Here is a 57,671-nt window from a genome sequence, read left to right as displayed (position 1 = left end):
GAATTGCTATTATATCTTGTAATTCTCTATATCTTTGAAGTATGTGCTTAACATCTGAAGCTACTGTATAGTGCTCCTCTCCTACTACTCTTGGGTCAAGAATTCTTGAACTTGACTCTAGAGGGTCAACTGCTGGATATATTCCAAGCTCTGATATGGATCTTGAAAGAACCGTTGTAGCATCAAGGTGAGCGAAAGTAGTTGCTGGTGCTGGGTCAGTTAAGTCATCCGCAGGTACGTATACAGCCTGAACAGATGTAATTGATCCATGCTTTGTGGATGTTATTCTCTCTTGAAGAGCACCCATTTCAGTTGCAAGTGTAGGCTGGTATCCAACGGCACTTGGTATTCTTCCTAGTAGTGCTGAAACCTCTGAACCTGCTTGCGTAAATCTGAATATATTATCTATAAATAGCAACACGTCCTGGCCTTGATCTCTGAAGTACTCTGCCATAGTAAGTCCTGTTAACGCAACTCTCATTCTCGCTCCAGGCGGCTCATTCATCTGACCGAATACTAGTGCAGTCTTGTCAATAACTCCAGATTCTTTCATTTCATAATAAAGGTCATTACCTTCTCTTGTTCTTTCTCCAACACCTGTGAATACAGATAATCCACCGTGCTCTTTAGCTATATTATTTATAAGCTCTTGAATAAGAACTGTTTTACCAACTCCGGCTCCTCCGAATAGTCCTATCTTTCCACCTCTTTGATATGGTGCTAAAAGGTCTATAACCTTTATACCAGTCTCAAACATTTCCGGCTTAACAGATTGATCTTCAAAGCTTGGTGCTGGTCTGTGGATAGGATAGTATGTTTCTGCAACAACCTCTCCTGCCTCATCAATTGGCTGTCCTAGCATATTAAAAAGTCTTCCTAAAACTGGTTCTCCAACAGGTACAGATATTGCAGATCCTGTATCGACTGCATCCATACCTCTTTTTAAACCATCTGTAGATTCCATAGAAATAGTTCTAACTATATCGTCCCCTATGTGCTGAGCAACCTCAGTTATAAGCTTTTTATCTCCAAGAGCTATTTCTATACAGTTGTATATATTAGGAAGGTGTTCTGTACTGAATTTTATATCTACTACAGGTCCTATAACCTGAACAACTTTGCCCACATTTGGCATTAGTGTCCCTCCTTACTTTTGAGCTTCGGCCCCTCCGACTATTTCGGATATTTCTTGAGTTATGGCACCTTGTCTTTCTCTATTGTACTTAAGATTTAACTTATCCAATAACTCATTTGCATTTTTTGTTGCTCCATCCATAGCAGCCATTCTAGAACCCTGTTCGCTTGCTTTTGCATGAAGCATATAATTTAATATCTGTTGTTTTAACTGCATAACTACTATGTCATCTAGCATTTCATCTATAGATGGCTCAAACTTAACAAAGCGTTTATCAGTTTCAGTATCTTTATTCTCCAAAGGAAGTATTTTTTCTACAGTAACCACCTGTCTCACAGTAGAGAAAAATCTTGTATATACTATATAAACCTCTCCTACTTCACCCTTACGATATAAATCTAGCGCTTTATATGTAATAGCCTCTGCTTCTTTAATAGTAGGTACATCTGGAATATCTATGTACTCTGCTGTAGTTTCAAATCTTAATCTCTTAAAGTACATTCTTCCCTTTTGTCCTACTGATATAAGAAGAGAATTTTCTCTATCCTTAGATATTATCTCTGCAGTTGAGTTTACTACGTTAGCATTAAATCCTCCGCAAAGTCCTGTATCAGAGTTTAAAGTAATATAAAGTTTTTTCTTACCTTTATTACCATGTATGTAAATACTATTTTCTTCAGCACCTTTAACAAATTCGCTGGCTATAGAGCTGAAAGCTTTTGAGTATTTATCATTTACCTCAAGTTTATTCCTAACCTTCCTGAGTTTAGAGGTGGCAATAAGTCCCATGGCCTTTGTTATTTTTTGGGTACTGGTTATTGATTTAATTCTTCTCTTAATCGCAACTAATCCTGCCCCTGCCATACTTCACCTCCCGCAAAGGGAAAATTATACCTCTGCTAAAAATATTTTTTTGTATTCTTCGATAGCATCACCAAGTCTTTTACTTAAGTCATCAGATAAAGTTTTCTTTTCTGATATTTCTTGGCCTATTTCCTTGTGATGTGTATCCATATGTTCTAAGAATTTCTTTTCAAATTCCCCAATTTTATCAACTGGAATATCCATTAAATGCTCTTTAACACCTGCATAAAGAATCATAATTTGCTTTTCAACTGGCATAGGTTTGTATTGAGGCTGTTTTAATATTTCTGTTAGTCTCTTACCTTTTTCAAGTCTTTTCTTTGATTCTTTATCAAGGTCTGAACCGAACTGAGCAAATGCAGCAAGTTCTCTATATTGAGCAAGGTCAAGTCTTAAAGATCCTGCAACCTGCTTCATTGCTTTAATCTGAGCACTACCACCAACTCTGGATACAGATATACCAGCGTTAACAGCTGGTCTTTGTCCTGCATAGAACAACTCAGATTCAAGGAATATCTGACCATCTGTTATAGAAATAACGTTAGTTGGTATGTAAGCAGTAACGTCTCCTGCAAGAGTTTCTATTATAGGAAGCGCTGTTAGCGATCCTCCACCAAGCTTATCTGAAAGCTTTGCAGCTCTTTCAAGAAGTCTTGAGTGTACATAGAATACGTCTCCAGGATACGCTTCTCTTCCTGGTGGTCTACGAAGTAATAATGACATCGCTCTATAAGCAACAGCGTGCTTAGACAAATCATCATATACTATAAGTACATCTTTTCCTTGATGCATAAAGTGCTCACCCATTGTACAGCCTGCATATGGTGCAATGTACTGTAATGGTGCTGATTCTGAAGCTGTAGCAGATACAATTATAGTGTAATCCATAGCTCCCATTTCAGTAAGATTGTTAACTATATGAGCTACTGTTGACTGTTTTTGTCCTATAGCTACATATATACATATTACATCTTTACCTTTTTGGTTTATTATAGTATCTATAGCTATAGCAGTTTTTCCTGTCTGTCTATCTCCTATTATAAGCTCTCTTTGACCTTTTCCAATAGGAATCATAGAGTCTATAGCTTTTATACCTGTTTGTAATGGTTGTTTAACTGATTGTCTTGTTATAACTCCTGGAGCAATAAGTTCAACTGGTCTTGTTGCATCAGTCTTTATCGGACCTTTTCCATCTACAGGCTGACCAAGTGCATTTACAACTCTACCTATAAGTGCATCTCCAACTGGTACTTCAACAACTTTTCCAGTTCTTTTAACTATATCTCCTTCTTTTATACCTTTCTCAGAACCTAGAAGAACGCATCCTACATTGTCCTGTTCAAGGTTTAGAGCCATAGCATAAACATTGTTTGGAAACTCTAGAAGTTCCCCTGCCATACATTCATTAAGTCCATAAACTCTGGCAATACCATCACCTACTTGGATTATTGTACCTGAATCAACTGTTTCTATTTTCTTTTCATACTTTTCAATTTCCTGTTTAATAATTGAAGTTATTTCTTCAGGTCTTATGTTCATAGGCTCACCTCTAATCTCTCTTAAGCATTAATTTTTTCATTTCTTCAAGTTTTGATTTTATAGTGCCATCTATTACTTCGTTATCAACTTGTACGTAAATACCACCAATTATACTTGAATCAATTTCTTCTTCTAATAATACTTTTTTATTAAATTTCTTCTCAAGCTTTTCAGTTAAGCTTTTTTTCTCTTCATCTAAAAGAGGAATTACAGTTTTAACCTTAGCTACAACTTGATTCTTCTTTAAAAGATGAATCTTTTCCATTTCATTTAGCTTTCCTTCGAGCTGTAAAATCCTTCCCTTATCGATAAGTACAAGTAAAAATGACAATAAGTTATCATCAATCCTGCCCTTAAAGATTTGTTCAAATAATTTTTTCTTGCTGGAAGTACTTACTTGAGGATGTTTTATAAGTTGCAAAAACTCCTCATCATTATTTATTAGAGCTACGATATTTCTTAATTCTTCTAAATACTGCTCTACCTTTCCATTTTCTTCTGCAACTTTGTAAAGTGCAAGAGCGTATCTCCTATCCAAATATTCATACATAGTTAGATACCTACCTTAGCTATAAAATCCTTTATAAGTCTCCTATGCTGTTCTTCGCTCACAGATTCTTCTAAAGCTTTTGAAGATAATAAAACAGCTAAATCTACAACCTGATTTTTTATTTCATCAGCTGCTTTTTCCTTCTCTCTTTCAGCTTCAACTTTAGCTCTATTTAATATAGTTTCTGCTTCTGTACGAGCTTCTGTTATTATATCTGTGGAAACTTTTTCGGCTTTTACTTTATATTCTTCTACTATACTCTTACCTTGGCCTTTAGCTCCACTTAGTATGTTTTGATTTTCTATTCTAAGCTCTTCGGCTTTTTTTCTATCATCTTCAGCCTTGTTTATGTTGTTAATAATTTCATTTTGTCTGTTACTAATTGTTTGATTAACTGGTTTGAATAGAAAATGCCTTAGGATAAAATATAGTATGGCAAAGTTTATTATGGTAGCAATAAGCTGAGGAACATTTATCTCCATCCTATTACAAAAGCCTCCCTTCAGGCATAGATTTAAATAGTGTCATTAAACACTATTTAGTAAATATTAATAATAATGCAACTAGTAATGCGTAGATTGATGTTGCTTCTGAGAACGCAGCACCTACAACCATTGTACTTATAATTTTACCACTTGCATCTGGCTGTCTTGAAACACCTTCAACTGCCTTACCTGCAGCGTTACCTGTTCCAATACCTCCTCCTAAACAACCTATTGCAGCTAAACCTGCACCTATAGCTGACATTCCTGATATAAAAGCTTGTGGATCGATGTTACCCATTTTTCTTCCTCCTTAAATATTGTTTTAATTGTATTATATTAATTTTAATTAATAACTAAAATTTAGTGTTCTGCAACAATCTTAATGTTAACCATTGTTAGCATCATAAATATAACCATTTGAATTGTACCATCAAACACATCAAAGTATGCATGAAGTGGTACTGGAATAGCTAGCTGCGCTATAAATCCTAAATGCCCTAACCCTTCATAAATCATTTCCATAACTACAAAAGCTGCAGTCATGTTACCAAATAATCTCAGTGTTAAAGATACAGGCAGCATAAATCTTTCTATAAGATTTAGAGGTAGTAGTGCTGCATAGGGACTAACATATCCACCTAAGTAATGGCCTAGTCCTATTCTCTTAATAGCATTTACCTGTACTACTACAAATGTTATTAGTGCTAAACCTGCAACTACGCTAAAATCAAGTGTTGGAGGCTTAAGTCCAATTAAACCTAGTAGGTTCATAGATAAAAGAAAAATTGCTAGAGTTCCTATATAAGGTACAAAAGCTGAGTATCCTTCACCCATGTTTTCTTTAACTAATGAGTTAAATGTTTCTACAACTATTTCTACAACACTTTGCTTTTTAGTAGGAACCTTATTTAAGTTCCTAGTAGATACAATAGCTATTATACTTATTATAACTATTAGTATCCACTGAATTAGCAAACTGGAAGTAACACCGAATTCATACCCAAATAAATTCAGATGAAACAAAGGATGAAACTTTTCCAACTAATCACTCCCTTTCATAATTATTTTTTATGTATTAATTATCTGTATCTTTACTTAGGCCATATAATATTAGAGATACAAATTGAGCACTATATCCAAACATATATGCAATTACATTAAACTTATTATGGTTAAATATAGCTATTGCTATTCCACATACAATGGCAACCCTTACTATAAATCCTAATAAGTTAACTAACTGATACTTATCTTTTTTATTTGAAAGCACATATTGAGTAAGTAATCCATTAAATATAAAAGTTGAATAAGCCACCAATAACCCTAGTATAACTATAAGTGAATAGTTTCTAAAAAAGATATTGGTTGTCCAATACAGAATTGCTACTAATAATGCATCAAAGAGTGTAACTTTTTTAAACATATCTCGAAGGTCATTCTTCACTTTTATTTTCCTCCAGTGATAATTACGTGATAATTTATTATATATTTAATATAAATATAAATAAAATCCTACATTTTGCTTGTATTTTGAATTTTTAGCTTTATTAGTTGATTTTTTAACAATAGAATTGAATTTTATCTGCCTTTCTTCTGTTTTTTCCGATTTGCTAAGTTTAAAAAAAATTAACATTTCCAGTTACAATTTTCTTAATTATTTGAATATTATAACTAATCTCTTAATCCGTTGAATTTACTTGACCGGCAACTTATTTCTTGTAAAAATTTACAAAAACATGAATATAAATAATGTAATTCAATAACTAAGATATTGTAAAAAAAAATTTAAAAAATTAATATTTTTTTGTTGAAAATAGTGAATTCTAAAAAAATATCTAGATTTAAGTTGATTATTATACAATTTAAACCTTATATGTTGAAAAAATAAATTATTTTTCCTATTTAATACTTTACATTATTTCAAGTCACTTTTCAACTATTATGTCAATAAAACCCTCATTATTTTTTGAAAATTAAATTAATTCTCTCCAAAAATTTAGTTAGAAAGTAACCTTTCTAACTAAATTGTTTATATTTACCTTTTTCTATGTTGAAGTATTCTAATATAGCAGCTACTATTCTTTCAGATGCCTTACCATCTCCATATGGGTTTATAGCTTTGCTCATTTTATCATATTCCTCTTTGTTTCTTATTAACCTGTTAGCTGTGCTTACCACAACATTTACATCAGTACCTACTAACTCTACAGTTCCAGCCTCTACAGCCTCCGGTCTTTCTGTTACATCTCTAAGCACTAGAACTGGTTTTCCTAGATGAGGAGCTTCTTCTTGTAAGCCACCAGAATCTGTCATTACCATGTAGCACTTATTCATTAAGTTATGAGTTTCTTTTGTATCTAAGGGAGATAATAAATGAACTCTTTCAATTCCACCTAAAATTTTCTGTACTACATCTTTAACTACTGGATTTAAGTGAACGAGGTATACTAATTCCACATCATGATTTTCCTTAACTATGGTTTTTAAAGAATTACATATATTTTCTATACCCTTTCCCCAGTTTTCTCTTCTGTGTGCTGTTACCATTATAACCTTTTTACCATTATAATCTATAGTATTTAGTTCATCGTTACTAAAGTTATATTCTTCTTCTACGGTAAATTCCATAGCATCAATTACTGTGTTACCAGTAATAAATATATCCTTTGGATCTATTCCTTCTCTTAATAGATTATTTCTAGAACCAGCAGTAGGAGCAAAATGCAAATCTGCTGCTGCACCTGTTAACTTTCTATTCATCTCCTCTGGGAAGGGAAAATACTTATCATAGGTTCTAAGTCCTGCCTCTACATGGCCTACTTTTATTTTTTGATAGAACGCAGCTAACGCACCAGCAAAAGTTGTAGTGGTATCTCCGTGTACTAAAACCAAATCTGGCTTCTCTTTAATAAAAACCTCTTCTAACCCTTCTAATACTCTTGTTGTTATACCAGTTAAGCTTTGTTTTGCTTTCATAATATTCAAGTCAAAATCCGGCTGAATATTGAATAACTCCAGTACTTGATCAAGCATTTCTCTATGCTGAGCAGTTACACAAACCTTGTTTTCAACTTTGTCTGATTGTTCTAAAGCCTTAACTAAAGGAGCCATCTTTATAGCTTCTGGCCTTGTTCCGAATATCGTAATAACCTTAATTTTGTCCATATGTATACCTCCAGTTTACTAATCCTAAAGGATTCAGATTTAATTTAACTGTAAATTTTATTCTCTATGTTCAAAAAATCCAAATTTCCAAGCTATTATTATAAGCACAATCATAATCATAGTTAATAAAAAGTAGGCTCTCTGAGTACTTATTTGCATAGCTAAAATAGCAAAACTTCCAAGCACTGCACTTATTAAGTACATTATTATGACTGCCTGTCTTTGAGTTAAGCCCATATCTAGAAGTCTGTGATGAAGATGTCCCTTATCTGCCTGCATTATAGGTTTTCCATTTATCTTTCTTCTTATCATAGCAAAAAGAGTATCATATATAGGTATTCCTAATGCTAAAATAGGTACAACGATTGAAAAGGCTGCTGCAGATTTTATAGCCCCCTCCATAGATATAGCTGCTAGTAAAAATCCTAAAAGCTGCGCTCCTGTATCCCCCATAAATATGGAAGCAGGATTAAAGTTATAAGGCAAAAATCCTAAGATGGCTCCAGCCAATATACTAGTTAACACCGCTGCTTCAGCTCTTGTATTTAATAAAGCTATAATAAAAATCGTTATTGCAGATATAAAAGCTACTCCCGCTGCTAACCCATCTAGTCCATCAATCAGATTAAGAGCATTTGTAATACCCACTACCCACATTATCGTAAAGGGAATTGAAAGCATCCCTACACTTATATAAAGTTCTGAACTGCTAATAGGATTTGTTATTAGTAATATCCTAACTCCAAATACCACAAGAATTAATGCAGAGGCTATTTGTATTAGCAGCTTCTGCCATGGCCTTATATCGAATTTGTCATCTAAAAAACCACCAATAACTATTATAGTTGCTCCTATTATTATTCCTATTTCTGACCTAGATAGTTCTCCAGTTTTTAATATTAAAGTTAGTATGAATGAAAAATATATAGCCAAGCCACCAAGTAACGGTATAGGTTTCTTATGTATTCTTCTATTATCCTTTGGTATATCAATCGCTTTTATTTTTATTGCAAATCTCTTTACAATAGGCGTAAGTATAGCAGAAATTATTATTGAAATCACTGCTAAAACATATAATTTGTTCATAAGTTATCCTTCCTTACATTCTAAGCTGCATCTTAATAAGAAGAATCACCTTGCAGTGAATCATCATTATCAATCCACTCCTGAATATATATTTCCCTATAGTTAGTTTTTGTATCTCGTATAATTATTTTTTCTATACCTGCATTAATTATAAATCTTTTACACAATGTACAAGGTGAAGCATTATGTACATATTCTCCTGTTTTTTGTTCCTTGCCTACTAGATACATTGTGGCATTAAGCATATCCTGTCTTCTTGCTGATATTATAGCGTTTTGCTCTGCATGTACAGATCTGCATAATTCATACCTAGTTCCCCTTGGCACATTTAGTTCCTCTCTTCTACAGTATCCTAAATCACAACAGTTTTTCCTTCCTCTAGGAGCACCTGTATAACCTGTGGATATGATTTCATCATGTTTTACTATAATTGCTGCAAAATTACGTCTAAGACAAGTGCCTCTTTCTAACACAGTCTCACATATATCTAAATAATAATTATTTTTGTCGATTCTTCCCATGAATTCCTCCAAAATTAACGTAATTAATCTACTTTAATGATGTATTATCGAATTATTTGCTACTACTTTATTCTATACTAAAAGTTATGTAATTAAAAGTACCTATAAGTTAATATCTAGAGAATTTAATAAGCAGTGAAAATTCACTGCTTATTTTTATATATACCTTATTTAGTTCCGTATAATCTGTCCCCAGCATCTCCTAAGCCAGGTACGATATATCCATTTTCATTTAGTTTTTCATCTATTGAAGCCACATATATATCAACATCTGAATGTGCCTCCATAACAACTTTTACCCCTTCTGGAGCAGCTATTAAACACATTAATTTTATGCTTTTAGCACCTTTTTCTTTAAGGAGAGTTATTGCATCTACCGCTGAACCTCCTGTTGCAAGCATAGGGTCGGTAACAATTACATCTCTTTCTCCAATATCTTGAGGAAGTTTACAGAAATATTCTACAGGTTTTAATGTCTCCTCATCTCTATAAAGACCTATATGTCCAACTTTTGCTGCTGGAATAAGTTTAGTCATTCCTCCAACCATTCCAAGTCCTGCTCTTAGTATTGGCACTATAGCAACTTTCTTTCCTGCAAGCATTTTGCATTTAGTTTTACATATAGGTGTTTCTATCTCTACGTCTTCCATTTGTAAGTCACGAGTTACTTCATAAGCCATTAACATTGCAACTTCTTCTACAAGTTCTCTAAAATCTTTTGAACCAGTATTTTTATCTCTTATAAACGCTAACTTATGTAATATTAGTGGATGTGCTATTTGGGTTACTTTACTCATATTTAATATTCCTCCAATAAATTTATATTTTTCAAATCTATGACTTTAAAAACATAGATCTGTATTACTTTCTATACTTATTTTCAATATCAGTTATTTTATCTATTCTTCTTTGATGCCTATCACCTTCGAATTTAGCATTTAGGAAAGCATCAACTATGTCAAGAGCAAGTCCTACACCTACAACCCTTTGCCCTAATGCAAGTATATTAGCATTATTATGCTCCCTGCAAGCATGAGCGCTAAAAGTGTCACTACATAATGCTGCTCTTATTCCCGGAACCTTATTTGCAGCTATGCTGATTCCAATTCCAGTTCCACAAACTAATATACCTAAATTATAATTACCACCTGCTACTTCTTCAGCTACCTTTAAGGCAAACTCTGGATAATCACAGGATTCTTCTGAAAAAGTACCAAAATCCTTATTTTCTATTCCTTTAGCTTCCAAATGTTTTAAAATCTCATTTTTTAAAGGAAACCCTGCATGATCACTTCCAATAGCAATCTTCATAAAAACACCTCCATAGTATATAAAAACTAAACTTTAAATAGTTTGTAAAAAACAAGTTATTACTATTCATCTATAATGTTAGTATGTGAATTCTACTAAAAACTATTATGCACAAAAAAAGAAGATAATAACATTTATTAATGCCTATATCTTCCTTAACTTGTCTAGCAATAGTAGAATACTACTTCTCAACTGCCTATAAGTTTGTCTATATGACTCTATATCAGCTCCGAAAGGGTCTACTATTTCGCCTTCTAGAGATACATATTCATTTAAAGTATATATTTTGTTTTTAAGTTGCGGAAATGTATTAACTAAGACATCTTTCATATAAGAAGTCATTGTTAATATAAGTTCTGAACTTTCTATCATATCTCTTGTTAACTGAGTGGCCTTTCTTTCACTTATGTCTTTCCCAATGCTTTCCTTAACGATAAGTGCAGAATTTTTAGAAGTTTTACCATTATATACCACTGACATACCAGCAGAATGAGCTCTTAAATCTTCTATATCACATAGATCATTGAAAATAGCTTCTGCCATACAACTTCTACAAGTATTTCCAGTGCAAACAAATAGTATGTTCTTCATAGTACCCTCCTAAAAGATAAGTTAAACTTTAATAATATCAAAGGCTGCTGATTTATTTAGTCTATTCATAATAGCTACACCTACGCCTTTTTCTTCAAAAGACTCTGAAATTATCACATCAACCTTTTTATCATCAAAACTCCTAAGAGTTTCAAATAGGCTTTGAGATATATTTATCATATTTTTTCTGCTCCCTAAAGAGATAACTACTCCCCTTGGATAGAAATCCTTAGTTTCATCTGTAGCCATTATTCCTACCACTTTATTTCCATCTATATAATTTTGCACCATTTCGTTAATTTTTGCAATAGTTTTTTTCAAATCTCCCTGAACAATTTTTACAGGTGCCTTAGGAGCATAATGTCTATACTTCATTCCTGGTGCCTTAGGCTTAAAGTCTTCACCTGGTTTTCTCATTATAGCAGGGTCAATATATGTATCTGGATCTACCTCTTTTAACATTTCTAGAGTTATTCCACCTGGTCTTAGCACACAAGTTGGCTTTACAGTACAATCTATAACAGTGGACTCTAAGCCTATGTCACTCATTTCTCCACCTAAAATGTAATCAACCCTTCCATCTAAATCCTCTATGCACCTCTGAACATCCGTTGGACTTGGTCTTCCTGAAATATTGGCAGATGGTGCTGCTATAGGTACTCCAGCAGCCGTTATAAGAGCCCTCGCTATAACATTTGAAGGCATTCTTATTCCTACACTAGGTAACCCTGCACTTGTAGCATCCGGAATAATTGAGGATTTGGGTAAAATTACCGTCATCGGTCCTGGCCAAAACCTTTTCATAAACCTTTCTGCAATATCTGGTACTTCTGCAACTAGAGCCTTTATTTCTCCTATATCTGATATGTGAACTATTAGTGGATTATCTTGAGGCCTCCCCTTTGCTTCAAATATCTTTTTTACTGCATCATTACTCAATGCATTAGCCCCTAACCCGTAAACAGTTTCCGTTGGGAATGCCACGAGTCCCCCTTCTCTTATAACCTTCCCAGCTTCTTCTATAACACTAGTATCTAGATTTGATTCATCTAACATTATAATCCTTGTGTTCATTTTATTTACACCTCCCCTTTAACTAACAATTATAGTTTAGCAGAAATCCTTTTTCAAGTGTATATCCAAATAAAAAGACTGCCTAGTTCACAATTAAGCAGTCTTTATAAACTATATCAATTTTACCATAGTTAGTCCTATTATAATTCCACTTAAAACTCCTATAGTACTAGTTACTCCCTCCCAAAGCCTAGATGACTCTGGTATCATTTCACCACAAACAACATATAGCATTATTCCTGATGCAAAAGACAGGCATGCACCTAATATATTTTGTGATATATTAGCTATGTAAGCTCCTAACCAGGTACCTAGTGCAGTAGGAAACGCTGTTATAAAAGCATAAAGTAATATCTTAGATACCCTTACTCTAGATGCCATTAACGGAGCAGATACTGCAATTCCCTCCGGTATATCATGAATAGCTATAATTAAACTCATTTTTATTCCTAAGGTTCCACCAGCTGCAAATCCGCACCCCATTATTACCCCCTCAGGAAAGTTATGAATCATAAGTCCTAGTGCCGCCATAAATGCTACTTTAACATGTTGGTTAAGGGTATCAATATTTATCTTGTTATCAATAATGGCAATAACTATAATTCCCATTAAGCAGAAAAATAAGGTCCCACCAAAACTCCACTCGTTAAGGGCCTCAGGAATTAAATCGAAAACTACCACCGCTAACATTAAGCCTCCAGCAAATCCAATTATACTTCCAAGCAATTTATTAGAAGGCTTTTTCACTATTACCCCTAAAGATGCCCCAATCATTGTGCCTACTAAAGATACGGTGCTGCCAATAACTACAATACCAATCATATTTCCATCCAAAAAACCACCCTACTTTATTTATTACTTATATATCAAGTTTATTTGATTAATTGCACATATATGATGAAAACTTAATATATAGGTATATCGGCAGTAACTAATAAAATTACTTTTTCTATTGATACCCTGCAAATCTTACCAATCCCTAAATTCTAAATATTAATTATAATACTCTGAATTTTCTCGATAAAATTTTATTTTTTCTATAGTATCTTCTGTAAAGTAAGCATATACACAGGTTTTATATATTGTATCCAAAAGGGGATACTTCTTTATTCCACCCTTTTTTATTATGGTAAAATAATATTGATCATTTGGATGTAAAGTCTTAATTCTATTATAACAGTAAGCTACATAAGGGTGATTTCTTAAAAAAACTAGGTTAACGGGAATCATTCTATTGCTTCTAAATTTTGATGTAGAAAGCAGTATTATTCTAAAATCTTCTTCTGCATTTTCTTGTACATCAATATTTTCTACATGAACTAATACGATATTATTAGCAGTTAAATTTAGTCTCTTTTTTCCTAATCCTAAAATTAACTTTAAACGATAACCATCATAATTAAACCTTAACATTTCATTATTAATACTTATGAAAAGCGCTAAAATTATTAAAAGTTCAAGCACCATCAAATAAAGTATATAAAATATATGGATCTTCTTATAAAAAATCAAAGCAGCAGGTAATACAAAAAAAATAAAGCCCATAGATAGCAGAAATCTCTTATAAGACTTTTTTTGCTTTCTAATGGCTTTATCTATGTTCATCCCTTTACCCCTTTTCACTACAACATCAAAGACTTTGCAATTGGCTTATTGATTGTTTCCTATTGCTTTCATTTTTTCAGCTTGTTCTGCAGTAATTAAAGCATCTAATATATCATCTATATCTCCATCAAGGAATGCATCTAACTTATATAAAGTTACTCCTATTCTATGGTCTGTAACTCTTCCTTGTGGATAGTTATAAGTTCTTATTCTTTCACTTCTATCCCCAGTTCCAACCTGACTTTTTCTATCCTCAGCAATACTTGCTGCTCTTTCAGCTTCTGCTTTTTCAAATAATCTTGATTTTAAAACCTTCATAGCTTTTTCCTTATTTTTAAGCTGTGATTTTTCATCCTGACAGGATACAACTATGCCAGATGGTAAGTGAGTAATTCTCACCGCTGAGTCAGTAGTATTAACGCACTGTCCACCGTGTCCTGATGCTCTAAATACATCTATTCTTATATCATTAGGACTAACTTCAATCTCTACATCATCCACTTCTGGTAAAACAGCAACAGTAGCTGTAGATGTATGAATTCTTCCACTTGATTCAGTATCAGGAACCCTTTGAACTCTATGGGCACCACTTTCATACTTTAACTTACTATAAGCTCCATTACCCTTTATCATAAATACAATTTCTTTAAATCCTCCAATATCCGTAGCATTGATACTTATAGTTTCAACCTTCCATCTCATACGCTCCGCATATCTTGTATACATTCTTGTTAAATTAGCTGCAAATAGAGCTGCTTCTTCTCCACCTGCTCCAGCTCTTATTTCAACAAAAACGTCTTTGTCGTCATTAGGATCCTTAGGTAAAAGAAGTATTTTTAATTCCTGTTCCTTTTCTTCAATAAGAGCAGTCAAATCTTTTACTTCCTCTTGAGCCATTTCCCTTAACTCTTTATCAGTTTCATCCTTTAACATTTCTTTTGCAGACTCTAATTCATCTTTAGCCTTTTTATACTCTCTGTATTTCATAACCACTGTCTCTAAATCAGCATGTTCCTTACATAGTTTCTGCCATTCCTTTTGATCTGCCATAACTGACGGATCACTTATCTTTATGGAAAGTTCCTCGTATTTATTTTCTATAAAATTAAGTCTATTTAACATAACTTTTTATCACTCCGTATAAATATTTTCACAATTAATAATTATATCATAATACTTTTACTTTTCGCAACCAATTTCAAATTTCCCTTTAACAACTCTATCCTTACCTGCTAAGTCCTTTATACAAACCACATCACTAAAACCGTTCTGTCTTAATATGTTGCCTACCTCTTCACCTTGATCATGTCCTATTTCAAATATCAATACACCACCACATACTAAGACCTTTAAACTTTGTTCGGTTATAGATCTATAAAAATCTAATCCATCTTCTCCTCCATACAAAGCTTGGTATGGTTCATAGTTCTTAACATCTTCCATTAAGGTTTCTATGACTTCTCCTCTTATATAAGGTGGATTTGATACTATAATATCAAATTTTTCATTTCTATCTATGAAGCCTTGGAGTAGGTTTCCCTTTTCAACTTTAACCCTATCTTCTATGTTCAATCTTTTTATATTTTCAGATGTTACCTCATAAGCTACCTCAGAAATGTCAGAGCATTTAGCTTCAATATAATCAACAAACTTGACTATAGATATCCCAATAATTCCACTTCCACAACATACATCACATAGTTTTTTATAACTATTTTGCTTAATTTCATCAATAGCAGTTTCTACTAAAACCTCTGTATCCGGCCTAGGAATAAGAACTCCTTCTCGAATATAAAAAGGAATACCCATAAATTCACACTCACCTAACATATATTTTATAGGCATCTTACTTTTTCTTTTCTCTATAAGACTAAAATATTGTTCAGCTTCATCACAATCTACTTCATAATCTCTATTTAGAAGCATAAATAACCTATCTTTTTTTATCACTTTACCTAGCAGTAACTCCGTATCTAATTGGTAACTATCTATTTGTACAGATTTTAAAATTTTATATCCTTCTTGTAAAAGCTCTCCAACTCTCATCTTCTCTCGTTTCATACTAAATTCTCCGTTCCGCAATCCTTCTTTAATTATTCATTGATAATTGACTGCCGCTAGCTGTATCCTCAATCCCTTCAGCAGACTTAAGTGCAGCTATTGCCACCTCAAGCTGTTCATAGTCTGGTTCCCTTGTTGTAAGCTTCTGAAGAGTTAATCCTGGATATGATGTAACTTTAGATATAATACTATCACTATTTCCCATCCACTTTATAATTTCATAAGTTACTCCAGATACTACAGGCAAAAGTATTACTCTATACAATATTCTTTCAATAAGAGTATTCCACCCTGTTAGAGAAAATAATACTATACTGACTATCATAACTAAAAATAAAAAATTAGTTCCACACCTAGGATGAAATCTAGTGAACTTCTGTGCATTTTCCGGAGTAAGTTCTGCTCCATTTTCATAGCAAAATATAGCCTTATGTTCTGCGCCATGATACTGAAATACTCTATTTATATCTTCCATTTTTCCTATCATGTATATATATAACAAAAATATCATTACCCTTATTACGCCTTCAATGACATTCAACTGTATAGTATCTTGTATTCCTACTTTTTTGAATATATTAGCCGCAAAAGTTGGTAGTATAAAAAATAGTAGTGCTGCTACCGCAAAAGAGATAAAAAGTGTTATTCCAATCAATACATCATCACTGTTATCCTTAAACACTTTTTCAAACCACTTATCAAATTTTGATGGTTCTCTTTCTTCCTCATCCTCAAAGAATGTTGCTGAGTAATTTAAGGTGTTTATTCCAATTATCATAGACTCCAGCAGGGATACAAACCCTCTTATTATAGGAAAACCTAGGAGCTTATTTCGCTTTGTATATGGTATACTTTCTTTTTTATCTATTACAATTTCACCATCGGGTTTCCTTACAGCTGTTGCTATTCCGCTTACTCCCCGCATCATTACTCCTTCAATTACCGCCTGCCCACCAACAGATGTTCTTTTTTTCATTAATTACACCCCATTTTTTTATCCCGTTTTTCCATATCATATTCTTCCTTGAACTGGAAATAGCATTTTGGACAAAGCGCCTCGTATTCTATGTTATCTTCTTTATCAATAGCAATCTGCTTTCCCTCAAAGACAAATTTTCCATTGATTTTTCTTCCATTTAATAATGCTTTTTTGCCACATTTACATATAGTTTTTAATTCTTCTAAACTATGTGCTAAGAGTAATAATCTTTCACTGCCCTCAAAACCCTGCATTTGGAAATCTGTACGAAGTCCATAGCAAATTGTTGGTATATCCATTATCACTGCTATTTTGAAAAGTTGGTCTATTTGACTTTTCTTAAAGAATTGCACTTCATCTGCTAAAATGCAGTCTATTTTTCCATTACAATTTATCCACCTTTCAACTTCCTCATATATATCTTTCTCTCCGTCTAGCAGCATATTCACTTCTCTAGTGACTCCTAATCTTGATACAACCTTGTTTCCACCCTTAGTATCTGTCTTAGGCTTTATAATAACAACTTTCATACCTCTTTCTTCATAGTTATGAGCTACCTGCAATAAATTTGTTGATTTACCACAATTCATAGCTCCGTACCTAAAGTATAATTTACTCATCTTTATTACCCCTCTTGTTTATTATTGACTTGAACAATCTGTATAATTCTATTATTAAGTACATAACATATAAAAGATAAATATATTTTATCAAACCTAATATATATATTCAAAGAATATTTTAAACATGACCCCATACAAATATATACAATATTCTCCTGCATGAACTCGATTATTAAACATCTATGGAAATTACTGTAACCATTTATATAAGTCTTTATTGACTATAATGGCAGCACTATGTTATAATACAGTAGTTAAAAATACAGGATATTATAAAATACGATATATCCTTAAGTTTGAAAGAGGTGAAAAACATGAAACAAGGCATACATCCAGATTACCATAATGACGCGGTAGTTAAGTGCGCATGTGGAAACACTTTTACAACTGGTTCAGTTAAGAAGGAACTTAAAGTTGAAATATGCTCAAAATGCCATCCATTCTACACTGGTAAACAGAAGATAATGGACGTTGGTGGTAGAGTAGATAAATTCATGAAGAAGTTCAACTTAAAATCAGAAGAATAATAAGCTTTAAAGATTTTGTTTTTAGAACTTATAATAAAACCTGTCCTTTACTGTAAAGGACAGGTTTTATTATTTATTTAAATTTCTTCCAAGTTCAGTTTTGCTAATAAAAGAAGTAAACTCTTCATTGGATTTAGTTTTCGATAATAAGCTTATTAACTGCTCCGTAACACCTTGAGTGTTGTTTTCATCATATAGTACCTTTCTTATGTTAAAGGCCGCTTCTTTTTCTGTCTGACTGCTAAATAGTAAGTCATCCCTTCTAGTACCAGATTTATATATGTCTATAGCCGGGAATATTCTTCTTTCTTGAAGTCTTCTATCTAGGTGCACTTCCATATTTCCAGTACCCTTGAATTCCTCAAATATCATATCGTCCATTCTGCTTCCTGTTTCAACGAGAGCTGTAGCAAGTATAGTAAGACTTCCGCCTTCTTCTATGTTTCTTGCTGCACCAAAGAACTTTTTAGGCATTATAAGTGCTCCTGGATCTAATCCACCAGAAAGAGTTCTTCCTGTTGGAGTTATTGTTAAGTTATAAGCTCTTGAAAGCCTTGTTATACTATCTAATAAAATCACTACATCCTGTCCCTGTTCCACCATTCTTTTAGCTCTCTCAAGAACCATGTAAGCAACTTTAGTATGGTGTTCTGGTTCTTCATCAAAAGTCGAATAAATTACTTCTCCATTAATTGACCTTTGCATATCTGTAACTTCTTCTGGTCTTTCATCAATTAAAACAACTATAAGTTTTATATCTGGGTGATTTTTAGATATACTTTGTGCTACTTTCTTTAGAAGAGTAGTTTTACCAGCTTTAGGAGGTGCAACTATAATTCCTCTTTGACCTTTTCCAATAGGTGATATTATATCCATAAGTCTTGTTGACAGATCAGAGCGCTCTGTTTCTAAATACAATCTCTCATCTGGGTATATAGGAATGAGTTTGTCAAAAGGCTTTCTACCTACTGCTCTTTCCGGATTTTCTCCATTTACTTTTTCTACATAAAGTAACGCCTTAAACTTTTCTCCTTCTTTAGGAGTTCTTACCTTACCTTGAACTTCATCCCCTGTCTTCAAATTAAATCTTCTTATTTGAGATGGTGATACGTATATGTCGTCTGGACCAGTCAAGTAATTTCTTCCTCTTAAAAAGCCATAATTATTATTTTCTATTATTTCAAGCACGCCTCTTGCTGTATCTGATTCATTAATCATTTCCTTAAGTTTTTCTCTTTTTTCTTCCTCACTAACTTTTGGTTCTTCAACCTTTTCTTCTTCCACTTTATTCTCTTCATTTTTAACATTATCAACTTCAATGTTATTAACCGCCTCTGCTTCCTGGTCAATATGTAGAGATTCATTTTTAGGGCTTATCTTTTCTCTAAGTATTATACCATCCTTTTCGATAAAGGCAGGCGAAACCATCTTTATTTGTTCGATTAATTGAGCCTTCTTATATTTCGATATATTCTTTATATCTAAATTTTTTGCTAGCTCTTTTAATTCCGCAACAGTCATATTTTCCAAATCATTACTAACCAAAAAATAACACCTCACATTATTTAATTTTTATTATATATAATCGCTAGGAAAAACAGGAAAGAATTTTATATCAGCCAACAGCTGCAAGATTTCATCCTTATATAATAAGATAATTATTGATGCATACCGAACTGGAATTCTCAGATAGAGAAACTCTTTATTGAAAGGTACACTGTAAAATACATTATACCCCTTTTTTTTATTTTAATCCATATCTTCAACTAAATATTACTTATTAAATGCAATTTTATACTTAGCAATAAAAAAATTTATGATACTTTAGTGCAAAACAAAGGAGTAAAAGAGGTCTTTTACTCCTTTGTTTATATTGTAGCACATATTCTCTTATTTATACTATTGTGCCTATTAGCCTTTTTTATTACTTCATGCTCATATCCTATATAGAACAAAGGTACTCCTAAAACCTCACAACCTCCTACTATTAACTTTCTTTTCACAAACTCACCTATTGTATATCTGTAATAATGGTAATTACCACAAACCGGACAGCTGATTTTAAGTACCACCTCTTTGTTATTCTGAACCTTTACCGTTAAAGAGGTGAAGGTTTCATTAACTCTATTTAATTCAAATAAAGAAAAAACCTCTATGTCATATTGGTCATAAAAATTTTTTACTGCAATACTCATATTAGCATTTAATATCATGTAATTCACCCCTGTGAAACTTTAATTGTTATTATAATCTAAATATAATATTTCTATAAATATCATTAAAATCCTTCATTAAAGTTTATAATTAATTTTCATCTAGGTATTTTTCATGTATAAAAAGTTGGCATGTGTAAATTTTAAGTATATTTACACATGCCAACTCTTGTTCATATTTTATTCAATTTCCAAATCACTATTGTCTATGGATGCTTTAATGAAATCTTTGAATAAAGGATGAGGCCTATTTGGTCTTGACTTAAGTTCAGGGTGAAATTGAACCGCCACAAACCAAGGATGATCCTTAATCTCAACAATCTCTACCAATCTTGAATCTGGACTTGTTCCTCCTAAAATTAAGCCTGATTCTGTTAAAACCTTTCTATACTCGTTGTTAAACTCATATCTATGTCTATGTCTCTCATATATTATTTCTTCGCCGTAAGCTTTAAATGAGTTTGTTTCCTTTGTAAGCTTACATGGATATACTCCTAGTCTCATAGTACCGCCCTTTTCGTCTATATCCTTTTGATCTGGCATTAAATCAATTACTGGATGTTTAGTTTCAGGGTCTATTTCAGAGCTGTTTCCATCATTATACCCCAAGACGTTTCTTGCAAATTCTATAACAACGCACTGCATTCCAAGACATATTCCAAGAAAGGGAACCTTATTCTCCCTAGCCCATCTAATTGCTTCAATTTTACCCTCTACTCCTCTATCACCAAAACCACCAGGTACTAGAATTCCATCTACATCTTTTAAGTACTCCTCAACATTATCCCTTGTAACATCTACAGCACTTATCCATTTTATACTTACATTTGCATCATTAGCATAACCACCGTGACTTAACGCTTCTACTACAGATATATAAGCATCATGAAGTTCAACGTACTTACCAACTAAAGCAATAGTTATATTTTTAGAAAGACCTTTAATTCTCTCTACCATGTTTATCCATTCACCGTTATCTATTTCTTTACATCCTAAACTTAGTTTTTCACATACTAGTTTATCTAACCCCTCTTTATGAAGCATTAATGGAACCTCATACAAATTCTCTGCATCTAGATTTTGAATAACTGCATTTGCATCTACGTTACAGAACAATCCAATTTTCTCTTTCAAATCATCAGAAAGAGGTTTTTCTGAACGACATACAATTATGTCTGGCTGAATACCAATGCTCCTTAATTCCTTTACAGAATGTTGCGTAGGTTTAGTTTTAAGCTCCCCTGACTTACCTAAATAAGGTACTAATGTAACATGTATAAAACATACATTCTCTCTTCCAACATCATACTTTATCTGTCTTATAGCTTCTAAAAAAGGTAAAGATTCTATATCTCCAATCGTTCCACCTATCTCAGTTATAACCACATCTACATCTCTTTCTTTACCCACTCTATATACTCTAGATTTAATTTCATTTGTTATATGCGGAATTACCTGAACAGTACCACCTAAGTAATCTCCTTTTCTCTCCTTTGATATGACTGACCAATATATTTTACCTGTTGTAACATTGCTGTTTTTACTTAAGCTTTCATCTATAAATCTTTCGTAATGCCCCAAATCTAAGTCAGTTTCTGCACCATCATCAGTTACAAAGACTTCTCCATGTTGGTATGGACTCATTGTTCCTGGGTCTATATTTATATATGGGTCAAATTTTTGAATCGAAACCTTAAGACCTCTATTTTTTAAGAGTCTTCCTAATGAAGCTGCTGTTATTCCTTTTCCTAACGAAGATACTACTCCTCCGGTTACAAATATATATTTTGTACTCATAAAACTACTGCTTTTTAAAGCAGTCTTCACCCCCTATTTTTATAAATTATGAAATATTTATATGTAATATAGTAAATAATTCTTGACAAAGTAATTTAATAACTATATAATAAAAATTACCCTCATTATATAATGGGATTTTTGCGTTTTAAAACATACTAAATATAATATCACATTATTTTATTTTGTGCTATATTATTTTTTGTAAAATTCATTGGTCTATTCTACTTTTTCGATTAAATCCTCTGCTTCAAAATACATATCTCTTATTTTTCTATTTAATAAAAGCTTTTCCTCTGCCTTTTTTAGGTTGTTATTTATCTTGTTTTTGTTAACTGAAGGGAAGTCTCTTTTTAGTATTCCCATATCATCACAACCATACCTCTTTATTAAAAGAAAAAAAAGATATTTACAATTCTGATCCTTTAAAATTTCTAATAATTCTTCTCGTTTTACACCTTTATATTCGCATAGCAAGTTGATTATCTTTTCATATCTTTCCTCTTTGCCTGTAAAATATTTTCCCAATATAACACTTCCTTTTGTTGTACTTTATTAATTTAAGTATTGTCCATATATTAAAATTCTAAACAAAGTCATAATAAATATAATAATAAATAGAAAAGACGCAGGTATATCTGCTATTCCTGCGTCTTTATGTTTACTGTTAAAACAGTATTAGTAGGAGCGTTCCCACCTACAGCCATATTATAATTTATAAGTACATTTCCGCCCTCTTCATTGATGTTAATATCTAAGCTGTTTGTTTCTATCTCTAGTTGAATGGTTCCGTAAGGGGTGTTATACATAGATATACTTTTAGATTTTTTGTCAAAATCCATTTTTGCAGTAGTACTTCCCATTCTTATAAGAGAGAGCTTATTTTCACCTATTTTTAAAGTTGTTGTAGTTCCTTCCATGCCAGAAACCTCTGTTTCTTCATAAACTGCATAATAAGCATTATCCTTTTTATAGAAATCTCCTGGTGTAACTACTTCTACAGCTTCATCATCCCCACTAACTTTACTAGACACTGATACTATCGCTTTCTTTTTCATAATCCTCCATCCCTCCTACTGATTCGGAACTAAACTTAAATTTAACTCCCCTAAATACCTTAATAAAGTACAAAACTTCTAAATATTAGTTTAGTAAATTTTTATAACTTTATCAATAACTTATTTATTAATTATCCTACTTAAGGAATGGTGAAATTTTAGCCAGGTGTACAATTTTATATCCTCTCTACTTATAAATAACGACTATCAAATATAATATGTCAGCTTTGAGGTTCATTACTACATAGTAAGTTGGCCGTTTGGTGTATTTATAATTTGCATTATCTTTTGTTCATATCCAGTATCTGCGTTTATATAAACCAGGAAGTTATCATCTTTATAGCTTCCAAAAAACTCATAACACAATACTTCCTTATTTGTTTCCGTTGGTACTATTGCAAGCCTAACGTTATTAACATTGAGTCTCTTCGATATTTTTTCTTTTGCTTGTTCTGGAGTTATCTTAGGATTAGAAATTGTTCTATTTTCTTCATGGGCTACTAGGTATTTTTCCGATTCTATTCCAACTATACTACCATTATCTAATGCAATCTTAAGTTTTACTTGATCTGGATACACAGTAACATTTCCTTGCTTATAAACATAGTTTGTTACTACTGTAGTCCCGTAATTTTGCGAATATGTAGATACCATATTATTATAACCTATATTTTTAAGATAATTTGTTCCCAGGTCTATTGCCTTTTTAGCATCTACAGTTGCTGCACCTACACTTCTATTGTTAATTAGATAAACTACTTTTCCACCGTGCTTACTTATCTCACAAACTACACTTTCATTCTTATCTCTCCTTCCTTTTAATGCAGCTGAGAATCTATAAGCATCTATAGTAGTTTTTCCTTGGTTTGGTTGAAATGATATACTCTCTATCTTGTCTTTTCCTATTATATTTCTAGCAATTTCTTCTGCTTGTTTTTGCGACACCTCTTTTTGAGAGTTTATTCTTGGTTTTATCTCTAAAACATTTTCTGAAAAAGGTCCATCATATATCAAAGCAGGATATTGAACCACTTGTTTTTGTATACCTTCAAACTTTTCTGCCAATGGTTCCCCCTTGCCGCTTGCTAATACCCCTGTTACCTTTTTTCTTATCTCTCCCCATCTTACTTTTCCTTGGTTTATATCTAATGCCAGATTTTTAAGCTGCTGTTCTAAAGCAAAGGACTCTTCTTTCAGCCTATCTACGGAGGCATATTCTTGATCAGTTAGGGTTCTTCCTTCCGATGAAGCTCTAACAAGAGAGTTGCAAAAATCCCCGACCTGAGTTAGAAATTTACTAGTATCACCTATTGTTTGCTGTGATACTGGAAGAGAATGCAGCTTGTCATTTGCTATAGATGCATTCCTGAATATTTCACCAAACAAAACTATTCCTTGTTCTTTAGAACCTACTACTGCAGCCTTTCCTAGGTTTACTCTTATATTCTGAACCGAATCTACCAAATCATACATACTCTTGCTATATTCTCCCTGAAGATAATTTCTATAATCTGTCCTTTCTAGAGTCATAAGAACAGCAAAAGTACTTGAAAAAACTACAATTAAAGTTACTAATGAAGTATATATCATTCTTTTTCTGGTGATTTTCATAAAAACTCCTCCTAATATCAAGTAGTAATAGTTCCATAATTAGTTCTATATTTAATAAAAACTATATTCTATATTATCTGTATTTAACTGATAGTTATTCACTAGGGGAGATTTTGTTTAAATAGGCTAAAAATAATTTGCAATATTTATTAATTAAGTTAGTATAGACTTTAGTTAAGTGTTAAAATAGAAATATGCACTAAATAAAAAGAGATGTAATTTTTTGTATTATTCTTAAGCATTAGAATAAAATAACTATAGTGAGACAAAACTATTATGTGAGTTTATTTTTATATTAACTTTTTCTTAATTGTTTATTAAACTTGTTTATTATTCTTGTTACATTTTATATAATATTATTACATACTTAACCGGAAGGTGATTAAATGAAGGTATTAATCCTTTCAATTTCTGCAGGTGGCGGTCATAGTCAGGCTGCAGAGGCACTAAAAGATTATATAAATTTAAAAGACTCAAACTCGGAAGTTAAAGTTATAGATGCTTTTAAATACATAAATCCATTAATAGATAAGGTAGTAATAGGAAGCTATTTGAAAACTCTAAAGGTAACTCCTTCACTTTATGGAAAGTTATATACCCATTACGAGGGAGATTATACGCTAGTAAATACAATAGGCTCTAAGTTCATTGAAATTATGACTCATAAGCTGCTTCCTTTAATTGAGGACTTCAACCCAGATATACTGGTGAGTATGCATTCCTTTTCAACAGAAATGATATCCATAATGAAGTCTAAGTATAAAGTGGCTATTCCAGCTATTACAATAATTACAGACTATTATCCTCATAGCTCCTGGCTTCACCCTAATATTAACGCTTATATAGTTTCTAGCTGTGATATGATTGAGGATATGGTTTCAAAAGGTATTCCTAGAAACATTATATATAACTTAGGTATACCAGTTAAACCTGGCTTTACAGAAAAATATGATAAAAAGAACACCTTAAATGAACTAGGCCTAAGTGAAGAGAAGAATACTATACTAGTTATGGGCGGAAGTCTAGGAATTGGTAAGATTACCGATGTGTATAAGGAACTGGTTAAGGTTACTAATGAAATTCAAATAATAATTATTACCGGAAGTAATAGAAAACTTTACTATGAACTTATGAAACTTAAAGGAAACTCATCAAAGGAAACTAGAATTATAGGCTATACAGATGAGGTTAATAAATACATGCAAGCTTGTGATTTACTTTTAACTAAACCTGGAGGCCTTACAATAACAGAAGCGCTAATATGCCAGACCCCTATTGGAATTTTTTCTCCGATACCTGGTCAAGAGGAAAAGAATGCAGAATTTCTTCTAAAGCATGACTTAGCAGTTAACTTTTTTAACATTGATACTTGTAAAGAAACTATAGAAAATCTTTTATCTTTTGATAAAAAATTAGATATAATGCGCAAGAACTTTGCAAACTTTTCAAAACCCTATTCTGCAAGTGAAATATTTAAGCTTATGGAGTTACTTGTTAAAGAAACGGACACAAGTAATAAAATCAAAACTTCTGAAAAAGTCTTTGATAAAAATAGCACTGATAAGAACTTTTTTAAGTCAGTAGAAGAATATTTCATGAAAACAGCCACAAAAATTTTTATTGGCAACTAAAAATCCAGCATATACTATGCTGGATTCCTCTTTTTTAATATCTCCAATATCTTAAATTCAACCTTTATATTACCAATCTCCTTGTTATCAGAGCTTATTTTGTTATTTACAATTTTATATTCCTCTGGTGTCAAAACCTTCTTCATTTGCTCTTCTGTTTCTTTATAAGAAACCTCACCTTTAGTGATATCTACAAAGCAGAGAGGAGGAAACATTACACACCACCAGTTTTTCCCTTCACCATTCCCTATGATTATTCTATATGCTTCATAATTACCCTGAGGTAAAGTTATATTTCCATAGGTTTTTATAGGAAAGTTTTCATTTTCTATTGCTGCTCTAACTGGGTAGTTATATCCGTTTTCTTCTATAACTTTACTTGCAATATATAATATCTCTTTATTGTTTCTTTTAATTATTTCCCTAGACTCTTCTATACTTTTAGAACCTTTAAGTTTCGGTTGGATATATTCTAAAACTTTATCTCTTACTTTTAATTTTAGGGCTTGGTCATCTTTTGAGTCACTGTTAGCTAAAACATGAAATCTTATAATCTTACCTGCTATATCCTTTTGAACATTTTCACCTTTTACGCTTACCTGTTTACTATTTAAAGTAAATATAACTAAAACACTAATAATTATTAATAAAAGCTTTTTCATTTTTTTATCCCCCAATATCTTTATCTTTATATCACTAATTATTGACAGATATTTTAGTTATATTCACTTTTAAAACTATTTTACTACTCCTATTCTTCTTACATTTGTATTAACATTTACATTTACAACTGCATTTTTATAGCTTTCTCCCCAGCTATTTTTTCTTTTTCTCCATATACTTGGATGAAACTTTTCAACATACTCTCTAAGTCCTATAGGATCAACTTCAAACTCCTGCTGTGTTATTCTAACTACTCGCTCACATTCTTTCTTTATAGATTTATTGAAATTATCTTGTATATAGCTTAAGGTATCTTTAGAGAATATACTGCCGTCAGTATGATAATCCTTTACTTCTCCCTCTATTCTCAAGTCTATATTAAATATCAGCTTACCTCCAGTATCCTGTACAGATATCTTTCTGTCTACTCCATCAATACTAATGTCTACTGGATGACCGTTTAGATAAGTTACTCTTCTTCCTCCCCTTAACTTTCCTCTAAGCATAACTAGATTTGAAGTTTCCACCGGGCTTAAATTTCCTATTATTTTGTAATTTTTTATCATTCCCACTCCTGCTATTCTTAACTCATTTTTATCCTTTTCTATTGTCATAACAGGAAGCATTGCATTTCCGTTTTGGCTTAATAATACTAAAAATTCATTTAATGTTATAGGAAATATAGTATCACTTCTAGAGCTATTTTCTATAAGACCTGTTAAAAATCCCTCTATATTCTTTTCCATGCCAGGCTTATACTTTAAGTATTCTTCTGCTTTTCCATCTGCTAAAACCACATACATCATTCTGTTTAAAGAAGGTTCTCTTTGAAGATAATCTACTACCTCCTTTGCAACGTCTGGGTAAGTCATCAAATCCTTACTTAATACAAGGAGTTTTGTATGACTAAACTTTATATCTCTGCTTGTTTGAAGTGACACTTTGCTTATAGCATCCTGCATTGAGTATCCGTCTGCCATTAAATATATATCCTCAGCAGATGAGCCCTTATCTGGTCCTAGCTTACTTATATCTGGAGCGCCAAAAGTAACATGAATTTTCTTTACATCCATAGCTGTGTAAGGCTCATCTGGCTTTAAACTCTTTAACTCTTTCTCTTTACCGATTTCCTCTCCAACATCAATTCCCATAATAGATACCAAACTTTTTCTATCTATTTCTATCTTATCCCAACACCCACTTAGTAAAATACAAACTAAAATCAAGGATACCATTTTTCTTAATTTCATTTTCTAATCTCCCCCTCTTCCACTCTTCTTTCTGAAGACCTTCTAAAAAAAAGTATTAGAGGCAGTATTACTAAACTATATAGCGTAAGTAAAGGTGTAACTTTACTATTTATATCATAAAGTTCTGCTATATTTTCAGGATATAAAGCAATTAAATATATAAAAGGTACTATTAAAACAGATGATAATTTTACATCTTTCAGACTAAACATATCCCTAAGTATATCTGCAGACAAATAGTATGAGTTTACAAAGGTAGTAAAATAGAATATTACCCATAACGCCATTACTACCCCTTCCCATCTTTCAATGAAAGCTCCAGGAATACTTATAGACTTTATCATAGTAATGGTAGGCCATAATAGTATCTTTGTTTGTTCTTTTGAAAATACCGCTAATGTAAATACTACAATAAGTGTATAAAAAATTGTAATAAAACTGATTCCTTTGAAAGCTGCTCTTTTTATCCCTTTTTTATTTTTTACAAAAGGTAATACCGTGTAAATTATACCTATGCCGCCAAAGCTAAATATTGATGTATTTAAAGCCCATATGTATTGAATCGGACTATTATTAAAGACAGGCAGAATATTAGTGAAGTCTGTTCTATTTAAAGTAAATAGCAAAACAAATATTATAGGAACAAACATAATCCAAAATGAGATTTCATTAAACTTTATTAAGGTATCTATCTCTCCTCTTAATAAATAACTTCCTACAAGTATAGTTATTATAAGCAAAAATTCTGTAGGAGTTTTTTGCAATAGATACATTTTTATTACTTCTATAAATATCCTCATACCTGTCGCAACAGAAAATATGTTATATACTATAAAAAATAAAGCTAAGATTGAACCTATTCCCCTTCCAAACTTTCTTCTCAAAATATTGTATAACTTATCATAACTATTAGCTCTCAAGGCTTTATAAGCCATGTATATTAATAAATAGCTTACAACTCCACTTACTATCGATATAATCCACCCTTCATTTCCAACTAGCGCTGACAATTCTCTAGGGTAGGAGAAAATACCTACTCCAACAACGGTTACTACTATAGTAGAAAACAATCCGAAAGGAGTAACGAATTCTTTATCCTTCATAATAGACATATCACCTCTATTTCTGTCTTACTTTATCTTCAGTATTCATATATTCTGGTCTTTTACTAAAGGCTTTTAACGGAAACCTTATATACATATCCTTAAAGTCTGATATATTAGGGTTAACCATAGGAGATAAATAAGGTATACCAAAACTTTTTAATTTTACAAGATGTATAAGTATAATGATCAGCCCTAGCACTATACCATATAACCCTACAACAGACGCTGCTATTATTAAGAGAAACCTTAATATCCTAAAAGCAGTTGATATCTCAAAATTAGGTGTAGTAAAATTTGTTATAGCCGTTACCGAAACTATAATAATCATTATAGGACTAACAACTCCCGCAGTAACAGCTGCCTGACCGATAATGAGACCACCTACTATACCTATAGTTGAACCTATCGCCTTAGGCAGCCTTGCTATAGCCTCGATTAATAAAGCTAAACTTACCTCCATAATTATAGCTTCTACAAAAGCTGGAAAAGGCACACCCTCTCTAGATGCAGCTATAAAATATGCCATCTTAGTAGGAATTATAGCTGTATGAAATGATGTAACTGCTACATAAAGTGCTGGTAGCAATAATGATAAAAAAATAGAGAAAAATCTCATAAACCTCATTAATGATCCGTATATCCATCTTTGATAATAATCATCAGGTGATTGAAAAAAATTAGGCATGGTTGCTGGAACAATAATCGCAAAAGGTGAGTTATCTACAAGTATAGCAATCCTACCCTCATATAATGCTGCAGCCACCACATCTGGTCTTTCCGTATTTTGTATCTGAGGAAAGATGGACCACTTGTCATCCTCTACCATTTGTTCAACGTATCCACTATCTAAAACTGCATCTATATTTATTCTTTCTACCCTGCTAAGCAATTCTTCTAAGGCATCTCTGTTTACAATATCTTCAATATACATTATTGCTGCATCAGTTTTAGATCTAACACCTAAAGACTTTGGAACTACCTTAAGCCTTGTGTCTCTTATTCTTCTTCTAACTAGTGCAGTATTAAATCTTATTGTTTCAGTAAAACCATCTCTTCCGCCTCTTATTACAGTCTCCCTAGAAGGTTCTGATACCCCTCTAGCTGGCCAAAAACGAGTAGCTATAACATAAGCACCTTCAAGCCCCTCAACAAACATCAAAGTATCACCTGAAAGCATTGCGTTAACACCTTCACTAAGCTTTTTTACTTCTCTGACATCAGTGACAGCTAAAATTCTATCCTTTATTTCACTTGCCTTCGTTATGTTATGGCCCTTAAGCATTACATTTTCAAGCACATAATCGTCTAAAAGTATTTTATCTCCCATTCCATCTATGTATACTAATGCTGATTTCAGCTTTCCTATGTAAAACTCCCTAAAAACTATGTCTGAAGCATCTTCTAAAAGTTCTTTTAAATAACAAATGTTTTCTTCTGTTTTTAATGATATGCAGTCTCTAATTTCTTCTTTCAAAAATGATCACTTCCCTTGACGTTATTGTAGTTTTTCTTTTTAGTCTATACAGCATACATAGCAAATAAATATAGAATAATTGATATTATTATTGAGCCTAAACCCATTATCTTTGCCTTATTTGCTGTTCTTTTCATACATGCTCTCTTAAAACTTTTTGAGTCAATGAATGCTAATACAAATCCCTGTATTAGCATCAACGCTAAGAAATATTTACTAAATAGTCCTAATATCCTCATAATATCCGCTCCTAATCTTTTCAGATAACCTCTCATTATTTTTAGCCTTAACATTCTTAATTATGCACAAAATTAATTTAGGAATTAAAGTTACGTACTTATACTTTTACCTAAAATTTCCAAAGAAAAAGAGTGTATAAAAATATCAATACTTTTATACACTCTCTCTTAAATTGTTCTTGTTATAAACACTTCTTCATAACTTTTCTTCATTCTGTCATAATACATCTGAGCTTTTAACATATCATCAAAAAAAGCAAACACTGTAGGTCCACTGCCACTCATTAATGAACCCAAGGCTCCCATTTTAACAGCTTCTTCTTTTATCTCTTTTAGTACCGTATGCTTTTTTAGGGTTACCTCTTCTAATACATTCTTCATATTACTGCTGATACTAGCTAAGTCATTATTTTCTACAGATCTTATTAAAAACTCAGTGTCAGGGTGCTCTGCTATGTTATCTACTTTTAAGCTTTCATATACTTCTTTTGTAGACACTCCAAAGGAGGGCTTAACTAATACCAATATATGATTTTTAAAAGATTTAAGCTTTGTAACCTTCTCTCCTATTCCTTCACAAAGAGCTGTGCCGCCAACTATGCAATATGGTACGTCAGCGCCTATGCTTAATCCCAGTTCCATAAGCTCAGCATCTTCTATTTCTGGTCTATAAAGGCTTCTCATAGCTCTTAAAACTGCAGCTGCATCAGTACTTCCTCCTGCTAGCCCAGCAGCCATAGGTATATTCTTTTCTATATGTATTTCCACTCCGCCTCTTACGTTATAGTTGTCTATAAAAAGCTCTGCAGCTCTATAAGCTAGGTTTTTTTTATCTATAGGTAATTCTTTTCTACTGCAGGTTAGCTTTATTTTGTCTGTTGTCTTCATTACACTTATTACATCATGTAGCTCTATGTTCTGCATTATCATCCTCAAGTTATGATAGCCGTCTTCTCTTCTACTAATAACGTCTAATGATAAATTTATTTTTCCATAAGCCTTCAGTATCATCGTTTCCCCTCCAAACAATCATGCCTTTTACTAGAATAGTATAATATATGGCTAAAATTAAAGCTATACCTTCAGATTAGAATTTAAAAGCACTTAGCTTTTAAAGCTCTAACCTTTCTAAAAGGTATAGCTTTTGATATTCTTAAAACTTGCTTTTAAAACAGGTAGAATTCTTTATGCCATAATTGCAGATTGATCTTTGTTTGTCTTTAAGCTAATTCTCTCTTTAACTAACTCTACTAAAGGTTTTGAATCCTCAAAGAACATTATTATTAGATCACCGGCTTTTGCGTCGTCTAAAGCTTTTTCTAATGCATCTCTTTCGTTTAATACTATATCTATACTCTTTCTATCAAAACCTGCTTTTAAAACACCATTTTCTAGGATACTTGCAATTTCTCCATTTTTTCTTCCTCTTTTATCTTTGTCTTCTTTAATATATATATAATCGAAGTTTTCTCCTGCTATTTTTCCAACCTCTTCTACGCTACTATTAGTTCTATCTCCAGGTACTCCTATAATACCAACAAGTCTATTATGCTTTATATTTTTTGCTCCTGATAAAACGGCTTTATATCCTTCTATATTATGACCATAGTCTAAAACTACTACAACGTTATCTATATTATACATATTGAATCTTCCTGGATTAAACTCTTCATCTCCATAAAAGGTCGTCAATCCCTCTTTTATAATTGGGTAGTCTAATTTAAGACCGATTAATGCTGCACAGGCTGCCATAGCATTTTCTATATTATAGGTTAACTTGCCTTCTAAAGTTATTTTGATATCTTCCACTTTTACTATAGGTACTATTTCTCCACTTTTTTCTACACACATTACTCCATTACTAATATAAACACCATATCCACCGTTGCTTATATTAGATCTTAGCGTGGTGTTATATTTATCCTTGGAAAATATAATTATATTACTCTTCATCCTGTCTACTATAGTTTTACTCATAGGATCATCTGCATTTAATACAACATATCCTTCATCTTTTACTGCTTCTCCTACTAAGGCCTTTACATAGGCTAGATCTTCAAGTGTATCTATTCCGTCTATCCCTAGGTGATCCTCTGTGATATTCGTTATAACTGCCACATCTGCTAAATCATAGGCGAGACCCTTTTTCAAAATGCCACCTCGAGCTGTTTCTAAAACAGCAGCATCTATTTCTTTGTTAGCTAGAATTGTTCTAGCACTATAATATCCAGTAGTATCTCCTTTATGGATGCACTTATTATTTATATATATTCCACCAGTTGTAGTCATTCCTACATTACATCCTGCCTTCGATAGAGCATAACTTATAAGCCTTGTAGTAGTGGTTTTCCCATTAGTACCAGTTATAGCTACTACAGGTATACTTTTAGGTGAATCCTTGAACATCATATCCACTATAGATCCAGCAACATTTCTACTTTTACCTTCACTTGGATAATGATGCATTCTAATTCCTGGTGCAGCATTAACCTCTATTATTGCTCCACCATCGGTAATAGGTTTACTTATATCATTACAGCATACATCTATTCCACATATATCAAGACCTATCGCTCTAGCAGCTCTTTCACATATCTGAATATTTTCCTCATGAATAATATCAGTACAATCTATTGCTTTACCACCTGTTGACAAGTTAGCATTTTCTCTTAGAATCAACTTTTCCCCTTCCGGTAAAATACTTTCTAGGTTATATCCCTTTTTGCTAATATAGGTCTTTAATTCATCATTTAGTTTTATTTTTGTTAAAGGTTTTTCATGACCTTCCCCTCTCATACTATCTCTATTTACATCATTTACCAACTCTCTTATACTGCTAAACCCATCTCCGATAATATAAGGAGGAATTCTCTCTGCTGCAGCTACAACCTTCCCGTCTACTACACATACTCTATAATCTCTTCCAAATATATTTTTTTCAATTATAATGTCACTAAAGCCTTTAGCCAATACTTCGTACGCATTAAGGGCTTCTTTTTCATTTTTAATATTTACAAAGACACCCTTGCCCTGATTACCAAACCTAGGCTTTAAAGTTATAGGATACCCAATTCTTTCTGCTTTAATTAACATCTCTAAGGCATTTCTAACTTTTCCGCCTTCTGCAATAGGTAGACATTGATTGTGTAAAATCTCCTTAGTTAGCAGCTTATCACAAGCTATGTCTACACCAATAGACCTTGTGTTATCAGAAATAGTTGCCTCTATTACCTTACTATACCTGCCATATCCTAGTTGAAACATGCTTCCTTCTCCAATTTTCATTACAGGTATGTTTCTATCTTTAGCTTCTTTAATTATAGATAGTGTACTTGGTCCAAGTTCTTCAGTTCTTAATATAGTTCTTACTTTACTAATAGCATCCTTTAAATCATAATTTTCTTTATTAATTAAAGAGTTGATTAGGTTCACTGTAATTTTACCGATTTCAACTCCAGTGCTTACATATACATATTCGTAGATAATATAGTACTTATCTCCGTCTATTTCTCTAGACTTACCATATGCTGCATTTAAACCTAATCTGTTTTGGAGAGCTAATATAATATGCTCACAGGTGTGGGAAAGATAAGTTCCTTCATAAAGTCTTTTTTTGAATCCATTTTCTTCATCAATTCCACACCTATGTTCATTTAATTCTGGAATTAGTTCTAATACCTTTTCATTAAATCCCTCTATATCCTTTGTTGGAATATCTCTATATCCCTGTAAGTCTACACACATCTTGATACACTTTCTATGAGAATATATATTTCTTCCTTCGAAAATTCTAAATTCATCTATTTTCATTTTTGTGTATATTGTCCTCCTATTTTTATCAGCTATATTTTATAAATCTTTTATGATTTAACTCCACTAAATGGCTTCTTGGTATTTAAATTAAAACTATCTCCAGATTTTAAAACGTATAATTTCACATTAAAAATAGACAATAGCTCATCTGGATATTGTTCTGATACATTACTATAAGTTATATTGCTTCCATCTATAACGTATACAGCTCCAGATCCTATTACCTTGAACTCTCCTTCTTCATTTACAACAATGGCTGTATCCTCGTCAATTCCTATTCCTAGACTTTGAGGATTTTCTGCTATTCCAACAAGCAGTCTTCCTACTCTTCCCCTCTGGGCAAAATGCTGATCTATAATCACATCTTTAATTAAGCCTAGTCCTGGTGCCATTTTTAAAGTGCATTTTTTTGGCGATTCGTCGTCAGGTCCAGTAATTATCATAGTAGCACTCATAACAGAAGCTCCAGCAGAGGTTCCAACAAAAATACATCCATCTTCATATGCATTAAGCATTTTTTGATAAATAGGTGTACCTCCTAGTAAACTAGTTATCCTAAGCTGGTCTCCTCCTGTAAAGAATACCAAGGCTGCTTCTTCTATAATGCTAACATTATTTTTATCATAGGCATCTTTCCTATCCTTTATATTTAATATCTTGATATTTTTAACTCCTAATTTTTCAAATACATTTCTATATTCATATCCTAATTCTTCTGGCAACTCAGATGCCACAGTTGTTACAACAAGCAGGTCATTATCCTTATCCAGTTTTCTGCAGACTTCTCTTAGTATCTTCTTGTCACCTTTCTTATCCTCTGCGCCTCCTATTATTATTAGACTTCCTTCTAACTTTTCTTCCAATGTATACACCCCTTTTTGTGGATATTTTTTATTTTTTCCACATATCTAATTATTATACATAGGCTAATTTTCGCTATTAATATAGATAAAAATTAAAAGCTTCAGTAGTCAGCCTACTGAAGCTTTTAAATATTAAACTGTGTTTATCTTTTTGCAATAAGTCTAATTATTATACTAAATTACAAAGCTTTTATATTTTTAAATAATATTTTATGCTTTACAATTTATATTACAGCTCTTCCTGGTATAATAAGTTTATCTCCAACTCTTATAGAATCTAGATCCTCTACGTTGTTAATCTTAATCAAATCATCTATTGTAGTTCCATACTTCTTAGCTATTTTCCAAAGTGTGTCTCCATGTTGAGTAACATAAATAGTAAGACTAGCCTTCTTTTTAGGAAGTTCTCCTTCTACAGCACTCATATCCACTAGAAACTCCTTATGAGTAATATAATTTACTCTAGAATACACTTCAACTACAGCCTTTATAGCTATGGTATCCGCTTCTATGGATGAATCTATACTCTCCAGGTTAGCCTTTGCAATGCACTGCATATCAATTTTACATCCTGGTATTTCTACTGAACAATTAAATGGTATTTCCTCACTTACTGTATATATATTTTTTTCATCATCAGTAGTTCTATACAGCACTTTTACATCTAAAACCCCATCTACTATAACTTTATCTTCAACTATTTTTTTATCTGTTATACATACCTTCCCAGAACACATAACTATCTGAGACATCTTTGGCCTACTGCTATCTAACTCGATATTATATTTTACTATACTTTGGTTAGTTGCTTGCCCATGCATCACATTTAGTTCATAATCCTTTTTGTCCATTTTCATAATTGAAGAAGGGGAGTATGCATCTTCTATAATATCCATGCCTTCTTTATACATAACCTTTGTATTTGACTTTATCAAGCATTCTAAAGCAAGAAGTCTATTCTCTCCTAAATCATCTTCATTAATGCTATAATCAACAGAATCAACCTTAAAATCTGTGTAGCTGTCCATTGTTGGATTTACGCCATCTAAATCTAACTCCTTACTGACTAATACATCATCTTCTATGGACACTAAATCTCTAATATCTTTTCCTCTGTAAAGCACAGTTATTAATGCAGATGCCTCTAAGAATATCTTTCCCTCCATAACTCTAATGTCCTTTTTATGGATCTTAACATCACACTTTAATATATTACCAATCTGCGGCTTATCCATAGGTACTTGCATTTGAGTTTTAGCTATTAAATCTCCAGAAACTGTACCAACTATCTTATCCACTGTCGCTGGATTTTTTAACATTTGCACATCTTCGGAACCAGTAACATCTTTTATTACTTCAAAGTTGTAATTTTTATAGACTTCTGCCTTTAGCTTTACAATTCCTTCTACTGCTACCTTTCTTTCATTTACTATGCCACATTCCATATGTTCTACATAACAGTCCGCATCACAAAGCATTCTATAATCTGATCCAGGAATCTCTACGTAGTTTGAAAACTTTCCTACATAAGTAACACTATGAACACCGGTACTTTCTTCCTCTCTAGCTAGATAAAGTATAGTATATTCTACTTGTCCTTCTATAGAAACTTTGTCCTGTATAACTTCCTTATTCACTATAAAAGGCTTGGCGTCAACCATTAAAATTTCACTAACGTCAGGATGAGTATCCGGTATTACATATTCGGCTTTTACTACAGTATCAGAAAAACTTTCACCAAGTAATTGTTCACACTCTATATTTTCTTTAATCAGCTCCATAGCCATGAATCTCCCTCCCATAAAAACCTACTATTTATTTATATATTCTCTAATAGGAAAATATGATAAAGTGGGCCATTTTTTCAAAATAAATAATATGTGCAAAATTGATATATTGCTACAACATTCATCATCTTTCCCATGTATTCTCTCCTGAAAAGCAATTTGGAATGTTTATTAATATTGACATTTGGAGAATTTTGACGTAATATTGAATTAGATGGTTGTTGATTATATAACCTCTCATAAATTCTCAATACCCTTTTATACCATAGTTGAAAGATGGATAACCCACCATCTTTCTTTTTATTTGCATAAAAAAATCGGTACTAAATTTTAGTACCGATTTATACAGCAAAAACTAATTGAACTGTCTTAGTTAAAACATCTGAGTAACTGTAAGTGACTTTCCTTTGGGTGTCATTTTCTAATCTAATTACAAATATACTAGGATAAGCTTTTTCTATAATTCCCTTATTTACTAAAACTTTTCTTCTCCCGCTATTTGCCTTTAATGTTACAGTATCGCCTACATGATCTTCAATATTTTTTCTTATTGAAGCCAATACATTTTTCTTTTCCACATTAAACACCCTCTTTCCACATTTCATATTATATATCCAAATATATATAATGTCAAATAAACTTTATATTGTATCAGTTAACAATTTGTTTTGTCAATATTAATTTTTTGTAAACAGCCTCGTTTTTTTTTATTTTACCTACTTTTGATATTATTACCTCAACTTTGCTTATATATGCAACTAATTTTGAAATAGGTTAATTTATATATATGGCGACTTCGGAAATCCTTCACGATATTTTCCTCTAGTCTGCAATCCACCTATACCTCTAGTACCAGTTATAGTATTTTCCAGTCCCTCCTGAATAGATACTACCTTCTCTATATTGGTATAAGCTATTTTTTCACATAAAAATACTGGATCTAGGCAATGTATTAATATTCTGCTTGGCGAACTAGCAAAATTGGCTCCAGCATCCAGTATAGCTTCATAACAAGATTGACAGGCTCCAGCAAATATTACTAAATCATCATAATTAGATTCATAGTTCCTAAGTTCCGATACTGCTTCCACAAAATACTTAGAATTTTTATAGTTATCAATATTTGTGAATTCCCTTGTTCCTTTAGAGATTGCATCATGTCCAGTAATTACTACTATGTCTGGTTTTACCTGCTTTACTAGTTCTAGTATAACCTTAGGCTGTTCTTTTTCTGCAACGGTTTTTCCTACTACATCCAACATTAATTGTTTATATACTTTAAGGCATACATCCAAATATTCAGGATCTCCATCTACATGGAGTATCTTTCCAGGGCGCCCAAAGGTAAGTTCATTACTTATGGGCATCTTTTCTATTCTATGCTCTGTTCGAAATCCACCTCTACTTAGTAAAACATTTCTTATTGAACTATTCACCTGCCTACTAAATATCTTTTCATTTTCCGTTAAGGAATCCTCTGGCACTGTCTCCAAGTCTTCCTCTGGAGAATCTGCTACAATCCTTAGATTTATTCCTTTTAATGAATAAATAATACCACTATCAGTATCTTTAATATCTATAACTTTGAAGGTAATATCTTTTCCATAAGACTTTCTTACTACTATATCTCCTATCTTCATCGTACTACACTCCATATTCAAACTCATAATAGATATAATATGTCCTTTTATATATTTGGTGAATATATTTTGATGATAAAATTATTATCAAAGTTAAACTTAATTAAAAATAGACATAAAGCACTGATAAAAACTAGTGCTTATATGTCTATTTTTAATTTACACAAAACCTTCCTCTTTTTGATTATACAATTCCTTAAACTCTTGTATGAATTTAGTATATTTTTCTTGTTCAGAAATTAACTCCTCCAACTTATTATTAAAGGTATTTAATGACCAATTCACCTCATTATAATAATATCTATTGGCAAGTCTCCAAAAGCGCTGAGGAAATAGTAGGAATGCAAATAGTACCCTGTATTCCTCTTCCTTTAAAGGACTAACTTCATTATACGAATTGATTATAAGCTCTGCTTCTTCTATATTCCAGTCAACACGCTTCAGAACCTTAATGATGAAGGCAGAAATATCGTATGCTCTTATCTCTCTTTTGCAGTAGTCAAAATCTATTACATTAACATCATCCTTTTTATCTATTATTATATTGTGGTATGTGAAGTCATGGTGACAAAATCCCTTTTCCTCTTCTGCAATACTACAAAGATCGTTATACTTAGAATCTGATAATACATTTATAGCCCTTTTACCAAAATCTTTATAAAATTGCATTGTTTTTATATAATTCAAATCAAAATTACCTTTAGTACTCTTTTTTCGTCCCATATCTCTCATTTTATCAAAGGATCTTACTCTTTTTTCCATTAAGTTTGGCCATCTTCCTAGGTCTGTCTTTAATTTACTATTTTCAGGTGGCTCATAACCTTTAGAAGCCAAATGGAGATAAGCTAAAGCTTTTGCAGCCTTTACTAAGTCCTCTCTATTTCTGAAGTCACACTCTCTTCCATCAAGCCATTCTGAAAGGGTGTATATATCTTCATTTACCAGTGCATAAGGATTTCCATCTACATTTAAACAATATCTATCCACCTTTGTAAAACCACTTTTTATTAGATGTTCCTTGGCCCCATATACAAATAAAAGTTTTTGTGTTCCATAATTTATCTTCTTTAAACATTTAGTTCCTTTGTCAGTTTTTAAAAGATATACTCCCTTATTTGGCTTGATACTCTCAATTTTGATGTCAAATTGTCTTTCTATTTCAAATTCTCTCATCATGTTAATCACCCCTATATAATTTATATGAATAACCTATTAACTTTAGAAGATTAATAACACTTTTGAAACAAGTTTAATATAATAAAATATAATAAAGTTTGAAAGGAATAGTCTTATGAAAATAGGAATTGACGGTAGAGCAGCCAAATGGTATAGAGGGACAGGAATAGGTACTTATACTTATCAATTAATTAATTGTTTAAATAGAATTGATACCATAAACAAATACCTGCTTTTTATGCCTGAAAACTGTAAACATGACATGTCTTTGAAAGGAAACTTTTATTTAAATAATATTACTGAGGGCAGTTCATCAAGTTTTTGGGATGAAGTAAACATACCCAATATATTAAAAGATAAAAACATACAACTTTACCACGTACCTCAAAACGGGGTTGGTCTGCCTATAGATAAGAATTGCCGATTTGTAATTACCCTTCATGATATAATCCCATATAAAATGCCTGAAACTGTTAGCGATAGATATTTAGAGATTTTTTCAAAGGAAATCCCTAAAATTGTATCTAATTGTGATGGAATAATAACAGTATCCAATTACTCGAAAAAAGATATAATTGAAGCTTTTAATTTTCCTGAGAATAAAGTGTATGTTACTCATCTAGCTAGTGAAGATATATATAAACCCTTAGACAAAACTGTAAGTAAGTATATAGCTAAAAGATACTATTCCATAGATGGAGACTTTATTCTATACGTTGGCGGGTTTAGCCCAAGAAAAAATATAATTGGCCTTATAGAAAGCTTTAGTAAGCTTATTTCTACTTATAAAAAAGATATAAAGCTTGTAATAGCAGGAAAAAAGGGCAAGTCCTATGATATTTATAAATCCCGAGCTGATGAGCTTCATATTTCAGATAAGGTGCTATTTCCAGGTTTTATCTCCATAGAGCATTTACCATATATATATAATGCCTCTAAGTTATTTGTGTATCCTTCTTTTTATGAGGGTTTTGGTCTTCCTCCAATTGAGGCAATGTCCTGCGGAGTACCTGTTATAGCTTCCAATATTACATCAGTTCCTGAGGTAGTTGGTGATGGCGGCTTGCTTATCAACCCTAAGGATATTGATAATTTATGTAATGCCATGTTTAGAATCTTATCTGATGACCTACTTCGGGAAAAACTAATCTCAGCGGGATTAACTAAAGCTTCAGGATTAAGTTGGGAAAAAACTGCAAAAGATACTATAGGAATTTATAATAAGATAATTAAAGGGTAATGTTAAACGGGGCATGTTAACGCTATATATTAGCCTGCCCTCTATTTACTCCTTTGTAGTATTTAATGTATAATATGTTATATGAAATTTAATCCTTTTCTAGAATCTTTATGAAGGGTGGTACATATAATGGCAAAGGATAGCTCATTTGATATTGTTTCAGAGGTTGATATGCAGGAAATGGATAATGCAGTTAACCAAGCAATGAAGGAAATTAGCCAACGTTATGACTTCAAAGGAAGCAGTGCTCAAATAGTACTAGAGAAAGATTCTCTAAAATTGAATGCTGAGGATGACTACAAAATTAAAGCTATGGTAGATATTCTTAAGGGAAAGATGATTAAAAGAAATATATCTACAAAATGTCTAAACCCAGGAAAAATAGATAATGCCTCTGGCGGCAACTTAAAACAAAACATTGAAATCCAAAAAGGTTTGAGCAAAGAAAAAGCTAAAGAAGTTGCTTCATACATAAAGGATCTAAAGCTTAAAGTTCAGGCCCAAATCATGGATGACAAGGTTCGTGTATCTGCGCCAAAAAAGGATGATTTACAAATAGTAATTCAAAACCTTAAATCAAAGGATTTTGATATCGACCTACAATTCATAAATTTAAGATAGCTAGGTCCTTATAAAAAAATCTGCTCTATACAAACGAGAGCAGATTTTTCCATATATTACTTAACTCATATTATTTTAAACTTATCTAGGAATTCTTCTCTATCCTCTTTATAGCTAGATTTTCTTTTTAGCCTATCTAAGAACACTTCTTCATCCCAGTCTTTTCTCTTTGCATAATAGTCTCTTGATATACTGTAGAAGTCCTCTGGAAATGCTAACATCGCTTTTAGTACTTCTATCTCCCTTTTACTTAATGTATTTTTAACGCAGTAATTTTCTATTATACTATTTGCCTTATCAACATCAAAGGCAAAGTTCTTTATGACTTTGTTTATGAAATTACATAAATCATGTACCTTTAGGTCTATAATAGCATAATCAAAGTCTATAAAATAAGCTTCACCGTCATTTATCAATATGTTATGATATGCTAAGTCATGGTGACAAACTACAATCTTGTCTTCCTCACTACAAAGTTTATAGTAACAAGATTTTTCAAGCATATCTGCACTTGCTTTAATTTGATTAATATAATAGTCCACATTCTTTAAAAATATTTCATCAAATTCAGTTTTATTTTCATGAATAGAAGCTATATTTTTAAAAAACTCCATCTCCTGAACTCTTCTTTTAAAAGTATCTATTAATTTTCCATTATTATATTTTGTATATAAACTAGTTTTAAATCCTTCTGATGCATTATGAAGTTCTCCTAGCCCCCTTGCAGCAATGGTTAAATCTACAGGATTACTAAAGTTACATTCTTTTCCTTGTACTACATCCATAACGCAATACATATTTCCATCCCAAATAGTGTATATTTCACCGTCTGCACCTTTTACAAAATCAACAATTCTTGAAAACTTGTTTCTTATATAATCCAGTATACTATATATAAACTTTAACTCTTCCTTAGTATATTCAACTTTTTTTAATATCTTTTCACCTCTATCTGTAGATGCCATATATACACCTCTAATAGGCATTACATCATATACCTTTAAGTTAAATTTATCGAACAACTCTACGCATAGGTCGTATTTAGTTAGATACTTTCTTTCACTATACCTCGGAAACATTTTTCCACCTCCTTAAATTAAACTGTTCCCATCTGCCACCATAGCCTTTTTTAACTTTAAAACATATTCATCTTCTGTCCAGCTTTTACTTTTTTCTCTATACCTATTACAACATTTCATGAATTCATAAGGATAAGATATAAGGGATATTATAAATAGTTCACTATCCTTCTCTAAGGATTCTAAATAGCAAAACTCCTTTACTAATTCACCAAAATTTAATTCTATTCCCTTTCGCCTAATCTTTCCTAGCAAGTGCACTAAATCCATCTCAACCATATCGTAGCAGCAATCTTTTATATTTCTTATTTCTATAAAATCTTCTCTTCTTAAGTTGTTAAAAGATGTGTCTCCAATGCACATCTCAGATCTCTTCATACTCCTCATTATAAGACCTATATAATTATTTATATATATAGTATCAATAACTTTTCTAGCCCTTGTTAAGTAAATATCTCCTTTATCTAATAAAATTTTTTCAAATTCATTAACCGGTGTCTTTTTAGACAAATTGTCTAAGTCCTTACTTAGTCTTTTTATATATATCTTATACTGCTCTACAGTCTTCCCAATATTGTTATCAAGTCTTTTATTCATTACTTCCATATATCCTAGGGTATTTGAGTGAAATTCAGTAATATTTAGGATTTGCTCTTTTACCATACCTGCTGTTAAATTTTCATACTGTATTTGATCCTTAAACTCATCTATCTTCTTAATGCCTTTACTTTCTAGATACTTTATAAAACATAATGTAAGGTTGTCGCAGTACACTTCAAAACCTCCTCACTAAGTGTTACCTACTCTTTCTTTTCATCTCCTTTAATAATTTCTTTTTCTTCTTTTCTAGCTTCTTTACCTCTTCTTCTCTTTTTTTTATCTTTTTTAACTCCTTCACTGATCTCTTCAAAACTTCCACCTTATCTTCATAGGACTTTAAATTCATTGCTTCTTCTTCCTTTTTCACCTTTTTATGTGACATAATCATACTTCCTTTCATAAATTTTTACTCATACTGTATAAATCTAAACTCATCTAAAAATTCTTGTTTTTCATCTCTATCCGCCTTTATCTTTCTTAACTTTTTCAAGAAAAAGTCCTCACCCCAAGGCTGCTTTTCCCAATAGTATTGAATTCCTACTTGCCAGTAATCCTGAGGGAACTCCATAAATGCAGCCATTATCGGTATATCTTCTTGTTTAACCTTGTTTACTGTACTATAGGCTTCTAAAACAAACAAAGAATTCCCAATACTCCACTTTCCATTCTTCATACGCCTTATAAGTAGGCTTGCTAAGTCATGTAGGTGAGTATCAAGCATACAGTAATCAAAGTCTATAATATTTACCTCGCTATTACTATCTATCAAAACATTGTGGTTTGCATAATCATGGTGGCAAAAACCCCTATTTTCTATTTCAGTCTTCATAACGTCTATATACTTGCTTTCCTTTAAATGCTCTACTGAAGTTTCTGCTCTTTCCAATTCTTCTTCCATCATATTTAAATAGATTTCATCGAATTCAGTTTTCTTTTCCCTTTTATCTATTCTCTTTTTAAAATCTAATATTTCATCTCTTCTTGTGTTGAAAGTCTCTATCCACTTAAACCATCCAATCCTAGGCTTCATATCTTCTGTGAGCCTAAATCCCTTGCTTTTTTTATGAAGTTCAGCTAATTTTGAAGAGGCAATTAATATTTCTACAGGATTATCGTAGTTACATTGTCTAGAATTTATCCAGTTAGTAAGATAGGCATAGTTGCCATATAAATTTATATACTCTAATCCATCCTTAGTTTTTATTATTTCAGGAATGCTTTTAAACTTATTATTTTGGAGATGTTTTATGGCTGATATAATAAATAGGAAATGGCCGAAATTATATTTTATTACTTTTAGACAATATTGGTTATCCTCAGTGTGAACTTTATATACATTTTTTATCTTTTCTATAGAATTAACCTTTAGTTCATAAGCTTGCTCAACTACATTTTGTACCTGTCTTATATCCAAGATCCTTCCTCCAAACTACTGCTATATATGTATTATATGAATTAACTTATATGTGTGTGCTAAATGACACACTTTTAGCGTAATATTAATAATATATAGTAGAGTTTATTTTTTTGTCATAGATATGGTTATGTTGAATTGGGGGTAGGACTCTCAATTTTAGGTGGAGGTAGATATTTTTATGAAAATTGCTATGGATGCGAGAGGTATTAATTGGTATAAAGGAACTGGTATAGGGACTTACACAGATAAAATCCTAAGATATATGATTCAAAATAATAAAGATAATTTTTATCAGATTTACTGGTCTGGAGAAAATTATCAAGATTTTGAAGATGTTAATACAAAGATAGTAATAGCATCTAAAAAACATCACAGATTTTTCGAACAACAATACTTTCCCAGTAATCTAAAAAAGGAAAATGTAGATATATATCACATTCCTCAAAATGGCATAGGCATATCTGAAAGCATCCCTTGTAAGAAAGTAGTAACTATACATGACTTGATTCCTTATATTTTACCTGAGACTGTGGGCAGAGGATACTTATCTAAATTTCTAAGGGAGATGCCTAGAATACTGGAACTTTGCGATGGAGTTATAACAGTGTCAGAATGTTCTAAAAGAGATGTTCTGAAATTCTTCCCTATCGAGGAAGACAAGGTCTTTGTAACACCTTTAGCTGCAGATAGTAAGTATAAACCACTAGATAAAGATAAATGTCAGGAGATATTAAGAGAAGCTTATAATATAACTAAACCTTTTGTGCTTTATATAGGCGGTTTCAGCCCAAGGAAAAATGTATCAGCCTTAATGACTGCCTTTTCTAGTATTCATAAAAACTTAGATGAGGAACACGATCTAGTTATTGTTGGAGCAAACAAAGACGATATCAATATCCTAAAGCAGTTAAGTGTAGACTTGAATATAGAATCTAATGTAATATTTACAGGCTTCGTTCAAGAAGAGCTTCTACCTGTATTTTATAATAGCTGTAACGTATTTGTTTATCCTTCCATATATGAAGGGTTTGGTCTTCCTCCTTTAGAAGCTATGAGTTGCGGAACTCCTGTAATCACTTCTGATATCTCCTCCATACCTGAAGTAGTTGGAGACGGAGGAATCCTTATAGACCCCTTTAATATGAAAAGTATTATGTATTCTCTTGAAGCACTATTAAATGATGAAAGTATAAGAATTGAATTAAGCACTAAAGCTCTAAAGAGAGCCTCTCAATTTTCTTGGTCAAAAACTTCAGAGCAAACTATTGAAGCTTACAAAAATATTTTATACGGAAAATAAATAAAGCCTCCTGACTCTTTTCCGTTCCAAGTCAGGAGGTTTATTTAAATATTAAAATTCCCTATGATTAATCCCTTTACATAGCTATTATATACCAAAGCATAATCTTTGTAAACGTTTATCATAGACTATTTTATTGTAGTTTTATTCTCTAACTCCTTTTGAAGTTGATCCATGATAGACTTTATATCTTTGCTTTTTAAATTTTCTATAGATAAAGCATCCTTTATAGATTCATCTAAAACTTGAAAGTTAGAAACGTATTTTATTCCTTGAGAACCTTTCTCTACACTGCTAAATAGAAACCAAATTTTTTCATTGTAATAGTCATTATTTTTATTGAACTCAACTAAATTATAAATATCTGTTGACACTGGAAAAGCTCCTTGACTATTCATCATTTCTATTTGGGTACGGTTATCTGTTGCAGCGAATTTTACAAATTCCTTTGCTATTTCTAAGTTAGCTGATGACTTATTAATCATGATGTTTAACCCGCCAACAGACACATCTCTATTTCCACCTGCCTCAAAAGCAGGAAGCTTCATTGCCCTCCATTTTCCCTTTTGCTCTGGTAGGTATTGAATTAAGTCAGTAACATAAAGAGGATCTGCTATAAAGGAAATTATTTTATCCTTTTTTATATTTTCTATAATAGAATCCTTGTGAGACAGATCGTAAACTGTTCCTTCTGAATATAGTAGTTTGACCATCTCTAAAGCTTTAATCCATTGCTCAGAGCTTAAATTCAGCTTTCCATCTTTATCAAAATACGATGTATTAAGCTGATTAGCTAGAATATAATACAAATTACTGTTTTCATCTCTTATGTTTGTCATAAGGCTTTTTCCAGTATCTTTACTTATCTTCTTACCTAAGTCTATATAATCTTTCCATGTCTTAATATCATCTAGATTTATACCAAGACTCCCTAAAATATCGCTTCTATAAAGCATAACTTTTGGAGAAGAACTTAAAGGCAATCCATACACTCTATTTTTCAAAGTTAGGTTATCAAACTTACCTGTAGAGATTTTATCTTTTAGATAACTTACATCATCAGTTACATCTAAAAAAGTATCCGGAAACCTATATAATAAATTTTGAACAGACTTATCCTCTACACTTATTACATCTATAGGTCTTTCTTTATTATTCATATACTCTTTGCTAATTTTTTCTGTGGATTTATCCTCTACATCTATATCTATTACCACATTTTTATGAAACTTTTCAAAGTTATCTGCAGCAACCTTCAACTGTTTCTCATATCTTCTATCCGTTAATACTACAATCTTACCCTCTAAAGTCTCTTTATCCTTAGAGGCAGGTCTATTGCTGCTACAAGCGGACATAAAAGTTATTATACTTATTAAAAATAGTACTATTAAAATCTTTATATATCTTCTCATAAACATTCTCCTGATATCTACAACCTATTTATCATACTTGCAAGATATCCAGCTCCGAAGCCATTGTCTATATTTACAACGCTAACGCCACTAGCACAACTATTAAGCATAGTTAGTAGTGCAGACACTCCTCCAAAGCTAGCACCATATCCAACACTAGTAGGTACTCCAATTACTGGTTTATCCACTAATCCCCCTACAACACTTGCTAAGGCCCCTTCCATTCCTGCTGCAACAATAATAACTTTTGCCTCTCTTATTACATCTAATCTATCAAGAAGTCTATGAATTCCAGCTACTCCTACGTCATATATTCTTTCTACCTTAGTTCCAAAAATCTCCGCTGTAATCGCAGCCTCCTCCGCTACTGGTATATCAGAAGTCCCTGCAGTAACTACTGCTATATATGTATCTGAAGTTTTCATATCTTTATTCTTTATAGTTATAACCTTAGCTTCCCGGCTATATTCTGCCTCTGGACATACATCCCTAACTGCCTGAAAAACTTCCTCCGTTGCTCTTGTTCCAAGTATATTACAACCCTTCGTGAGCATAAAGCTTACTATCCCGCTTACCTGCTCTGGAGTTTTTCCCGCACAGTATATTACCTCAGGATATCCAACCCTAAGTTCTCTGTGATTATCTACCTTAGCATATCCTAAATCCTTAAAAGGAAGGTCTTGGAGCTTTTTAATTCCTTCATCTACAGTTAAATTACCGTTTTTTATCTTCTCCAGTAATTCTCTAGTTTCCTTCAAATCCATACTATCACTCTTTTCTAATTATTTATTCAGGCTCCCCATTTTATATCCCTGCAAATCTAAAGTGACATACCTAAATCCTAATTGCTTAAATTCTTCTCCTACTTTATCCATTAACTCTTCACTGATAAAACGAGTTCTATCTTGTCTTTGAACTTCTATCCTAGCTAGATCACCATGACTTCTTACTCTTACTCCCTTAAATCCCTGTTTCATTAAATATACTTCTGCTCTCTCGATTTTTCTCAAATCTTCAATTTTTATTTCTTGATTATAAGGTATTCTCGAGAGGAGACATGCGTAAGCTGGTTTATCCCAAGTTACTAGCCCTAATTCCTTCGAAAACCTTCTAATATTCTCCTTTGATATGTTATTCTCTAAAAGAGGACTTACTACCCCTAGTTCCTTTAACGCCCTCATTCCTGGTCTATAATCCTTAGTATCATCTAAATTTGTTCCATCTACTACATATTTAAATCCTTTATCCTTTTGTAACTCTATAATCTTACTAAAAACAAAGTGTTTACATAGATAACACCTATCTTCAGGATTATTTTTTATAGCATCAAGTATAACAGGTACTTCTACAAGTTCATGTCTTACATTGAGCTCTTTTACTAATTCTTTTGCCTCTTTTACTTCCCATGTTGGAATATATGGTGATACTATAGTAACTGCCAATACCTTATCTCCTAAGGCCTCTTTTGCTGCTTGCATTAAAAAAGTGCTATCTACGCCTCCTGAAAAAGCAATTACAACGCTTTCTAGACCTTGTAGATAACTTATTAACTTTTTATATTTCTCGTCTTTAATCATTTACCCCATCTCCTAACTTATAGTATCTAGCTTTATCCCTATAAAAAACATAAAATACTATATACTCATACTTCACTATAATTTTTATCGATCATTTAAAGCTACTTCACTATAAACGTCATTTATACTAACTTTATTCTCTAATGCAGCCCTTTTACAATCCCCATATTCTGGCTTAGACTTTATTTTCTTGCCCTTATAATAGGCATTCTTTACAGTAATTTCACCATATTTGGTTTTGACCTTTACAAAATCTCTTTTTAAAATATCTCTATGGGCTTTATACTTTCTAATACCTAAAGTGGTAGTTTGGGTTAAAATTATTTCCCTAATTTCTTCACTTTTCTCCTTAGTATAAATAACATTTAATTTCACTGCTGGTCTTCCTTTTTTCATAATTATAGGTGTTAGATAAACATCTAGTGCTCCTTTATTAAAAAGTAATTCCATAATATAGTCGTACATCTCAGGATTCATGTCGTCTATATTACATTCTGTTACCTCTACTTCATCAGCTGTTAGTTCTTGATACTCTGAAGGATCTTCTAATAAATCATTAGAAAACATCTCCTCTTTAATTTCTTCTCCTATATAAACCCTTAAAACATTAGGTATATCTCCAATATCCTTCTGTCCTATTCCATAACCTATTTTATCAATCTTAAAGTTTCTCCTATCTGTAAATTCTTCTACGGCATAAGCTAAAATAGCAGCCCCTGTTGGAGTTGTTGCTTCAAAGGATAAGTTAGACCTTAATGGCACACCTTTTAGTATTTCAACTGTTGCCGGTGCAGGGACCGGCATCACACCATGAGCACACTTTACGAATCCAGAACCTACTTCTACGGTTGAGGCTTTTATTCTATCAATCTTAAGGCAATCAAAACAAATAGCTGCGCCAACAATATCAACTATAGAATCTACTGCACCAACCTCATGAAAATGGACTTCCTTCATGGTTTTACCATGAACTTTCGCCTCTGCTTCTGCAACCTTTTTAAATATTCCTAAACTTATATTTTTGATATTCTCATTTAAGTTGCTTTTTTGTATTATTAGTTCTATATCCTGTAAATTTCTATGATGATGATTATGCTCATGGTTATTATCATTATGACAGTGTTTGTGATTTTCACCACTAATATGATCATGTTCCACATTATGATGATCGTGACTTGAAGCACTATTAGTGTGGCTATGATGCTTTAAAATTACATCTACCTTAGTTCCTGTAATACCTTTTCTGTTATCCTTATCTATCTTTAGTTCGTATTCATCTAAATTTAATTTTGAAAGTTCTTTTATTAAATATTCTTTATCTACTCCAACATCTATTAATGCCCCTAGGTTCATATCTCCACTTATACCGGAGAAACAGTCATAATAAAGTGTTCTCATTTATATCTATCTCCTATACATTAGTTTCAATTTCTACAGCTTTCACCCCATTGTTAGTCTTAATGTTAATTACAATCATCCCTAGTAAAATTAATCCGCAGCCTGTTAAAGTTTTTCCTGTAAGCCTATCCCCAATAAAAGTAGAAAATATAGCACTAAAAACAGGCTCTGCTAAAAATATTATGGCTGCATGGGTAGGACTTGTATATGGCTGCATTTTATTTTGAACTAAGTAAGCTATTATTGTACAAAATATAGCCATAAAGACTATTGAAGCTACTGAACCATAATTGAATACTATATCTAATTTTTCAATTGCACCGGCAGGGATAAGTGCTAATATTCCTACAATTAAGGTTTGAATACAGGTTAATGCTATTATATCTGCATCCTTAACACATTTATCTACAAGTATTATCTGAGCTGCAAAAGCTACAGCACCTAATATTGTAAGAAAGTCTCCAAAATTTATAGTTAAATCTCCATTTATGGATATGACACCAAGACCAATTACGGATAATATAACTCCTATTATAGTCTTTAAATCTGGTATCTTCTTATATAGTAATGCAAGCACTAAAGGTACTATAACAACATTAAGTCCTGTGATAAATCCTGACTTACTTGGTGTTGTGTATAGCATTCCTATTACTTGCAGTGCAGTACCTACAAATATTGACGTTCCAATTAATAGTCCTGCTTTTAAAGTTTCCTTATTCATAGTTTTTAACCGCTTATAAAATATTGCTGCTAGAATTAACCCTGCTAATAAATATCTTAAAGCTATTAGTGAATATGGCGGTACATATTTAAGTATTACACTAGTTATAGGAAAAGTTACTCCCCATATAATTGTAATCAATAACAGGCTTAAATCCGCTTTTAATTCTCTTGTCATTTGATCCCCCCTTTATTAAATCTCTTTTTATATTTTATCATATATAAATATATTATTTAAATTAAATATTGGAAAACTTTATTATCAACAAAAAGACTGCTAACAATCATTTGTTAACAGCCTTCTCATTCAATCATAAATACTTTTCCATATTATCTTGGCTTTTTAACAGATCTACAAGGTACTTTATTTCCTGGTCCTTATTTTTATCCATAACAAGTATAACATCCCCTGCCTCTACTATTATCAAGTCTTTTACTCCGAATGCTATAATCAATTTATCTTTTCCAAATACAGTGCAGCGTTCACTAGACTCTAAAAAGGTACTTCCTGTTACATTATTACCTTCGAAATCTTTCAAAAACCTTCCTAATGCAGTAAACGTCCCTATATCATCCCATAGAAACTCACACTTAATTACATATGCCTTTCTAGTCTTTTGCATAATTCCAAAATCCACAGAAATTCCATCTATTAACTCATATTGTTCTTTGATAGTTTCCGCTTCTCTATCTGTATCCAAGTCATTATATATAGCAAGCATACTCTTGTACATCTTAGGCAAATATTTTTGCATTTCTCTTAAGTAAGTATCTGCTCTCCATATAAACATTCCACTGTTCCATAGATAAGTTCCTTTAAGAACAAGATCCTTAGCTACTTCAAAATTAGGTTTTTCTAAAAATCTTTCTATTTTATAACTTGCGATATCTCCATTAATCCTTTCTCCCATTTCTATATATCCATAGCCAGTTTCTGGTCTCGTAGGTTCAACTCCTATAGTTACAAGTCCTCGTCTTCTTTCCGCAATATCTTTTCCTTGGGAAATTGTATTTAAAAATGCTCTCTCATTCTCTATATAATGATCTGAGGGCAAAATAATCATAGTTGCATTAGCATCCTTCTTTAACAGCTTCATAGCTGAGAGACCTATACAGGTAGCGGTTTCTTTATTCTCTGGCTCTGCAAATATATTGTTTTTAGATATATCTGGCAACTCCTCATATATCCTATCTATATACTCTTCATTAGTCACTACATAAATATTTTCTTTGTTAACTAAAGGCTTTATTCTATCTACTGTATTTCTTAAGAAGCTTTTATTATTTATAATTTTCAAAAACTGTTTTGGATTTTTAGACCTGGAAAGAGGATACAATCTTGTTCCTTTGCCTCCTGCAAGAATTAGTGCATATAACAATAAGCCTCACTCCTAAAATTGCTTTACTGTATAATATGTATTTTGTTATCCACTTGTGAAAAATTCTTGCAAATTAGTTGAATTTTTTCTTTCCTTGTTAACTGTTTTATAGCATATTCTCTTCTCATAGCTTCACACTTTGTTTCATATTCCTCATAATACACTAATTCAACAGGTAATCTAGCCCTTGTATATCTAGCCCCTCTTCCAGCATTATGTACCTTTAACCTTTTCTCTAAATCCTTTGTATATCCTGTATATAGTGTTCCATCACTGCACTTTAAAATATAGACATAATTCATCTTCCCATCCCCTAATAGAATTACTTTACTGATACATATTTATTATCTTGTACATAAAATCTTAAAGGAAAATCCTTTGCTTCCTCTGCATAATCTATTCCAATACGTTTTGAAGTTACTATACTGAAATCTTCTTTTTCTCCCTCTTCTATATACAACCTGCTGCCACATAAATCCTCTCCATTTTGCTCCTTATTTATTAATAGGGCGTTGCATAGCTTTCCTGGACCATTAGTTAAGTTTTTTATCTGGGTTTTAGTAAGCTCATCATAAGATTTTTTAAACCTATTTTCCGCCATTAGCTCGATACCCTCTAATGGTTCTAAACCTCTTACTAAAACTGCTTGAGGAGTTCCCTCTTCTCTAGTAACCACATTAAAACAATAATACATACCATATATTATAAAAACATAAGAAACTCCTGGTTTCCCATACATGACCTCAACCCTAGGTGTTTTCCTCCCTCCATAAGAGTGAGCTGCTTTGTCGGTGACTCCCAAATAAGCTTCTGTTTCAACAATTTTACCAGAAATCCTCTGTCCATTAAATTCATGAACTAATATTTTTCCTAGAAGTTCTTTTGCTACAATCCCTGTATCTCTGTTGTAGAAGTCTCTATCCAACTTTTTCATTAGCTATATCTCCTTACCGTTAGACATTTATCTAAATTATATCATTATTAAAAAGTTATTTGTTTACACTGATTGGTAAAACTTTGTATAAAAATAAAACCCACACTTAATGTGGATTTTATTCTTATATTTTAAATCTATAAATAGATAATTTCTATTTATAGTTATAAACTAGTCATAGGATTTCACTATTTGTTTTCCCGTTCTTATAGCTTTAGCTTCTTGTGGTCCTACAGCCTTTGAGCCAGGCTTATTGTTTTTAGTTTTAAAAGCATGCTGTATATCCATTCCTTCTTGTTTATTCACTATAGCTTACCCCTTTCTTTGTCTTTTTTCATCTTTTTGCTGACTGTTGCTACTTTGTGTTCGTTTTGAACCTATATTTACACCTTGAGCATTTATATCTGATTTCTTTCCAGTACTCATATTCCCACTTCCTTTAGTATATTGGTTTTCCATCAAAGTTCTCAAACTTTGGAGGATTCTTAGTATTCTTTTTATTTCCTGAAGGTCTATTCATATCATTTCTTTTATTTTCTCTATTACTTGCTTTATGATGTATTCTATCAGTCATTTTCATCTCCCCTTTCTAAAATTAGTTTTTCCACTGAAAGGGCTTTTATTCTGTCCACATAAGACCAACTATAGTACGTTATAGTTAAAGAGGTTAAATTTTAATAAAAAAGATACCCCTGCAATTTTAAATTACAGAGGTATCTTAATTATTTATTATGCTGCAGCCTGTTTAGCTTTGTTAGCTGATTTAAACATCATTGTTGAAGTATAGATGATAACTACTATTACTAACCACTTTAATACATTTAAAGGTAGCTCTTTAACTATATATGCAGCTATGAAAACTCCTATAGTACCAAATATAGTTATTGCCATAGAAGCTTTTCTATCATAAGCTCCTTCTTTAACGAACTTAGCTGATGCTGCTGGCATTAAGAATGCACAAGAACCCATCATTATAGGGAACGCAATCTTAGGGCTCATTCCAAGTGCGAATACAAGTGCCATACATGGAGCATATAGTCCTATTCCTAGTGTCATAAGCGCTCCTAGGATAAAGTTAGCAACTACTGCTATTACAAGTTTTCCACCTGTAAGTCCTATAGCATCTCCACCTGGAGGCATTAAGTTTAATTGTTGTGCAAGCATTGTTAAAGCAACTAAAAGTAATGCAATTCCCATTCCAAGCTGTATTTTCTTCTCATCAAGTTTAGATACAATTCCAGCTCCCACTACAGCACCTACTGTTGCTGCCGCAAGCATTGAGAACAATGTTACTGGATCAACCTTTATAACTGTTATAAATATAAGTGCTTCAATCGCAACTGGTATAGTACAGGAAGCATTAAGAGTTCCTGGTATTGTTCTATCCTCTGAAAGCTTAAAAAACTTTAACAAAGCTGTTGTTGGAGCAAAGCTTCCTATTCCTAGAGTATCAAGGAAATTTGTAACAAATCCTACTGCGCCAAGTGCTAAAAAGTTTGACTTTTCTAGTCTTCCTTCTTTTGCGGCCTTTGCATAATCCGTAAAAAACACAAATGCAAAGTATGCTACTAAAAGTAGAAGTAATCCAAATACTATCTTTACCATTGTATATCCTCCCTTTTGCCTTTTGTTTAAATTTTTTTAATTTTTTATTAAATCTTTGTTAATAATATATCATGATATTAAACTGTAATCAATAGGCCAGTTTAAGGTAATTACTTTAGTATAAATCCATGTTTAACAGGATCTTCAGGATCTATAAAGAATTGATTGTGTCCTGTTATATATGCTGCTCCTGTTATTTCAGGAATTATTGCATCAAAATCTCCAACTTTAGTTTCTTCAAGTACTCTTCCTTTGAATTTTGTTTGTATTATACTTTCATATATAAAGTCTTCGTTCATCTTTAGTTCGCCTTTTGCGTATAAAGTAGCTATTTTAGCACTTGTTCCTGTTCCACATGGCGATCTGTCTAATTGTCCTTGACCAAATACAACTGCGTTTTGCATTGTTGCATCTTCGCTCTTAGCTGGTCCATAAATCTCACATAAGTCTACTGTCTTTATATGTGGAAGTGTTGGATGTTGTATTTCAACTTGCTCATTTACAGCCTTTATAACGTCCATTCCTAGTTCTATTATCTTTTGAGCATTTGCTGGTGATATATCTATTCCTAACTTTTCTGCCTTAACTATTGCGAAGAAGCTTCCTCCAAAGGATATATCCATTGTTACTTTTCCTACGTTAGGTACATCTACTTCTACATCTCTCTTATATAAGAAAGCTGGTACGTTTATTATGGAAACTTCCTTTGCCTTTCCATCTTCAACCTTTACACTAGCTTTTACAAGTCCTGCTGGTGCTTCTAATGTAAGATTTGTTACAGGCTCTGTTACTGGTACCATTCCTGTTTCCACTGCTACAGTCGCTGCTCCTATTGAACCATGACCACACATATTTAAGTATCCGCCGCCGTCCATGAATATTATTCCTAAGTCAGCTTCATCTGTAGTTGGCTGAGTTATTATTGAACCGAACATATCATTGTGTCCTCTTGGCTCAAGCATTATAGCTGTTCTTACCCAGTCTAAATTTTCTTCTAAGTAAGCCTTCTTCTCAGGCATAGTTTTTCCTGGAATATTTGGAACTCCTCCCACTACTATTCTTGTTGGCTCTCCCATTGTATGTGAATCAATCGCAAATATTGTTTTTGAACTTTTCATTTTTTAGTCCTCCCTTTTTCTCATTTTTAATTTTAAGAAAGCTAAAGCTTTTTTAGCATCTAGTTCCACTACGTTATTTTCTCCTACAACCTCAGTCTCAATTCCCTCTATCGACTTGTTAAAATCAACTATGGTGTCCATATATTGGTTAGTAACTACAAATTGTGCTTGTGTCCCAACAAAGCTCATTCCTACTACTGGAATTCCCCTTTTTCCTATTTCCTCTAGGGCAGTAGCAAAGTCTATATTACTATTTCCCCAGCCATCAATAGATACTATTGCTCCATCAGCTCTCATAGCTTCTATCCAAGCTGCAGCCCTTTGAGCTGAAAACACCTTGTCTTCATTTTCTTGAGGAGTTCCTGATACTATAATTCCTAAAAGGTCTACATCTCCATCATTAGATACCACATTAAGAAGAGGATCTCTAAAATGATGCAGGGTAGTTTCCTTTGTAGACGGCCCAATTCCCACATTAATCACCTCTGATTCATAGCTTAGTGCATAGCTCTTAATGCTCCATCTCTATACTCGTTTGGACTTACTATCATAGGTACATTTCCCATATCTATAATAGATCTACAGCCTGAGAATCCACCTGGTTCTCTGCCAAACAATCCTGTATCATACATAGCTCCTTGACCTGCAACCTGTTTTAAGATTACTACCTTTTTCTTTCCTGGTTTAACCTTATCGAAATATTCATACTTTTCGTCGCATAGTCTTCCATTTACTTTTTTAAGATAGTCTCTAATTTCTTGAATTATTCTGTCAGAAACTTCGTGAGCTGCCATAGGACCAGGTCTGCTGGTACCTTTTCCAGACTTTAGTGTA

Annotated in this window: 61 protein-coding genes and 1 pseudogene (1 of these 62 running past the window's edge); 5 read left to right on the top strand and 57 right to left on the bottom strand. The window is 32.3% G+C overall.

Annotated elements, in window-relative coordinates; translation table 11 throughout:
• From atpD to P8V03_RS05675, 21 genes are all read right to left on the bottom strand, one after another.
• A protein-coding gene (gene atpD, locus P8V03_RS05775; RefSeq protein WP_261670508.1) for a F0F1 ATP synthase subunit beta crosses the window boundary here: on the bottom strand, positions 1–1,135 show its 5' portion. The gene continues 260 nt to the left of window position 1, outside the view; the window shows 1,135 of its 1,395 coding nt (coding positions 1–1,135); its start codon is at positions 1,133–1,135; the stop codon falls past the left edge of the window.
• A 12-nt stretch (positions 1,136–1,147) separates the two neighbouring features.
• Positions 1,148–1,999 carry an ATP synthase F1 subunit gamma gene (atpG, locus tag P8V03_RS05770; protein WP_261670507.1) on the bottom strand — a complete coding sequence of 284 codons (852 nt, stop codon included), beginning with the start codon at positions 1,997–1,999 and terminating at the stop codon, positions 1,148–1,150.
• 24 nt (positions 2,000–2,023) lie between these two features.
• Positions 2,024–3,538, bottom strand: coding sequence for a F0F1 ATP synthase subunit alpha (atpA, locus tag P8V03_RS05765; protein WP_318797184.1), 1,515 nt, complete (start codon positions 3,536–3,538; stop codon positions 2,024–2,026).
• Between the two features lie 10 nt (positions 3,539–3,548).
• Complete coding sequence (locus P8V03_RS05760) at positions 3,549–4,088, bottom strand: F0F1 ATP synthase subunit delta (RefSeq protein ID WP_261670505.1); 540 nt, start codon at positions 4,086–4,088, stop codon at positions 3,549–3,551.
• Between the two features lie 2 nt (positions 4,089–4,090).
• The gene (locus P8V03_RS05755) at positions 4,091–4,570 is read right to left on the bottom strand and encodes a F0F1 ATP synthase subunit B (RefSeq protein ID WP_261670504.1); all 480 of its coding nucleotides are present in this window, start codon (positions 4,568–4,570) and stop codon (positions 4,091–4,093) included.
• 52 nt (positions 4,571–4,622) lie between these two features.
• Positions 4,623–4,871, bottom strand: coding sequence for an ATP synthase F0 subunit C (gene atpE / locus P8V03_RS05750; RefSeq protein WP_261670503.1), 249 nt, complete (start codon positions 4,869–4,871; stop codon positions 4,623–4,625).
• A 62-nt stretch (positions 4,872–4,933) separates the two neighbouring features.
• On the bottom strand, positions 4,934–5,614 hold the full coding sequence (locus P8V03_RS05745; protein WP_318797181.1) for a F0F1 ATP synthase subunit A: 681 nt from the start codon (positions 5,612–5,614) through the stop codon (positions 4,934–4,936).
• A 34-nt stretch (positions 5,615–5,648) separates the two neighbouring features.
• On the bottom strand, positions 5,649–6,017 hold the full coding sequence (locus tag P8V03_RS05740) for an ATP synthase subunit I (RefSeq protein WP_318797179.1): 369 nt from the start codon (positions 6,015–6,017) through the stop codon (positions 5,649–5,651).
• Between the two features lie 572 nt (positions 6,018–6,589).
• Complete coding sequence (gene wecB / locus P8V03_RS05735) at positions 6,590–7,738, bottom strand: non-hydrolyzing UDP-N-acetylglucosamine 2-epimerase (RefSeq protein WP_318797177.1); 1,149 nt, start codon at positions 7,736–7,738, stop codon at positions 6,590–6,592.
• A 57-nt stretch (positions 7,739–7,795) separates the two neighbouring features.
• Positions 7,796–8,824, bottom strand: a complete 1,029-nt coding sequence (locus P8V03_RS05730) for an MraY family glycosyltransferase (protein WP_261670499.1) — start codon at positions 8,822–8,824, stop codon at positions 7,796–7,798.
• Positions 8,825–8,856: 32 nt separating this feature from the next.
• Entirely contained in the window at positions 8,857–9,345 is a 489-nt protein-coding gene (locus P8V03_RS05725) for a deoxycytidylate deaminase (RefSeq protein ID WP_318797175.1), read from the bottom strand.
• A 167-nt stretch (positions 9,346–9,512) separates the two neighbouring features.
• Complete coding sequence (gene upp, locus P8V03_RS05720; protein ID WP_261670497.1) at positions 9,513–10,142, bottom strand: uracil phosphoribosyltransferase; 630 nt, start codon at positions 10,140–10,142, stop codon at positions 9,513–9,515.
• Positions 10,143–10,206: 64 nt separating this feature from the next.
• On the bottom strand, positions 10,207–10,656 hold the full coding sequence (gene rpiB, locus P8V03_RS05715; RefSeq protein ID WP_261670496.1) for a ribose 5-phosphate isomerase B: 450 nt from the start codon (positions 10,654–10,656) through the stop codon (positions 10,207–10,209).
• 144 nt (positions 10,657–10,800) lie between these two features.
• Entirely contained in the window at positions 10,801–11,247 is a 447-nt protein-coding gene (locus P8V03_RS05710) for a low molecular weight protein arginine phosphatase (RefSeq protein ID WP_318797172.1), read from the bottom strand.
• 21 nt (positions 11,248–11,268) lie between these two features.
• The gene (locus P8V03_RS05705; protein WP_318797170.1) at positions 11,269–12,321 is read right to left on the bottom strand and encodes an L-threonylcarbamoyladenylate synthase; all 1,053 of its coding nucleotides are present in this window, start codon (positions 12,319–12,321) and stop codon (positions 11,269–11,271) included.
• Positions 12,322–12,432: 111 nt separating this feature from the next.
• On the bottom strand, positions 12,433–13,155 hold the full coding sequence (locus P8V03_RS05700; RefSeq protein WP_261670493.1) for a ZIP family metal transporter: 723 nt from the start codon (positions 13,153–13,155) through the stop codon (positions 12,433–12,435).
• Between the two features lie 159 nt (positions 13,156–13,314).
• A complete protein-coding gene (locus tag P8V03_RS05695) occupies positions 13,315–13,926 on the bottom strand; it encodes a hypothetical protein (protein ID WP_318797167.1) in 612 nt (203 codons plus the stop codon).
• A 45-nt stretch (positions 13,927–13,971) separates the two neighbouring features.
• Positions 13,972–15,048: a peptide chain release factor 1 gene (gene prfA / locus P8V03_RS05690; protein WP_261670491.1), complete on the bottom strand. Its 1,077-nt coding sequence runs from the start codon at positions 15,046–15,048 to the stop codon at positions 13,972–13,974.
• Positions 15,049–15,105: 57 nt separating this feature from the next.
• Complete coding sequence (prmC, locus tag P8V03_RS05685; RefSeq protein ID WP_261670672.1) at positions 15,106–15,972, bottom strand: peptide chain release factor N(5)-glutamine methyltransferase; 867 nt, start codon at positions 15,970–15,972, stop codon at positions 15,106–15,108.
• 43 nt (positions 15,973–16,015) lie between these two features.
• The gene (locus P8V03_RS05680; RefSeq protein WP_318797164.1) at positions 16,016–16,963 is read right to left on the bottom strand and encodes a DUF1385 domain-containing protein; all 948 of its coding nucleotides are present in this window, start codon (positions 16,961–16,963) and stop codon (positions 16,016–16,018) included.
• Entirely contained in the window at positions 16,963–17,586 is a 624-nt protein-coding gene (locus P8V03_RS05675; protein ID WP_261670489.1) for a thymidine kinase, read from the bottom strand. Before P8V03_RS05675 ends, P8V03_RS05680 begins: the two co-directional genes overlap by 1 nt.
• A gap of 317 nt (positions 17,587–17,903) precedes the next feature.
• Between P8V03_RS05675 and rpmE the strand changes: the two genes are divergently transcribed.
• Positions 17,904–18,116, top strand: coding sequence for a 50S ribosomal protein L31 (gene rpmE / locus P8V03_RS05670; RefSeq protein WP_261670488.1), 213 nt, complete (start codon positions 17,904–17,906; stop codon positions 18,114–18,116).
• Between the two features lie 69 nt (positions 18,117–18,185).
• Here rpmE and rho read toward each other — a convergent pair whose 3' ends face one another.
• The 6 genes from rho to ypeB all read right to left on the bottom strand — a co-directional run bounded on the left by rho (position 18,186) and on the right by ypeB (position 24,795).
• Entirely contained in the window at positions 18,186–19,661 is a 1,476-nt protein-coding gene (gene rho / locus P8V03_RS05665; protein ID WP_261670487.1) for a transcription termination factor Rho, read from the bottom strand.
• A 323-nt stretch (positions 19,662–19,984) separates the two neighbouring features.
• On the bottom strand, positions 19,985–20,329 hold the full coding sequence (locus tag P8V03_RS05660) for a hypothetical protein (RefSeq protein ID WP_318797160.1): 345 nt from the start codon (positions 20,327–20,329) through the stop codon (positions 19,985–19,987).
• A gap of 180 nt (positions 20,330–20,509) precedes the next feature.
• On the bottom strand, positions 20,510–22,126 hold the full coding sequence (pyrG, locus tag P8V03_RS05655; protein ID WP_261670485.1) for a CTP synthase: 1,617 nt from the start codon (positions 22,124–22,126) through the stop codon (positions 20,510–20,512).
• A 219-nt stretch (positions 22,127–22,345) separates the two neighbouring features.
• On the bottom strand, positions 22,346–22,654 hold the full coding sequence (locus tag P8V03_RS05650; RefSeq protein ID WP_261670484.1) for a ribose-5-phosphate isomerase: 309 nt from the start codon (positions 22,652–22,654) through the stop codon (positions 22,346–22,348).
• A gap of 113 nt (positions 22,655–22,767) precedes the next feature.
• On the bottom strand, positions 22,768–23,184 hold the full coding sequence (locus tag P8V03_RS05645) for a YwiB family protein (protein ID WP_261670483.1): 417 nt from the start codon (positions 23,182–23,184) through the stop codon (positions 22,768–22,770).
• Positions 23,185–23,424: 240 nt separating this feature from the next.
• The gene (gene ypeB / locus P8V03_RS05640; RefSeq protein ID WP_318797157.1) at positions 23,425–24,795 is read right to left on the bottom strand and encodes a germination protein YpeB; all 1,371 of its coding nucleotides are present in this window, start codon (positions 24,793–24,795) and stop codon (positions 23,425–23,427) included.
• A gap of 386 nt (positions 24,796–25,181) precedes the next feature.
• Here ypeB and P8V03_RS05635 point away from each other — a divergent pair, with 386 nt between their 5' ends.
• Positions 25,182–26,426: an MGDG synthase family glycosyltransferase gene (locus P8V03_RS05635; protein ID WP_318797155.1), complete on the top strand. Its 1,245-nt coding sequence runs from the start codon at positions 25,182–25,184 to the stop codon at positions 26,424–26,426.
• Positions 26,427–26,440: 14 nt separating this feature from the next.
• Here P8V03_RS05635 and spoIIR read toward each other — a convergent pair whose 3' ends face one another.
• From spoIIR to P8V03_RS05575, 12 genes are all read right to left on the bottom strand, one after another.
• Positions 26,441–27,088, bottom strand: a complete 648-nt coding sequence (spoIIR, locus tag P8V03_RS05630) for a stage II sporulation protein R (protein ID WP_318797153.1) — start codon at positions 27,086–27,088, stop codon at positions 26,441–26,443.
• 75 nt (positions 27,089–27,163) lie between these two features.
• Positions 27,164–28,339, bottom strand: a complete 1,176-nt coding sequence (locus P8V03_RS05625; RefSeq protein ID WP_318797151.1) for a Ger(x)C family spore germination protein — start codon at positions 28,337–28,339, stop codon at positions 27,164–27,166.
• A complete protein-coding gene (locus P8V03_RS05620; protein ID WP_318797149.1) occupies positions 28,336–29,442 on the bottom strand; it encodes a GerAB/ArcD/ProY family transporter in 1,107 nt (368 codons plus the stop codon). The genes P8V03_RS05625 and P8V03_RS05620 overlap by 4 nt, the downstream gene beginning before the upstream one ends.
• Before the next feature lie 16 nt (positions 29,443–29,458).
• The gene (locus P8V03_RS05615; RefSeq protein ID WP_261670477.1) at positions 29,459–30,919 is read right to left on the bottom strand and encodes a spore germination protein; all 1,461 of its coding nucleotides are present in this window, start codon (positions 30,917–30,919) and stop codon (positions 29,459–29,461) included.
• 44 nt (positions 30,920–30,963) lie between these two features.
• A complete protein-coding gene (locus P8V03_RS05610; protein ID WP_261670476.1) occupies positions 30,964–31,158 on the bottom strand; it encodes a CLC_0170 family protein in 195 nt (64 codons plus the stop codon).
• Positions 31,159–31,326: 168 nt separating this feature from the next.
• Positions 31,327–32,169 (bottom strand): 4-(cytidine 5'-diphospho)-2-C-methyl-D-erythritol kinase, encoded by an 843-nt coding sequence (gene ispE, locus P8V03_RS05605; protein WP_318797146.1) that lies wholly within the window; start codon positions 32,167–32,169, stop codon positions 31,327–31,329.
• Between the two features lie 174 nt (positions 32,170–32,343).
• A complete protein-coding gene (gene cphA, locus P8V03_RS05600) occupies positions 32,344–34,968 on the bottom strand; it encodes a cyanophycin synthetase (protein ID WP_318797144.1) in 2,625 nt (874 codons plus the stop codon).
• A 50-nt stretch (positions 34,969–35,018) separates the two neighbouring features.
• On the bottom strand, positions 35,019–35,834 hold the full coding sequence (locus tag P8V03_RS05595; protein WP_261670473.1) for a cyanophycinase: 816 nt from the start codon (positions 35,832–35,834) through the stop codon (positions 35,019–35,021).
• Positions 35,835–36,058: 224 nt separating this feature from the next.
• Positions 36,059–37,621, bottom strand: a complete 1,563-nt coding sequence (locus P8V03_RS05590) for a DUF3794 and LysM peptidoglycan-binding domain-containing protein (RefSeq protein ID WP_318797141.1) — start codon at positions 37,619–37,621, stop codon at positions 36,059–36,061.
• A 341-nt stretch (positions 37,622–37,962) separates the two neighbouring features.
• Entirely contained in the window at positions 37,963–38,199 is a 237-nt protein-coding gene (locus P8V03_RS05585; RefSeq protein WP_261670471.1) for a Veg family protein, read from the bottom strand.
• A gap of 201 nt (positions 38,200–38,400) precedes the next feature.
• A complete protein-coding gene (yabG, locus tag P8V03_RS05580; RefSeq protein ID WP_261670470.1) occupies positions 38,401–39,261 on the bottom strand; it encodes a sporulation peptidase YabG in 861 nt (286 codons plus the stop codon).
• 159 nt (positions 39,262–39,420) lie between these two features.
• Positions 39,421–40,437, bottom strand: a complete 1,017-nt coding sequence (locus tag P8V03_RS05575) for a CotS family spore coat protein (protein WP_261670469.1) — start codon at positions 40,435–40,437, stop codon at positions 39,421–39,423.
• Positions 40,438–40,552: 115 nt separating this feature from the next.
• Between P8V03_RS05575 and P8V03_RS05570 the strand changes: the two genes are divergently transcribed.
• Positions 40,553–41,677, top strand: coding sequence for a glycosyltransferase family 4 protein (locus P8V03_RS05570; protein WP_318797137.1), 1,125 nt, complete (start codon positions 40,553–40,555; stop codon positions 41,675–41,677).
• 129 nt (positions 41,678–41,806) lie between these two features.
• The gene (locus tag P8V03_RS05565; RefSeq protein ID WP_261670467.1) at positions 41,807–42,298 is read left to right on the top strand and encodes a YajQ family cyclic di-GMP-binding protein; all 492 of its coding nucleotides are present in this window, start codon (positions 41,807–41,809) and stop codon (positions 42,296–42,298) included.
• Between the two features lie 65 nt (positions 42,299–42,363).
• On the opposite strand, the gene P8V03_RS05560 is transcribed toward P8V03_RS05565, so the two are convergent.
• The 4 genes from P8V03_RS05560 to P8V03_RS05545 are packed head-to-tail and all read right to left on the bottom strand — an operon-like array spanning position 42,364 to position 45,391.
• Positions 42,364–43,377: a CotS family spore coat protein gene (locus P8V03_RS05560; protein WP_318797135.1), complete on the bottom strand. Its 1,014-nt coding sequence runs from the start codon at positions 43,375–43,377 to the stop codon at positions 42,364–42,366.
• 12 nt (positions 43,378–43,389) lie between these two features.
• Positions 43,390–44,151: a spore coat protein gene (locus tag P8V03_RS05555; protein WP_318797133.1), complete on the bottom strand. Its 762-nt coding sequence runs from the start codon at positions 44,149–44,151 to the stop codon at positions 43,390–43,392.
• Positions 44,152–44,173: 22 nt separating this feature from the next.
• Positions 44,174–44,359 carry a hypothetical protein gene (locus P8V03_RS05550; protein WP_261670464.1) on the bottom strand — a complete coding sequence of 62 codons (186 nt, stop codon included), beginning with the start codon at positions 44,357–44,359 and terminating at the stop codon, positions 44,174–44,176.
• A 24-nt stretch (positions 44,360–44,383) separates the two neighbouring features.
• On the bottom strand, positions 44,384–45,391 hold the full coding sequence (locus P8V03_RS05545) for a CotS family spore coat protein (protein WP_261670463.1): 1,008 nt from the start codon (positions 45,389–45,391) through the stop codon (positions 44,384–44,386).
• 181 nt (positions 45,392–45,572) lie between these two features.
• Here P8V03_RS05545 and P8V03_RS05540 point away from each other — a divergent pair, with 181 nt between their 5' ends.
• A complete protein-coding gene (locus P8V03_RS05540; protein WP_318797131.1) occupies positions 45,573–46,694 on the top strand; it encodes a glycosyltransferase family 4 protein in 1,122 nt (373 codons plus the stop codon).
• A 128-nt stretch (positions 46,695–46,822) separates the two neighbouring features.
• On the opposite strand, the gene P8V03_RS05535 is transcribed toward P8V03_RS05540, so the two are convergent.
• From P8V03_RS05535 to P8V03_RS05470, 14 genes and pseudogenes are all read right to left on the bottom strand, one after another.
• Positions 46,823–48,106, bottom strand: coding sequence for an ABC transporter substrate-binding protein (locus P8V03_RS05535; protein ID WP_318797129.1), 1,284 nt, complete (start codon positions 48,104–48,106; stop codon positions 46,823–46,825).
• Between the two features lie 17 nt (positions 48,107–48,123).
• A complete protein-coding gene (gene larB, locus P8V03_RS05530) occupies positions 48,124–48,870 on the bottom strand; it encodes a nickel pincer cofactor biosynthesis protein LarB (protein WP_261670460.1) in 747 nt (248 codons plus the stop codon).
• 18 nt (positions 48,871–48,888) lie between these two features.
• On the bottom strand, positions 48,889–49,683 hold the full coding sequence (gene larE, locus P8V03_RS05525; RefSeq protein WP_318797126.1) for an ATP-dependent sacrificial sulfur transferase LarE: 795 nt from the start codon (positions 49,681–49,683) through the stop codon (positions 48,889–48,891).
• Positions 49,684–49,767: 84 nt separating this feature from the next.
• A complete protein-coding gene (gene larC / locus P8V03_RS05520) occupies positions 49,768–51,081 on the bottom strand; it encodes a nickel pincer cofactor biosynthesis protein LarC (RefSeq protein WP_318797124.1) in 1,314 nt (437 codons plus the stop codon).
• 13 nt (positions 51,082–51,094) lie between these two features.
• On the bottom strand, positions 51,095–51,979 hold the full coding sequence (locus tag P8V03_RS05515) for a DMT family transporter (RefSeq protein ID WP_318797123.1): 885 nt from the start codon (positions 51,977–51,979) through the stop codon (positions 51,095–51,097).
• Between the two features lie 133 nt (positions 51,980–52,112).
• The gene (locus P8V03_RS05510) at positions 52,113–53,180 is read right to left on the bottom strand and encodes a mannose-1-phosphate guanylyltransferase (RefSeq protein ID WP_318797121.1); all 1,068 of its coding nucleotides are present in this window, start codon (positions 53,178–53,180) and stop codon (positions 52,113–52,115) included.
• Positions 53,181–53,203: 23 nt separating this feature from the next.
• Positions 53,204–53,482, bottom strand: coding sequence for a GIY-YIG nuclease family protein (locus P8V03_RS05505; protein WP_261670455.1), 279 nt, complete (start codon positions 53,480–53,482; stop codon positions 53,204–53,206).
• 20 nt (positions 53,483–53,502) lie between these two features.
• Positions 53,503–54,114 carry a DNA-3-methyladenine glycosylase gene (locus P8V03_RS05500; RefSeq protein ID WP_318797117.1) on the bottom strand — a complete coding sequence of 204 codons (612 nt, stop codon included), beginning with the start codon at positions 54,112–54,114 and terminating at the stop codon, positions 53,503–53,505.
• 171 nt (positions 54,115–54,285) lie between these two features.
• On the bottom strand, positions 54,286–54,420 hold the full coding sequence (locus P8V03_RS05495) for a hypothetical protein (protein WP_318797115.1): 135 nt from the start codon (positions 54,418–54,420) through the stop codon (positions 54,286–54,288).
• Between the two features lie 133 nt (positions 54,421–54,553).
• Positions 54,554–54,688: a hypothetical protein gene (locus P8V03_RS05490; RefSeq protein WP_261670452.1), complete on the bottom strand. Its 135-nt coding sequence runs from the start codon at positions 54,686–54,688 to the stop codon at positions 54,554–54,556.
• Positions 54,689–54,843: 155 nt separating this feature from the next.
• Positions 54,844–55,719: a TSUP family transporter gene (locus P8V03_RS05485; protein ID WP_318797113.1), complete on the bottom strand. Its 876-nt coding sequence runs from the start codon at positions 55,717–55,719 to the stop codon at positions 54,844–54,846.
• Between the two features lie 110 nt (positions 55,720–55,829).
• Entirely contained in the window at positions 55,830–56,837 is a 1,008-nt protein-coding gene (locus P8V03_RS05480; RefSeq protein WP_261670450.1) for a proline racemase, read from the bottom strand.
• A 3-nt stretch (positions 56,838–56,840) separates the two neighbouring features.
• Positions 56,841–57,311: a glycine/sarcosine/betaine reductase component B subunit gene (locus P8V03_RS05475; RefSeq protein ID WP_261670449.1), complete on the bottom strand. Its 471-nt coding sequence runs from the start codon at positions 57,309–57,311 to the stop codon at positions 56,841–56,843.
• Between the two features lie 23 nt (positions 57,312–57,334).
• Positions 57,335–57,671, bottom strand: a pseudogene (locus P8V03_RS05470) (proline reductase cluster protein PrdD); the annotation flags it as partial.

Source organism: Clostridium tanneri (assembly GCF_033659955.1).
In the GTDB taxonomy this organism is placed as follows: domain Bacteria; phylum Bacillota; class Clostridia; order Clostridiales; family Clostridiaceae; genus Clostridium_AM; species Clostridium_AM tanneri.
This window is presented reverse-complemented; position numbering and strand designations above follow the sequence as displayed.

What these genes read in the sequence shown, in the direction of transcription:
- P8V03_RS05625 (WP_318797151.1), bottom strand. Translation starts at nt 28,339, where the DNA reads ATGAAATTAAGAAAAATGGTATCCTTGATTTTAGTTTGTATTTTACTA.
- P8V03_RS05635 (WP_318797155.1), top strand. Translation starts at nt 25,182, where the DNA reads ATGAAGGTATTAATCCTTTCAATTTCTGCAGGTGGCGGTCATAGTCAG.
- atpE (WP_261670503.1), bottom strand. Translation starts at nt 4,871, where the DNA reads ATGGGTAACATCGATCCACAAGCTTTTATATCAGGAATGTCAGCTATA.
- P8V03_RS05755 (WP_261670504.1), bottom strand. Translation starts at nt 4,570, where the DNA reads ATGGAGATAAATGTTCCTCAGCTTATTGCTACCATAATAAACTTTGCC.
- atpG (WP_261670507.1), bottom strand. Translation starts at nt 1,999, where the DNA reads ATGGCAGGGGCAGGATTAGTTGCGATTAAGAGAAGAATTAAATCAATA.
- P8V03_RS05645 (WP_261670483.1), bottom strand. Translation starts at nt 23,184, where the DNA reads ATGAAAAAGAAAGCGATAGTATCAGTGTCTAGTAAAGTTAGTGGGGAT.
- P8V03_RS05680 (WP_318797164.1), bottom strand. Translation starts at nt 16,963, where the DNA reads ATGAAAAAAAGAACATCTGTTGGTGGGCAGGCGGTAATTGAAGGAGTA.
- spoIIR (WP_318797153.1), bottom strand. Translation starts at nt 27,088, where the DNA reads ATGAAAAAGCTTTTATTAATAATTATTAGTGTTTTAGTTATATTTACT.
- P8V03_RS05570 (WP_318797137.1), top strand. Translation starts at nt 40,553, where the DNA reads ATGAAAATAGGAATTGACGGTAGAGCAGCCAAATGGTATAGAGGGACA.
- upp (WP_261670497.1), bottom strand. Translation starts at nt 10,142, where the DNA reads ATGAGTAAAGTAACCCAAATAGCACATCCACTAATATTACATAAGTTA.
- P8V03_RS05620 (WP_318797149.1), bottom strand. Translation starts at nt 29,442, where the DNA reads ATGAAGGATAAAGAATTCGTTACTCCTTTCGGATTGTTTTCTACTATA.
- P8V03_RS05660 (WP_318797160.1), bottom strand. Translation starts at nt 20,329, where the DNA reads ATGATATTAAATGCTAATATGAGTATTGCAGTAAAAAATTTTTATGAC.
- P8V03_RS05590 (WP_318797141.1), bottom strand. Translation starts at nt 37,621, where the DNA reads ATGGCTATGGAGCTGATTAAAGAAAATATAGAGTGTGAACAATTACTT.
- ypeB (WP_318797157.1), bottom strand. Translation starts at nt 24,795, where the DNA reads ATGAAAATCACCAGAAAAAGAATGATATATACTTCATTAGTAACTTTA.
- P8V03_RS05695 (WP_318797167.1), bottom strand. Translation starts at nt 13,926, where the DNA reads ATGAACATAGATAAAGCCATTAGAAAGCAAAAAAAGTCTTATAAGAGA.
- P8V03_RS05710 (WP_318797172.1), bottom strand. Translation starts at nt 11,247, where the DNA reads ATGAAGAACATACTATTTGTTTGCACTGGAAATACTTGTAGAAGTTGT.
- rpmE (WP_261670488.1), top strand. Translation starts at nt 17,904, where the DNA reads ATGAAACAAGGCATACATCCAGATTACCATAATGACGCGGTAGTTAAG.
- P8V03_RS05565 (WP_261670467.1), top strand. Translation starts at nt 41,807, where the DNA reads ATGGCAAAGGATAGCTCATTTGATATTGTTTCAGAGGTTGATATGCAG.
- P8V03_RS05610 (WP_261670476.1), bottom strand. Translation starts at nt 31,158, where the DNA reads ATGAGGATATTAGGACTATTTAGTAAATATTTCTTAGCGTTGATGCTA.
- P8V03_RS05725 (WP_318797175.1), bottom strand. Translation starts at nt 9,345, where the DNA reads ATGGGAAGAATCGACAAAAATAATTATTATTTAGATATATGTGAGACT.
- P8V03_RS05575 (WP_261670469.1), bottom strand. Translation starts at nt 40,437, where the DNA reads ATGATGAGAGAATTTGAAATAGAAAGACAATTTGACATCAAAATTGAG.
- P8V03_RS05675 (WP_261670489.1), bottom strand. Translation starts at nt 17,586, where the DNA reads ATGAGTAAATTATACTTTAGGTACGGAGCTATGAATTGTGGTAAATCA.
- larE (WP_318797126.1), bottom strand. Translation starts at nt 49,683, where the DNA reads ATGATTAAAGACGAGAAATATAAAAAGTTAATAAGTTATCTACAAGGT.
- rpiB (WP_261670496.1), bottom strand. Translation starts at nt 10,656, where the DNA reads ATGAAGATTGCTATTGGAAGTGATCATGCAGGGTTTCCTTTAAAAAAT.
- larC (WP_318797124.1), bottom strand. Translation starts at nt 51,081, where the DNA reads ATGAGAACACTTTATTATGACTGTTTCTCCGGTATAAGTGGAGATATG.
- prfA (WP_261670491.1), bottom strand. Translation starts at nt 15,048, where the DNA reads ATGTTAAATAGACTTAATTTTATAGAAAATAAATACGAGGAACTTTCC.
- P8V03_RS05730 (WP_261670499.1), bottom strand. Translation starts at nt 8,824, where the DNA reads ATGAACAAATTATATGTTTTAGCAGTGATTTCAATAATAATTTCTGCT.
- P8V03_RS05550 (WP_261670464.1), bottom strand. Translation starts at nt 44,359, where the DNA reads ATGTCACATAAAAAGGTGAAAAAGGAAGAAGAAGCAATGAATTTAAAG.
- cphA (WP_318797144.1), bottom strand. Translation starts at nt 34,968, where the DNA reads ATGAAAATAGATGAATTTAGAATTTTCGAAGGAAGAAATATATATTCT.
- P8V03_RS05505 (WP_261670455.1), bottom strand. Translation starts at nt 53,482, where the DNA reads ATGAATTATGTCTATATTTTAAAGTGCAGTGATGGAACACTATATACA.
- P8V03_RS05535 (WP_318797129.1), bottom strand. Translation starts at nt 48,106, where the DNA reads ATGAGAAGATATATAAAGATTTTAATAGTACTATTTTTAATAAGTATA.
- P8V03_RS05705 (WP_318797170.1), bottom strand. Translation starts at nt 12,321, where the DNA reads ATGAACACAAGGATTATAATGTTAGATGAATCAAATCTAGATACTAGT.
- wecB (WP_318797177.1), bottom strand. Translation starts at nt 7,738, where the DNA reads ATGGACAAAATTAAGGTTATTACGATATTCGGAACAAGGCCAGAAGCT.
- larB (WP_261670460.1), bottom strand. Translation starts at nt 48,870, where the DNA reads ATGGATTTGAAGGAAACTAGAGAATTACTGGAGAAGATAAAAAACGGT.
- yabG (WP_261670470.1), bottom strand. Translation starts at nt 39,261, where the DNA reads ATGAAGATAGGAGATATAGTAGTAAGAAAGTCTTATGGAAAAGATATT.
- P8V03_RS05485 (WP_318797113.1), bottom strand. Translation starts at nt 55,719, where the DNA reads ATGGTAAAGATAGTATTTGGATTACTTCTACTTTTAGTAGCATACTTT.
- P8V03_RS05515 (WP_318797123.1), bottom strand. Translation starts at nt 51,979, where the DNA reads ATGACAAGAGAATTAAAAGCGGATTTAAGCCTGTTATTGATTACAATT.
- P8V03_RS05480 (WP_261670450.1), bottom strand. Translation starts at nt 56,837, where the DNA reads ATGAAAAGTTCAAAAACAATATTTGCGATTGATTCACATACAATGGGA.
- P8V03_RS05500 (WP_318797117.1), bottom strand. Translation starts at nt 54,114, where the DNA reads ATGAAAAAGTTGGATAGAGACTTCTACAACAGAGATACAGGGATTGTA.
- P8V03_RS05760 (WP_261670505.1), bottom strand. Translation starts at nt 4,088, where the DNA reads ATGTATGAATATTTGGATAGGAGATACGCTCTTGCACTTTACAAAGTT.
- prmC (WP_261670672.1), bottom strand. Translation starts at nt 15,972, where the DNA reads ATGAGAGTTGGAGAGCTTTTACAAGAAGGATATAAAATTTTAAAATCT.
- ispE (WP_318797146.1), bottom strand. Translation starts at nt 32,169, where the DNA reads ATGATACTGAAGGCTTATGGAAAAATAAATTTATCATTAGACGTTATT.
- pyrG (WP_261670485.1), bottom strand. Translation starts at nt 22,126, where the DNA reads ATGAGTACAAAATATATATTTGTAACCGGAGGAGTAGTATCTTCGTTA.
- atpA (WP_318797184.1), bottom strand. Translation starts at nt 3,538, where the DNA reads ATGAACATAAGACCTGAAGAAATAACTTCAATTATTAAACAGGAAATT.
- P8V03_RS05540 (WP_318797131.1), top strand. Translation starts at nt 45,573, where the DNA reads ATGAAAATTGCTATGGATGCGAGAGGTATTAATTGGTATAAAGGAACT.
- P8V03_RS05490 (WP_261670452.1), bottom strand. Translation starts at nt 54,688, where the DNA reads ATGACTGATAGAATACATCATAAAGCAAGTAATAGAGAAAATAAAAGA.
- P8V03_RS05560 (WP_318797135.1), bottom strand. Translation starts at nt 43,377, where the DNA reads ATGTTTCCGAGGTATAGTGAAAGAAAGTATCTAACTAAATACGACCTA.